The 56390-nt window shown below is 71.3% G+C and carries 47 protein-coding genes (2 of these 47 running past the window's edge); 31 read left to right on the top strand and 16 right to left on the bottom strand.

Translation table 11 applies throughout. The features are described from left to right. Window positions 1–1079: the beginning of a leucine--tRNA ligase gene (leuS, locus tag ACFFIC_RS13020; protein WP_377050934.1), read on the bottom strand. It extends 1537 nt beyond the left edge of the window; 1079 of the gene's 2616 nt are visible here — the first part of the coding sequence; its start codon is at window positions 1077–1079; its stop codon lies beyond the left edge, outside the window. Between the two features lie 130 nt (window positions 1080–1209). Here leuS and ACFFIC_RS13025 point away from each other — a divergent pair, with 130 nt between their 5' ends. After that, complete coding sequence (locus ACFFIC_RS13025) at window positions 1210–1584, top strand: PRC-barrel domain-containing protein (RefSeq protein WP_377050936.1); 375 nt, start codon at window positions 1210–1212, stop codon at window positions 1582–1584. A gap of 73 nt (window positions 1585–1657) precedes the next feature. On the opposite strand, the gene ACFFIC_RS13030 is transcribed toward ACFFIC_RS13025, so the two are convergent. The 3 genes from ACFFIC_RS13030 to ACFFIC_RS13040 form a co-directional block, all read right to left on the bottom strand. Then, window positions 1658–2197 (bottom strand): DUF3576 domain-containing protein, encoded by a 540-nt coding sequence (locus ACFFIC_RS13030; protein ID WP_377050938.1) that lies wholly within the window; start codon window positions 2195–2197, stop codon window positions 1658–1660. A 148-nt stretch (window positions 2198–2345) separates the two neighbouring features. Further along, a complete protein-coding gene (locus tag ACFFIC_RS13035) occupies window positions 2346–3680 on the bottom strand; it encodes a porin (RefSeq protein WP_377050940.1) in 1335 nt (444 codons plus the stop codon). Window positions 3681–3893: 213 nt separating this feature from the next. After that, window positions 3894–4430, bottom strand: a complete 537-nt coding sequence (locus ACFFIC_RS13040) for a thiamine phosphate synthase (RefSeq protein WP_377050942.1) — start codon at window positions 4428–4430, stop codon at window positions 3894–3896. A gap of 76 nt (window positions 4431–4506) precedes the next feature. On the opposite strand from ACFFIC_RS13040, the gene ACFFIC_RS13045 reads away from it, so the two are divergent. Both ACFFIC_RS13045 and ACFFIC_RS13050 read left to right on the top strand, forming a co-directional pair. Further along, window positions 4507–5235 carry a YggS family pyridoxal phosphate-dependent enzyme gene (locus tag ACFFIC_RS13045; RefSeq protein WP_377050944.1) on the top strand — a complete coding sequence of 243 codons (729 nt, stop codon included), beginning with the start codon at window positions 4507–4509 and terminating at the stop codon, window positions 5233–5235. Continuing rightward, window positions 5232–5846 (top strand): SAM-dependent methyltransferase, encoded by a 615-nt coding sequence (locus tag ACFFIC_RS13050; protein WP_377050946.1) that lies wholly within the window; start codon window positions 5232–5234, stop codon window positions 5844–5846. Before ACFFIC_RS13045 ends, ACFFIC_RS13050 begins: the two co-directional genes overlap by 4 nt. Window positions 5847–5858: 12 nt before the next feature. Here the strand turns inward: ACFFIC_RS13050 and yddG are convergent, their stop codons facing one another. After that, on the bottom strand, window positions 5859–6701 hold the full coding sequence (yddG, locus tag ACFFIC_RS13055; protein WP_377050948.1) for an aromatic amino acid exporter YddG: 843 nt from the start codon (window positions 6699–6701) through the stop codon (window positions 5859–5861). Window positions 6702–6731: 30 nt separating this feature from the next. Between yddG and ACFFIC_RS13060 the strand changes: the two genes are divergently transcribed. After that, window positions 6732–7154, top strand: a complete 423-nt coding sequence (locus ACFFIC_RS13060) for a phage holin family protein (RefSeq protein ID WP_377050950.1) — start codon at window positions 6732–6734, stop codon at window positions 7152–7154. Between the two features lie 84 nt (window positions 7155–7238). Here ACFFIC_RS13060 and ACFFIC_RS13065 read toward each other — a convergent pair whose 3' ends face one another. Together ACFFIC_RS13065 and phbB are read right to left on the bottom strand one after the other, a co-directional pair. Continuing rightward, the gene (locus ACFFIC_RS13065; protein ID WP_377050951.1) at window positions 7239–7865 is read right to left on the bottom strand and encodes a YciI family protein; all 627 of its coding nucleotides are present in this window, start codon (window positions 7863–7865) and stop codon (window positions 7239–7241) included. Between the two features lie 276 nt (window positions 7866–8141). Further along, the gene (gene phbB / locus ACFFIC_RS13070) at window positions 8142–8864 is read right to left on the bottom strand and encodes an acetoacetyl-CoA reductase (protein ID WP_377050953.1); all 723 of its coding nucleotides are present in this window, start codon (window positions 8862–8864) and stop codon (window positions 8142–8144) included. A 326-nt stretch (window positions 8865–9190) separates the two neighbouring features. Here phbB and ACFFIC_RS13075 point away from each other — a divergent pair, with 326 nt between their 5' ends. Further along, window positions 9191–9379, top strand: a complete 189-nt coding sequence (locus ACFFIC_RS13075; protein WP_377050955.1) for a soj family protein — start codon at window positions 9191–9193, stop codon at window positions 9377–9379. An 84-nt stretch (window positions 9380–9463) separates the two neighbouring features. Here ACFFIC_RS13075 and hemA read toward each other — a convergent pair whose 3' ends face one another. From hemA to ACFFIC_RS13095, 4 genes are all read right to left on the bottom strand, one after another. After that, complete coding sequence (hemA, locus tag ACFFIC_RS13080) at window positions 9464–10696, bottom strand: 5-aminolevulinate synthase (RefSeq protein WP_377050957.1); 1233 nt, start codon at window positions 10694–10696, stop codon at window positions 9464–9466. A gap of 183 nt (window positions 10697–10879) precedes the next feature. After that, window positions 10880–12055, bottom strand: coding sequence for an acetyl-CoA C-acetyltransferase (locus ACFFIC_RS13085; RefSeq protein ID WP_377050959.1), 1176 nt, complete (start codon window positions 12053–12055; stop codon window positions 10880–10882). Window positions 12056–12153: 98 nt separating this feature from the next. Then, window positions 12154–13413, bottom strand: coding sequence for an alpha/beta fold hydrolase (locus ACFFIC_RS13090; RefSeq protein WP_377050961.1), 1260 nt, complete (start codon window positions 13411–13413; stop codon window positions 12154–12156). Beyond that, complete coding sequence (locus tag ACFFIC_RS13095) at window positions 13410–13631, bottom strand: hypothetical protein (RefSeq protein ID WP_377050963.1); 222 nt, start codon at window positions 13629–13631, stop codon at window positions 13410–13412. The genes ACFFIC_RS13090 and ACFFIC_RS13095 overlap by 4 nt, the downstream gene beginning before the upstream one ends. Window positions 13632–14337: 706 nt before the next feature. On the opposite strand from ACFFIC_RS13095, the gene phaR reads away from it, so the two are divergent. Beyond that, complete coding sequence (gene phaR / locus ACFFIC_RS13100; protein WP_377050964.1) at window positions 14338–14949, top strand: polyhydroxyalkanoate synthesis repressor PhaR; 612 nt, start codon at window positions 14338–14340, stop codon at window positions 14947–14949. A 98-nt stretch (window positions 14950–15047) separates the two neighbouring features. Here phaR and add read toward each other — a convergent pair whose 3' ends face one another. After that, window positions 15048–16139 carry an adenosine deaminase gene (gene add, locus ACFFIC_RS13105; RefSeq protein ID WP_377050966.1) on the bottom strand — a complete coding sequence of 364 codons (1092 nt, stop codon included), beginning with the start codon at window positions 16137–16139 and terminating at the stop codon, window positions 15048–15050. Continuing rightward, entirely contained in the window at window positions 16139–17719 is a 1581-nt protein-coding gene (locus ACFFIC_RS13110; protein ID WP_377050968.1) for an ABC transporter substrate-binding protein, read from the bottom strand. The genes add and ACFFIC_RS13110 overlap by 1 nt, the downstream gene beginning before the upstream one ends. Before the next feature lie 95 nt (window positions 17720–17814). Between ACFFIC_RS13110 and ACFFIC_RS13115 the strand changes: the two genes are divergently transcribed. The 3 genes from ACFFIC_RS13115 to ACFFIC_RS13125 are packed head-to-tail and all read left to right on the top strand — an operon-like array spanning window position 17815 to window position 20569. After that, window positions 17815–19248, top strand: a complete 1434-nt coding sequence (locus tag ACFFIC_RS13115) for a lactate utilization protein B (RefSeq protein WP_377050970.1) — start codon at window positions 17815–17817, stop codon at window positions 19246–19248. After that, complete coding sequence (locus tag ACFFIC_RS13120; protein WP_377050972.1) at window positions 19245–20033, top strand: LutC/YkgG family protein; 789 nt, start codon at window positions 19245–19247, stop codon at window positions 20031–20033. Before ACFFIC_RS13115 ends, ACFFIC_RS13120 begins: the two co-directional genes overlap by 4 nt. Further along, the gene (locus ACFFIC_RS13125; RefSeq protein ID WP_377050974.1) at window positions 20033–20569 is read left to right on the top strand and encodes a Smr/MutS family protein; all 537 of its coding nucleotides are present in this window, start codon (window positions 20033–20035) and stop codon (window positions 20567–20569) included. The genes ACFFIC_RS13120 and ACFFIC_RS13125 overlap by 1 nt, the downstream gene beginning before the upstream one ends. Window positions 20570–20582: 13 nt before the next feature. Here ACFFIC_RS13125 and ACFFIC_RS13130 read toward each other — a convergent pair whose 3' ends face one another. After that, window positions 20583–20906 carry an NIPSNAP family protein gene (locus tag ACFFIC_RS13130; protein ID WP_377050976.1) on the bottom strand — a complete coding sequence of 108 codons (324 nt, stop codon included), beginning with the start codon at window positions 20904–20906 and terminating at the stop codon, window positions 20583–20585. Window positions 20907–20979: 73 nt separating this feature from the next. On the opposite strand from ACFFIC_RS13130, the gene ACFFIC_RS13135 reads away from it, so the two are divergent. The 10 genes from ACFFIC_RS13135 (at window position 20980) to ACFFIC_RS13180 (ending at window position 41784) form a co-directional block, all read left to right on the top strand. Further along, window positions 20980–21702, top strand: a complete 723-nt coding sequence (locus ACFFIC_RS13135; RefSeq protein WP_377050978.1) for a FadR/GntR family transcriptional regulator — start codon at window positions 20980–20982, stop codon at window positions 21700–21702. Between the two features lie 34 nt (window positions 21703–21736). Next, window positions 21737–22876 (top strand): mandelate racemase/muconate lactonizing enzyme family protein, encoded by a 1140-nt coding sequence (locus ACFFIC_RS13140; RefSeq protein WP_377050980.1) that lies wholly within the window; start codon window positions 21737–21739, stop codon window positions 22874–22876. A 1-nt stretch (window position 22877) separates the two neighbouring features. Then, window positions 22878–23876: a hydroxyacid dehydrogenase gene (locus ACFFIC_RS13145; protein ID WP_377050982.1), complete on the top strand. Its 999-nt coding sequence runs from the start codon at window positions 22878–22880 to the stop codon at window positions 23874–23876. Beyond that, window positions 23873–25048 (top strand): mandelate racemase/muconate lactonizing enzyme family protein, encoded by a 1176-nt coding sequence (locus ACFFIC_RS13150; protein ID WP_377050984.1) that lies wholly within the window; start codon window positions 23873–23875, stop codon window positions 25046–25048. The genes ACFFIC_RS13145 and ACFFIC_RS13150 overlap by 4 nt, the downstream gene beginning before the upstream one ends. Continuing rightward, entirely contained in the window at window positions 25045–26184 is a 1140-nt protein-coding gene (locus ACFFIC_RS13155; RefSeq protein WP_377050986.1) for a mandelate racemase/muconate lactonizing enzyme family protein, read from the top strand. Before ACFFIC_RS13150 ends, ACFFIC_RS13155 begins: the two co-directional genes overlap by 4 nt. Window positions 26185–26244: 60 nt before the next feature. After that, a complete protein-coding gene (locus ACFFIC_RS13160) occupies window positions 26245–27225 on the top strand; it encodes a Bug family tripartite tricarboxylate transporter substrate binding protein (RefSeq protein WP_377050988.1) in 981 nt (326 codons plus the stop codon). 201 nt (window positions 27226–27426) lie between these two features. Further along, window positions 27427–33759, top strand: coding sequence for a peroxidase family protein (locus ACFFIC_RS13165; protein ID WP_377050990.1), 6333 nt, complete (start codon window positions 27427–27429; stop codon window positions 33757–33759). A 103-nt stretch (window positions 33760–33862) separates the two neighbouring features. After that, window positions 33863–37582, top strand: coding sequence for a peroxidase family protein (locus ACFFIC_RS13170; protein WP_377050992.1), 3720 nt, complete (start codon window positions 33863–33865; stop codon window positions 37580–37582). A 287-nt stretch (window positions 37583–37869) separates the two neighbouring features. Beyond that, complete coding sequence (locus ACFFIC_RS13175) at window positions 37870–40899, top strand: ATP-binding protein (RefSeq protein ID WP_377050994.1); 3030 nt, start codon at window positions 37870–37872, stop codon at window positions 40897–40899. A gap of 180 nt (window positions 40900–41079) precedes the next feature. Next, window positions 41080–41784, top strand: a complete 705-nt coding sequence (locus ACFFIC_RS13180; protein WP_377050996.1) for a response regulator — start codon at window positions 41080–41082, stop codon at window positions 41782–41784. A 29-nt stretch (window positions 41785–41813) separates the two neighbouring features. On the opposite strand, the gene ACFFIC_RS13185 is transcribed toward ACFFIC_RS13180, so the two are convergent. Continuing rightward, the gene (locus tag ACFFIC_RS13185) at window positions 41814–43493 is read right to left on the bottom strand and encodes a Na/Pi cotransporter family protein (RefSeq protein WP_377050998.1); all 1680 of its coding nucleotides are present in this window, start codon (window positions 43491–43493) and stop codon (window positions 41814–41816) included. 135 nt (window positions 43494–43628) lie between these two features. Here ACFFIC_RS13185 and ACFFIC_RS13190 point away from each other — a divergent pair, with 135 nt between their 5' ends. The 11 genes from ACFFIC_RS13190 (at window position 43629) to ACFFIC_RS13240 (ending at window position 54423) form a co-directional block, all read left to right on the top strand. Further along, window positions 43629–44609 (top strand): dihydrodipicolinate synthase family protein, encoded by a 981-nt coding sequence (locus tag ACFFIC_RS13190; protein ID WP_377051000.1) that lies wholly within the window; start codon window positions 43629–43631, stop codon window positions 44607–44609. An 11-nt stretch (window positions 44610–44620) separates the two neighbouring features. Then, the gene (locus ACFFIC_RS13195) at window positions 44621–45157 is read left to right on the top strand and encodes a 3-hydroxyanthranilate 3,4-dioxygenase (RefSeq protein ID WP_377051002.1); all 537 of its coding nucleotides are present in this window, start codon (window positions 44621–44623) and stop codon (window positions 45155–45157) included. Continuing rightward, window positions 45154–46023 carry an alpha/beta fold hydrolase gene (locus tag ACFFIC_RS13200; RefSeq protein WP_377051004.1) on the top strand — a complete coding sequence of 290 codons (870 nt, stop codon included), beginning with the start codon at window positions 45154–45156 and terminating at the stop codon, window positions 46021–46023. Before ACFFIC_RS13195 ends, ACFFIC_RS13200 begins: the two co-directional genes overlap by 4 nt. A gap of 113 nt (window positions 46024–46136) precedes the next feature. Then, complete coding sequence (locus ACFFIC_RS13205; RefSeq protein WP_377051006.1) at window positions 46137–47102, top strand: Bug family tripartite tricarboxylate transporter substrate binding protein; 966 nt, start codon at window positions 46137–46139, stop codon at window positions 47100–47102. An 89-nt stretch (window positions 47103–47191) separates the two neighbouring features. Beyond that, a complete protein-coding gene (locus tag ACFFIC_RS13210) occupies window positions 47192–48388 on the top strand; it encodes an ABC transporter substrate-binding protein (RefSeq protein ID WP_377051008.1) in 1197 nt (398 codons plus the stop codon). Between the two features lies 1 nt (window position 48389). Next, a complete protein-coding gene (locus tag ACFFIC_RS13215) occupies window positions 48390–49316 on the top strand; it encodes a branched-chain amino acid ABC transporter permease (protein ID WP_377051010.1) in 927 nt (308 codons plus the stop codon). A 4-nt stretch (window positions 49317–49320) separates the two neighbouring features. Continuing rightward, entirely contained in the window at window positions 49321–50400 is a 1080-nt protein-coding gene (locus ACFFIC_RS13220; protein ID WP_377051012.1) for a branched-chain amino acid ABC transporter permease, read from the top strand. Continuing rightward, window positions 50393–51154, top strand: coding sequence for an ABC transporter ATP-binding protein (locus ACFFIC_RS13225; RefSeq protein WP_377051014.1), 762 nt, complete (start codon window positions 50393–50395; stop codon window positions 51152–51154). Before ACFFIC_RS13220 ends, ACFFIC_RS13225 begins: the two co-directional genes overlap by 8 nt. Then, a complete protein-coding gene (locus tag ACFFIC_RS13230; protein ID WP_377051016.1) occupies window positions 51154–51855 on the top strand; it encodes an ABC transporter ATP-binding protein in 702 nt (233 codons plus the stop codon). The genes ACFFIC_RS13225 and ACFFIC_RS13230 overlap by 1 nt, the downstream gene beginning before the upstream one ends. 13 nt (window positions 51856–51868) lie before the next feature. Next, window positions 51869–52696 (top strand): alpha/beta hydrolase, encoded by an 828-nt coding sequence (locus ACFFIC_RS13235; protein ID WP_377051018.1) that lies wholly within the window; start codon window positions 51869–51871, stop codon window positions 52694–52696. A gap of 146 nt (window positions 52697–52842) precedes the next feature. Next, window positions 52843–54423: an alkaline phosphatase D family protein gene (locus ACFFIC_RS13240; RefSeq protein WP_377051020.1), complete on the top strand. Its 1581-nt coding sequence runs from the start codon at window positions 52843–52845 to the stop codon at window positions 54421–54423. A gap of 39 nt (window positions 54424–54462) precedes the next feature. On the opposite strand, the gene ACFFIC_RS13245 is transcribed toward ACFFIC_RS13240, so the two are convergent. Next, on the bottom strand, window positions 54463–55515 hold the full coding sequence (locus tag ACFFIC_RS13245) for a LacI family DNA-binding transcriptional regulator (RefSeq protein WP_377051022.1): 1053 nt from the start codon (window positions 55513–55515) through the stop codon (window positions 54463–54465). A gap of 105 nt (window positions 55516–55620) precedes the next feature. Here ACFFIC_RS13245 and ACFFIC_RS13250 point away from each other — a divergent pair, with 105 nt between their 5' ends. After that, window positions 55621–56390, top strand: the 5' portion of a protein-coding gene (locus tag ACFFIC_RS13250; protein ID WP_377051024.1) for a TRAP transporter substrate-binding protein. The gene runs 247 nt beyond the window's last position; only the first 770 of its 1017 coding nucleotides appear in the window; the start codon lies at window positions 55621–55623; its stop codon lies off the right edge, out of view.

Consider the following 56390-nt stretch of genomic DNA (forward strand, 5'->3'; position numbering starts at 1 on the left):
CCGTATTCCATGAGAACGAAGTTGGCGATCCAGACCGGGAAGGTCGCGCCCTCGATGAAGGGGTGGGCGACGCGGAAGCCGGTGTCGAAGCCGCGCTTCTCGGCCTGCTCGATGGCGGCCTCGCTGGTGCCCTGGCTTCGGCATTCCGCGATGAAGGCGGCGGCGCCGGGGCTGCGCGCGGCGGCCGCGGCGGCCAGCGGGTGCTCGGCGGCGACCGCGAGGAAGGACATGCCGTAGAGGGTGTCGGGGCGGGTGGTGAAGACCTCCACCTCCGCGGTGCCGTCAACGGGTTCGGCGAGCGGGAAGCGGACGCGGGCGCCCTCGCTGCGGCCGATCCAGTTGGCCTGCATGGTGCGCACGCGCTCGGGCCAGCGGTCCAGGGTGTCCAGCGCGGCCAGCAGGTCGGGGGCGAACTTCGTGATGGCGAGGAACCACTGGGAAAGCTCGCGCTTCTCCACGGGAGCGCCGGAGCGCCAGCCGCGGCCGTCGATGACCTGCTCGTTCGCGAGCACGGTGCCATCGACGGGATCCCAGTTCACCCAGGACTTGCGGCGCTCCACCAGGCCGGCCTGGAGGAAGTCCAGGAAGAGGGCCTGCTGCTTGCCGTAGTATTCGGGGTCGCAGGTGGCGAACTCGCGGGCCCAGTCGAGCGAGAGGCCCATGCTCTTCAGCTCGGCGCGCATGGCGGCGATGTTGCCGTAGGTCCAGGCGGCCGGGTGGGTGCCGCGCTCCCGCGCCGCGTTCTCGGCGGGCAGGCCGAAGGCGTCCCAGCCCATGGGGTGCATCACCTCATGGCCCCTGGCGCGCTTGTAGCGGGCCACCACGTCGCCGAGCGTGTAGTTCCGCACATGGCCCATGTGGATCTTGCCGGAGGGGTAGGGGAACATCTCCAGCACGTAGTATTTGGGCTTCGTGCCGTCGGGCACGTCGGGGGCGGCGAAGCAGGCGCCCTTGTCCCAGGCCTGCTGCCAGCGGGGCTCGGCGGCGGCGAAGTCATAGCGCTCCACAGGGCGCTCCACCGGGCGATCCAGGGCGCGATCGAGGGAATGGGCGGGGCTGTCGGGCGGACCGTCGGTCATCGGGGCCAATATGGGCCTTCGTCGTGGGTGTGCCCTGATATTCCGCCGGAGCCATGCTGGAAAGAGGGTGTCCGGGAAACCCTGTGGAGAGGGCAGGGTTCTAGGCCCCGTCGCAAGGGAGAATCATGACATGAAGTTAATCCGTCTTGCCGCCGTTCTCGCCGCCCTCGCTGCCATGCCGGCGCTCGCACAGGCGCCGGCGCCCGGTGCCCTCGGAGCAGCGGCCACGGCGATCCCCGCCGGGCACCTCCGGGCGGAGCAGCTCATCGACCGCGATGTCTACAGCACCGACAACGTCGAGATCGGCGAGGTGCAGGACCTGATCATCGATCCCGCGCAGGGCCAGGTCAGCATGGTGGTGATCGAGGTGGAAAGCCGCCTGGGGCTGACGCAGAAATACGTCTCGGTGCCGATGGCGCGGCTTCGTGCCGTTCCCGGGGAGCGCCGCGTGACCATCGACATGGCCTCGGCCGAGATCCGCTCCCTGCCGGCGGTTCAGTACTGAGGGCGTCTCCGGTGCCAGGGGCTTTGGCGCGGGCCGGGGTGTCCCCGGCCCGCCCGGGGCGGGGGCGCCGGGATCAGAGGCCGGCGGACTGGCTCCGAAGCTCGCGGGCGCGGGTGAGGACCTTGTCCTCCAGCTCGGTGCTGGTGGCGTTGGCGACGGGAACATCCAGCCAGACGCCGTTGCGCAGTTCCTGGCGGAAGACCGAGACGCGCACGCCGTCCGAGCGGAGTTGGCGGCCGAGGATATAGGCGGTGGCGCGGAAGCGCTCCCCCTGGGCGGCGGGGGGCGAATACCAGTCGGTGATGATGACGCCACCGAAGGGGTCGGCGGAGGCGAGCGGCATGAAGGACAGGGTGTCCAGGCTGGCGCGCCAGAGATAGGCGTTCACGCCCAGCGTGCCGGTGTCGCCCGGGCCGCCGGCGCCACCGCCCTCGCGGTTGCGGCTGCGGTCGGTGCCGAGGATCAGCAGGCCGTCCTGGTTGCCGGAGATGCGGCCGGCGACCTGGGCGCGGCGGCTGCCGTCGTAATACTCGTCGTTCTGCACCTGCCGGGTCTGTCCGCAGGCGGCCACGAGGACGGGAAGGGCGAGGACGGCAAGGCGGAGGGGGCGCATGGGGGCGGAGGTAAAGCCGGGCCGGGGCGGGGCGCAAGGGAGAAAACGTTGCCAGCCGCCCTCAAAGGTGAAGGCGGCGGGTCAAAGAAAACGGGGCGGCGGGTTTCCCCACCGCCCCGTTCCCGTATCGCTGAAGCGCTTTCGCGGATCAGAAGGCGACGCGGAAGCCCGCGAGCACGGTCCCGACGTTGGAGCCCTGCTGGATGCCGGTGCCGTTCGCGATGGTGGTGGCGCTGACCACATTGCCCGTCACGAAGTCGAAGTTACGCTCCTTGCGCTGGGTCTGGATGTACTCGGCGAAGAAGTCCAGGCCCGGCGCGATGCGGTAGTTGCCGCCAACGGCGAAGCCGGTCTCGGTGCGGCCGCCCGTGGTGATGCCCTGGTTGCCCGCCGAGATGGAGCGGGCGAAGTGGCCGCCGACCGTGATGGCGTCGATGGTGTAGGTGGCGCCGACCAGGAAGGAGTCGAGGTTGCGGTCGTCCACCGGGGCGCCCGTGCGGCTCTCGAGCTTGGTGTTGAAGCCGGCGTTGGCGCTGCCGCCGGTGTACCAGCCGCCGACCGAGAAGCCGTAGGCGGTGCCGACGATGCCGGCCCAGTACATGTCGAGGCGCTGGGGCGAGATGCCCGTCGTGTTCTTGATGGAGTCCGCGCCCATGTAGCCGACGGTGGTCGACAGGCCGACGGGGCCGAAGGACCCGCGCCAGCGGAGGGCGGCCTGCACTTCGTTGCGGCGGCGGGTGTTCACGCCGGACAGCGCGGAGGTGCGGTCGCAGAGCGTGGCGTTGGCGAGGCTGTCGCAGCCCGAGTTCGAGCCGTCGTTGCTGTTGAAGGCGAAGGAGGCGCCGGCGTCGAAGCCGAGGAACTGCGGCGACAGGTAGATCAGCTTGGTGTTGTCGCCCGGGTCGTTCACGGTGTTGAACGCGGCGCGCTGGTTGCCGCCGATCACCTGCTGGTACTGGTCGCCCGAGTCGAGGCCGCCGACGCCGAAGCCGGTGATGTGGCCGGACTGGAGCTGGCCGAGGGCGCCGTCTTCGTCACCGAAGCGGATCTGGCCCCAGTTGCCGGCGAGGTAAGCCCAGGCCTCGTCATAAGCGAGGGTGTTCTTGCCGCTGTTGGAGACGACGTTGGTGGCGGGGTTGCCGGCCTGGGGCTGACGGTAGGCGTCGTTCTCGATCTCCAGCGCGACGCCGTAGCGGAGGCCGTTCGCGGCCTTGCCGGAGGCGAGGATGTGGATCTCGATCTCGTTGGTGAAGTCCGAGCTGCCGAGACGCGTGGTCGCGTTGTTCTCGTTCGTCTGGCGCGTGTAGTTGTACATGGCGCGGTAGTAGCCGCCGACGCGCACCTCGAGGCCGCGCATCGAGGCGCCGGCGCTGCCGAGGCTGGACGCGAAGGCGTCGCCGCTCAGCGACTGGGCCATGGCGCCGCCCGGCGCGAACAGGGCAGCAGCGGCGACGGCCGTGCTGCCGAGAAGAAGCTTACGCATCCCAAATCCTCCTGACGTACCGGGGAGCAGCCCCGGCGCTTCACGCGACCCGCCCGCCCCCCTCGGCGGGTTTGCCGCGAGACGTGCATCCGCTGGATGCGCTCCCTTGGCCGAGCCCGGGGGGACTATGGTTCAGGGGCTTTGGAGGCGTCCATGGCGCAGTGGGGCCGAACGCGACATCCGCGAAACACTGTGGCCAGAGCGCCACATCCTTCAAAGCAGGCCACCAATGGCCGCCCAGCCGGAGGCGCCGCCGCGCGTGGGGGGATGGATGCGGGGCAGTCGGCGCTGGCTGCGTGGATCGAGGCCGCCGAGCGCCACCACCGGGCGTCCGGCGCGGCGGGCCAGGGCCGCCCAGCGAAGCGGGCCGAGGGCGGGGGCCCCGGGATGGCTTTCGGTGGGAAAGGCCGGGGAGAGGATCACGAGGTCCGCGCCCAGGCGCCGGGCGCGGGCCAGGCCGGCGCGTCCGTGGGCGGCGACCGAGAGGAGGGCACCCCCCGCGCGGCGGCGGGAAAGAAGAAAGGGAAGAAGGTGTTCGGCGGGGCGCCGGTCCGGCAGGTGCAGGCCGGCGCGGAGGGAGATCGCCGTGCGGCCCTGGCCGGCAACCAGCAGGCGGAGGCCGCCGGCGCGGGCCAGGGCGGCCAGGGGGCGCAACAGGCGCGGCGCGGAGTCGCGCAGGAGGACGGCGCTGCCGGGTGGCAGGCGGCGGGCGGCGGCGCGGGGGTCGGGCAGGCGGCGCGGGTCGCTCAAAAGCCAGAGCGGTGGGACGGCGCGGGCTCCCCGGCGGTTTCCGGTGGGGCGGTTCTGCCCTAGCCTTCCGCGCCGCATGACCGATCCCCTGCCCGCCGATTCCCCGACGGCCGATTCCCGCGCCGTCGATTCTCCTGGCATCGCCGCGAACCTCGCGCGGATCAAGGCGCGCATCGGCGAGGCCTGCGCGAAGGCGGGGCGCGACCCGGCCAGGGTGACCCTGGTGGCGGTTTCCAAGACCCATCCGGCGGCGGCGGTGGAGGCGGCGCTGGCCGCCGGGCAGGCGGTGTTCGGGGAGAACCGGGTGCAGGAGGCGGCGGGCAAGTTCCCGGGGCTGCGGGCGGCGCATCCGGCGATGCGGCTGCACATCATCGGCGGCCTGCAGACCAACAAGGCGCGGGATGCCGTGCGGGTGGCGGACGTGATCGAGAGCCTGGACCGCCCGCGGCTGGCGGAGGCGATCGCCGAGGCGATCCGGCGCGAGGGGCGGGCGCCCGCGCTGCTGGTGCAGGTGAACACGGGGGCGGAGCCGCAGAAATCCGGCGTGGCGCGGGACGAGGCCGCCGCCTTTCTGCGGGCCTGCCGGGAGGAGCACGGGCTTTCGGTGGCCGGGCTGATGTGCATCCCGCCCGAGGGCGAGGACCCGGTGCCGCATTTCCGCTGGCTGGCGGCCTTTGCCGCCGACGAGGGCCTGGGGGTGCTGTCCATGGGCATGAGCGGGGATTTCGAGGCGGCGATCGCCTGCGGGGCCACCCAGGTGCGGGTGGGGAGCGCGATCTTCGGGGCGAGGCCCTTTCCCGCATGAGCGACGCGGCGGCCTGGGATGCGCGCTACGGCGGGGGCGGCTTCACCTTCGGGGAGGCGCCGAACCGGCACCTGGAGGCGCAGGCCTGGCGGCTGCGGCCGGGAATCCTGCCGGGGATGCGGGCGCTGGCGATCGGGGATGGCGAGGGACGCAACGGCGTCTGGCTGGCGGAGCGCGGGCTGGCGGTGACGGCGGTGGACTGGTCGGTGGCGGGGCTGGCCAAGGCCTCCGCCCTCGCGGCCGCCCGCGGGGTGGCGCTGCGGACGGAGGCGGCGGACCTGACGCGCTGGGACTGGCCGGCGGAGGGGTTCGACCTCCTCGCCTGGATCTTCGTGCACCTGCCGCCGGCGGACCGGGCGGTGGTGGCGGCGGGCGCCGTGCGGGCGCTGGCGCCGGGCGGGCTGCTGGTGCTGGAGGCCTTCCGGGCCGGGCAGGAGGGCCGGCGCTCCGGCGGGCCGGCCGACCCTTCGCTGCTGTGGTCGGCGGCGCTGGTGCGGGAGCACTTCGCGGGGATGGAGGTGCTGGAATGCCTGGAGGGGACGGTGGTGCTGGACGAGGGGCCGCGCCACCAGGGGCCGGGCGAGGTGGTGCGGGCGGTGCTCCGGAAATAGCTTCCGCGGCGCTCAGCGCCTCGCCGAGGCGGCCAGCCAGCCGCCGCCCACCACCAGGGCCGCCGCCGCCAGCACGCGCGGCCCGGCTTCGCCCTCGCCCGATAGTATAAGGAGAAGGGTGGAGGCGACCGGCACGGCATAGGCGAGGGTGCCGAGCAGGCGGGGGTCGCCGCGCTTCATGCCGACATCCCAGAGAAAGAAGGCCGCGCCGACCGGGCCGAGGCCGAGCAGGAGGGCCGCCGCCCATTCGCGGGGGCTGGGAACCACGGTGGTCTCGAAGGCCAGGTGAGACAGGGCGGCGAGGGCGGCGGAGGCCAGGCAGAAGCCGGCGACGGCCTCGGTGGGGATGGCCGAGAGGCGGCGGGCGGTGACGGAGTAGAGAGCCCAGACCAGGGCGGCCGCGGCGGCGCAGAGGAAGCCGGGCGCGGCGCCGGGTGGGAAGGCCGCGCCGGGACCGACCACGAGGGCGCAGCCGACGAAGCCGAGCAGCACCCCCGCGAGGCGCCGGGGACCGAGATGCAGGCCCAGGATGGGGGCGGAAAAAAGGACGATCAGCAGGGGCCAGAGGTAGTTGATGAGGCTGGCCTCCACCGGCGGCGCCCAGGCGAGGGCCGCGAAGTAGAGGGCGTGGTAGCCGAAGAGGCCGCCCACGCCGTGGGCCCAGGCGATGGGCGGCTGGCGCAGGGCCGAGAGGCCACCGGTGGCCGCGAGCCAGGCGGTGGCAAGGCCGCCGCCGGCGGCGAAGGCCATGGCGGTGACCTGCAGCGGCGGCAGGCCGGCGGCGCCGCGGGCGAGGAGGGCGAGGAAAGCCCAGAGAACGAGCGCGCCGATGCCCGAGGCGGTTGCGCGGCTCACGAAAGGAACTTGGCAACCGGGAGGGGGAGGGTGCGTTGCCCAAGCATCCTGCCGGGGCTTTCCGGCACTGCCTGGGGCGAGGAGTTTGACACGGTGGGCTTCCTGATTCGAACGGTCATCACGGCCGTTGCCTTCTACATCGCAGCGAACGTCGTCACAGGGCTCTACTTCCCGAGCCTGACGAACCTGATCATCGCCGCCATCATCTTCGGCGTGGTGAACGCGGTGATCCGGCCCATCGTGGCCACCATGTCGCTGCCGGTGACCGTGCTGACGCTCGGGTTGTTCACGCTGGTGGTCAACGCGCTGATGCTGGGGCTGACGGCGCTGCTGATGCCGGGGATGCGGATCACCAGCTTCTCGGCGGCCTTCTTCGGCGCGATCATCATCTGGCTGGTGTCGTGGCTGGCGAACAAGCTGGTCGGCGACCGCGTCGGGGCGACGGCACGGTGACGGCGGCCGTCCTGATCGGGGCGGCCCTGGCCACGGCGGCGCTGGCCGCGGCCGGCGCCTTCTCCGCCCCCGCGCCGCGGCCTGTCAGGGCAGGGGGCGGTAAGGCAGGGGCGCGAAACGGGTGAGGTGCCAGGCGGTGTCCTGCCAGACGCCGCCGGTGTTGTAGGGATCGACGGCCCACCAGGCCCTGGCTTCGTCCAGGTCCGGGTGGGCCGTTATCGCGACCGAGCCGACCATGGCGCCGCCCGGGGCATCGAGAATGGCGCCGCCGAGCGCCAGGAGGCCCGATTCGGCGGCGGGGCGTACCCGGGCCAGATGGGCATCACGCACGGAAAGCCGGCGGGCGGGGGCCTGGTCATCCGTGCCGTCGCGGGCGACGGCGACGCTGTGGGTGGGGCGATCCGCCGCCGGGCCACCCGGAAAGGGGCGCCAGGGAAGGGCCGCGATGCGGAAGGGGTGCGACGCGTGGCTCTGCCAGATGCCCTCGCGCCGGAACGGCTCCGCCTCCAGGTAGCGGTCCAGCGCGGAGGTGGCCACGAGCAGGATCGAGCCGCGATAGGTGCCGGCGGCGTCCATCAGCGGCAGGCCGAGGAGGAGGTCCCCGGCGGCGGCCATGGGCGTGAGGAGCGCCAGGTGGGCGGGCCGCACCGCGCCGATGCGCTGCGGGGCATCCGGCGCCGCTTCGGCCAGCACCAGGGTGCATTCGGTCATGGGCTGTTCCTTCCGCGAACAGGCTGGCTTGTCCGGGCGCGCGGGAAAAGGGGCCGGGGAGGCCTTCCCCGGCCACGCCGCGCCTACTTGTTGGTGCGCCCCATCGGCTTCCTGGTTTGCCCGATATGTTCCCGGTCGATGCCGCCCTGGGCGTTGGTGCCGTTGCCAACGTCGCCTTCGTCGGTGTTGTCGGCCTGAAGCACGGTTGGGTCGGTGCCGCGGCCGAAGACGCCTTTAGAGGAGCCGATGCCGGTTCCGCGGCGGCCCCCGATCCCGTCAGTACATGTGCTGGCCGCCATTGATGGAGAGGGTGGAGCCGGTGATGAAGTCGGCCTCGTCGGCGGTGAGGAAGGCGACGCCGCGGGCGATGTCATCCGCCGTGCCGAGGCGGCCGCGGGGAATGCGGGCGATGATCTTCTCGAGCACGTCGGGCGGCACGGCGCGCACCATCTCGGTGTCCACGTAGCCCGGGGCGATGGCGTTGACGGTGATGCTGGCGCGCGCGCCTTCGAGGGCCAGGGCCTTGGTGAAGCCGTGGATGCCGGACTTGGCGGCGGCGTAGTTCACCTGGCCGTACTGGCCGGCCTGGCCGTTGATGGAGCCGATGTTGACGATGCGGCCGAACTTCCGCGCCGACATGCCGTCCCAGACCAGCTTGCAGAGGTTGAAGCAGGAGCCGAGGTTGGTGTCGATCACCTCGTCCCAGGCCTTGCGGTCCATGCGCTTCATGGTGTTGTCGCGCGTGATGCCGGCGTTGTTGACCAGGATCTCCACCGGGCCGACCTCGGCCTCGATCTTCTTCAGGGCGGCGGCGCACTGGTCCCAGTCCGAAACGTCGAACTTGTAGGTCGGGATGCCCGTGCGCTCGGTGAAGGCGTGGGCGGCTTCCTCGTTGCCGGCATAGGAGGCGACGACCGTGCGGCCGTTCTTCTGGAGGTGCTCGCTGATGGCGGCGCCGATGCCGCGCTGGCCGCCGGTGACGAGGGCGATGCGTGCCATTCTTGATACCTTTCGAGGACGTTCGCGGACTGCGCCTTCAAGCTGGGGCAGTCAGGGGCAAGGCATCAAGGGCGCGGCGCGCAAGATCGCACCGCACAAAGCGTTTTTCGAGACACATTCCTGCTGGCGCGGTGCTTCCCCGGCGCTTCATGCGGCGGAACTTCGCGCGGGCGGGGAGGTTCCGCCGGCGGTCGTTCCGGGCCTGTTTTCCTGCGCGGCACGGCGGATTCGAGGCTTTCCGGCGGGAATGCTGGCTTTTTGTCCCCGGGAGGGTGTAGGACGCCGCCGCTTCCGCGGCCATCGCCGCTCTCAAGGACTGCTGCCCCATGGACACCCCGATCGCCGCCGTGCTTTGGCCGGAAGAGGCTGGCCGCGACATGGCCGCGCTGACGCGCCTGATGGAGCACCTGGAGCGGTGCTGCCTGGAGCTGGGCGCGGACGAGGCGGCGGGGCACCTGGCGGAGGCCGCGGCCTGCCTGGCACAGGACCGGGCGCAGCGGCGCATGGCGGCCTGAGGGAAGCTTCTTTCCGCCTGGCCTTTCCGGCGGGCGGTTCGCGATGAAGGGCCGGGGGATTGCTTCCCCCGGCCCTTCGCGCGTTCAGGCCGCCAGCTTCTGGCGGCGCAGGCCCAGGCGGTCCCACACCGTGGCCAGGGCGCCCGCGAGATGGGCGATGGCGGCGTCGTCGTGCAGCGGGGTGGGGGTGATGCGCAGGCGCTCCGTGCCGCGGGGCACGGTGGGGTGGTTGATCGGCTGGATGTAAATGCCGTGCTCGTCGAGCAGCATGTCGCTGGCGGCGCGGCAGAGGGCGGCGTCGCCGACCATCACGGGCACGATGTGGCTCGGGTTCTCCATCACCGGCAGGCCCTGGTCGCGCAGCGCCGCGCGGGTGGCGCGGGCGCGTTCCTGGTGGGCGGTGCGCTCGGCGTCGGACCCCCGGAGGTGGCGGACGCTGGCGAGCGCACCGGCCGCGATGGCGGGGGCGAGGGTGGTGGAGAAGATGAAGCCGGAGGCGAAGGAGCGGATGGCGTCCACCAGGGTGGCGCTGCCGGCGACGTAGCCGCCGCCGACGCCGTAGGCCTTGCCCAGCGTGCCCTCCACCACGTCGATCTCCACGCCGTCCCGCGCCGCGACGCCCGCGCCGCCGGGGCCGTACAGGCCGACGGCGTGGACCTCGTCGATATAGGTCAGCGCGTTGTGGGCGCGGGCGAGTTCGGCGATGGCGCGTATGGGGGCGATGTCGCCGTCCATGGAATAGACGGATTCGAAGGCCACGATCTTGGGGGCCTCGGGCGGGAGTTCCGCGAGAAGCTCGGCCAGGTGGGCGAGGTCGTTGTGGCGGAAGACGCGCTTCGGGCCGCCGCCGTGGCGGATGCCCGCGATCATGGAGGCATGGTTGTCGGCGTCCGACAGGATGGTGCAGCCGGGCAGCAGGCGGGCCAGGGTGGAGAGCGCGGCCTCGTTCGCGGCGTAGCCGGAGGTGAAGACCAGGGCTGCCTGCTTGCCGTGCAGGGCGGCGAGTTCCGCTTCCAGGGCCACGTGGTGGCGGCCGGTGCCGGAGATGTTGCGGGTGCCGCCGGCGCCGGCGCCGTCCTCGCGGATGGCGGCGATCATGGCGTCGCGGACGGCGGGGTGCTGGCCCATGCCGAGATAGTCGTTGGAGCACCAGACGGTGACGGGGCGTCCATCGGCGCGCAGCGCGCCGGGAAAGGCGCCGGGCTGGCGGTGCAGCGTCAGGAAGTGGCGGTAGCGGCCTTCCGCGCGGAGCGTGTCCAGGTGGGCGCCGAGAAGGGCGTCGTAGTCGGGTGTCTTGGGGGACATGGTGGCGGGCATATGGGGGTCTTGCCGTGCCTGATCAGGGTGTTGAAAGGGATCACGGGAACGTATCCACCCGCTGGCCCCTTCGTTTCCACAGGTTTTTCGCGCCGCCAGCCCTCGGTGCGGGTCAGGGGAGCGAAAATGGAAAGGGGAGGCTCTCGCCTCCCCCGGTACCGGCCGCCGTGGGGGCGCCCCGGTTCAGGCGGCCTCGACGCACATGGCGACGCCCATGCCGCCGCCGATGCAGAGGGTGGCGAGGCCCTTCTTCGCGCCCTGGCGCTGCATCTGGAACAGCAGGGTGGTCAGCACGCGGGCGCCCGAGGCCCCGATGGGGTGGCCCAGCGCGATGGCGCCGCCGTTGACGTTCACCTTGGCCGGGTCCCAGCCGAGGTCCTTGTTCACCGCGCAGGCCTGGGCGGCGAAGGCCTCGTTGGCCTCGATGAGGTCGAGGTCGGCGATGCTCCAGCCGGCCTTCTCCAGCGCGCGGCGGGAGGCGGGGATGGGACCGGTGCCCATGATGGAGGGATCGACGCCCGCGGTGGCCCAGGACACGATGCGGGCCATCGGCGTCACGCCGCGGCGGGAGGCCTCCGAGCCGCTCATGACCAGGATGGCGGCCGCGCCGTCGTTGATGCCCGATGCGTTGCCGGCGGTAACGGAGCCTTCCTTGGAAAAGGCGGGGCGGAGCTTCTGGAGGATCTCCAGCGTGGTCTCGGGCTTGGGATACTCGTCGTTCTCGAAGACGGTCTCGCCCTTGCGGCCCTTCACGGCGACGGGGGCGATCTCGTCCCTGAAGCGGCCGGCCTTCATGGCCTCGCCGGCCTTGCGCTGGGAGGCGGCCGCGAACTCGTCCTGCTGCTCGCGCGTGATCTGGAACTTCTGGGCCACGTTCTCGGCGGTGTTGCCCATGTGGTAGCCGTGGAAGGCGTCCCAGAGGCCGTCCCGGATCATGGTGTCGACCATGGCGAGGTCGCCCATCTTCTGCCCGGCGCGGAGCTGGGCGGCGTGGGGCGCCTGGGTCATGCTTTCCTGGCCGCCGGCCATGACGATCTTCGCGTCGCCCGTCGCGATCTGCTGGGCGGCGAGCGCCACCGTGCGCAGGCCCGAGCCGCAGAGCTGGTTGATGCCGAAGGCGGTGCGCTCCACCGGGATGCCCGCGAGGATGGCGGCCTGGCGGGCGGGGTTCTGGCCGGCGCCGGCGGCGAGCACCTGGCCCAGGATCACCTCGTCCACCTCCTCGGCGGAAACCTTGGCGCGCTCCATGGCGGCCTTGATGGCGATGGCGCCGAGCTGGTGGGCGGGCAGGGTGGCGAAGGCGCCGTTGAAGCTGCCGACGGGGGTGCGGGCGGCGGAGGCGATGACGATGTCGTCCATGGTGGCGGTCCTCTTGGTTCCCTTGGGGGCGTTCTGGTTGGGGGGATGCTGCGCGGGCGCGGGAGGATGCGCAATCCCGGGGGAGGCGGGGCTGGTCTTCAGGTGGGGCGCGGCGGGGCCGCGATCCAGTCGCGCAGGGGGCGCCAGAGCACGGCCCCGGCCTTCATGCCGGCGGCCATGCCGATATGGCCGGCCGCCACGTCCAGCACCGTGGCCTGGGGCAGGCGGGCGGCGAGCGCGCGGGCGCTTTCGGGGGGGACGATGCGGTCGCCGCGCGGGATGGCCAGGAAGGCGGGGCCGCGCCAGGCGGCGGGGTCCACCGCCTGGCCGGCGATGCGCCATTCACCGGCCATGGGCGTGTTGGCGCCGTACCAGCCGCCGAGGCATTCGCGGGCCACGGGGGCGGGCAGGGGGATGCCGTCGTTCAGCCAGTCCTCCAGCGCCACGAAATGGGCGGCGCGGGGGGAGGTGGGGTCGAGGCGGGCGAAGGCGCGGAACTTCCGGGCGATGCCGAACGGGTCGAGCCCGGCGAAAAGAAGCTGGAGGATGTCCACGGGCAGGCCGCCGGTCGCGGCCATGGCCGGTTCCAGCGCGGGGAGAAGGCTGGCGGTGGAGCGGGCCTGGGCCTCGGCGCCGCCCGCGTGGAAGTCCCAGGGCGTGGCGAGCAGCACGAGGGCGCGGACCAGCTCGGGGCGGCGGATGGCGGCCGCCAGCGCCAGCAGGCCGCCCATGCAGTAGCCGGCCAGGGTGACCGGCCCCCCGGCCGCGCGGGCGGCGGCGGCGAGGGCGCGTTCCAGGCGGCCGGCGATGAAATCCGTGAGGGAGAAGTCGTGCTCGGCCCGGCCGGGCTCGCCCCAGTCCAGCAGGAGGGGGCGCAGGCCCTCATCCGCCAGCCAGCGGAGCATGGAATGGCCGGGCATGAGGTCCAGCACGGTGGCGCGGTTGATCAGGGAGGGAACAAAAAGGGTGGCCGGGCCCTGGCCGCCGTAATCAAGCAGGCGGGCGGGCCCTTCCGCCCAGAGAGTGGGGCGCGCGGGCAGGTCGCGGCGCCAGGGGTGGTCGCGGTAGGCGGCGATGCCGCGGATCAGCGCGGCGTCGTCCTGCCAGAGGCGCTGGAGCACGGCGGCGCGAAAGGCCTCAGGGTCGGCGGCGCCGGCGAGCTGGTCCAGGATCCGGCGGTGTTCCGCCCGGGCCTCCGGCAAGCGCGGCGCGAAGCCCGGCCAGCTCGCGCTCCAGGGATTCGAGGCGGGATTGGAGGTCCCGGCCGGTGGGTGGGGAATGGAGGCCGTCGCCAGCCAGGCCCGGCCCATGGCCAGGGTCAGGTGCGCCGGGAGGGGGCGCGGGCCGCGGCGGGTCATGCGGGGGCTCCTGGCTTGGGGCGGGGGCCTGTGGGGGCGTGGCCGGCGGGGCGGCGCTCGGCGGGGCCGGAGAGAGTTGGGGCGCGGGCCAGGGCGGGGCGGGCCAGGGGGGCGGGGGCCAGCCCTGCGGTGGCCCGGAGAAGGACCAGGCAGGAGGCTGGACGGAAGCGGGCCAGGGCGCGGGCGGCGCGGGCCATGCCGGGCCGGGCATCGGCCAAGGGGAGGGCATGGATTGCGGCGGGGTGCCGGGCATGGGCCAGTGCTGGGGAGACCAGGGCTGGGGAGGCCAGGGCTGGGGAGGCCAGGGCTGGGGCGGCCAGGGCTGGGTCGGCCAGGATTGCAGCGCCCAGGGCTGGGCGGCGAGGTTGCGGGCGGACTCGGCCCACTGGCGGGTGAGGGCGGAGGCGGCTGCTGCGGCGGCGACAACAAGGCTGGGGTCGGTCGCCATGGCCGCCATCTCGCCCTGCCAGAGCGAGATCCAATCGGCGGCCAGGCGGGCGAGGTCCGGGGTTTCCGGGGCGTCCGGACCGGGCTGGGCACCGGGTGGCGGGGGGGGCGCCCCCTGGTCCGGGACGGCCGCACCTGCCGCGTCCGGGCCCGCTTTCCCCGGGACTTTGCCGTCCGACCCGTCCATGCATTCCCCGGTTGGCATTCCTGATCCCGGCTCGGCCGCCGCTGCGCCCTCGCGCGATCCGGCCGGCGCGCGACGCGGTTATGCGCCCGCGGCGCGATCCGATCCAGGCGTGCGGGCCCGCCACGGCCCGGGCCGCGCAGCCCCGGCGCGGCGGCCGGGGGATCGGCGGTGCAACATCTTTTGCATTGCGGCGCAGCGGGGCTAGCATTGCCCATCCCGGCCCGGGACCGCGGCTTGCCGCACCCGGGCGCCAGTCAGACCCGGTGCGACCGGGAGAGGAAGACCGGACCATGGCCCAGACCGCCGCTCCGCAGGATGCGGCAGCCGAGACCCCGCCCCGCCCGCCTGTTGTGGTGAAGAAGTATGCGAACCGGCGGCTCTACAACACCGAGACCTCCTCCTATGTCACGCTGGAGGACCTGGCGGGCATGGTCCGGCAGAAGCGCGACTTCACCGTGTCCGATGCCAAGACGGGGGAGGACATCACCCGCTCCGTGCTGACGCAGATCATCGTGGAGGAGGAGAGCAAGGGCACCAACCTGCTGCCGATCCCCTTTCTGCGGCAGTTGATCGGGCTTTACGGCGACAGCCTGCAATCGGTGGTGCCGCGCTACCTCGAGGCCACGATGGGCACCTTTGCCCGCCAGCAGGAGGGGATGCGGCGCGCGGCGCAGGATGCCGTGGGGTCCGCCATGGGGGGGTTCAACGCCTTTTCCTCCTTCGAGGAAATGGGCAAGCAGAACCTGGCCATGCTGGAGCGGGCGATGAGCCTGTTCACGCCCTTCCCCAGGCCGGTGGGCAGCGCGGGACCGGCGCAGCCCGGGGACGAGATGCAGGCGATGCGCGAGGAGATCGCGCGGCTCCGGCAGGAACTGGCGACGCTGAAGGGCGGCGCCGGCTGAGGCGGCGCCGTTCCGGCCCCGGGCTGCGCTCCGCCGCCTGAGGCCTGGCCCGGAACGGCGGCCGGGAAGCCCGGCCGCCCGTGCACCGTGCGCCGGGTTCAGTTCCAGGCCGGGCGCGGCCTCTCGATCGCGAGGTCGAGGGCAGGGCCGCCAAGGTCGAGCGCGGGTTCCAGCCGGTCCAGCGCGGCCTCGAACTCGGCGCGGAGGGCGGATTTGCGCCCGGGCGGGAGCCAGCTCGCCTCCACGCCCGCGAGGCTGAGGCGCCGGGCCTCGGCGGGACCCCAGCCGTTGGCGGCGAAGATGGTGCGCCAGGAATGGCCCATGGTGGTGGCGAACATCGTGGGGTCGTCGGTGCCGAGGACGATGTTGAGCCCGGCCTCGAACATCCGGCGGATTCGCTGCTGGCGGGGGACGCGGTTCGGCAGGATCGAGGACCAGCAGGCCATGGTGAAGGGCGTGCCCTCGCGGGCCATGCGGGCGGTGATCTCGGGGTCGGCCAGCATGTTGTAGCCGTGGTCCAGCCGGTCGCAGCCCAGCGCGTCGCGGCAATGGGTGATGTGGCTGGGCGGGCCCTCGAAGAGGGTCTGGTTGTCCTCGCAGACATGGGCGGTGCGGCGCAGGCCCATGCGGCCGGCGCGGCGCCAGGCCTCGACCCAGACCAGCGGCGGACCGGCGCGCTCGGCGCCGTCGAGGCCGATGCCGACGACGCGCGGGTGGGGGTGGGCCGTGATCCAGTCGAGCATCTGCAGGGATTCGCTGGGCAGGCAGGTGCTGCGGTCGATGCAGGCGATCAGGAGGGAGGAGACGCCGAAGTCGCGCTCCGCCCGCTCCAGCCCGGCGGCGAGGCCGTCGGCGATCAGCGGATAGGTGGCGCCGTTGGGCGTGTAGTAGTGCGGGTTGAAGAAGATCTCCACGTGGCGGGCGTTGCCGTGGCGGTGCATGTCCTCGATGCACTCGTAGGCGACGCGCTCGAAGTCCTCGCGCCGCCGGACGGCGAGGGCGCCGAGGCGGAGGACCTCGAGGAAGCCGTAGAAGTCCTCCCACTGGTAGAGCGTTTTGGCGGGGCGGGGGAGGCGGACGCCGTTGGCGGTTGCGATCCCGGCCAGGGTCGTCGCGCGCATGGCGCCGGCGATGTGGCAGTGCAGCTCGACCTTGGGGACGAGGTCGAGCCAGTCGGAGACGTTGAGCATCAGCGGGCGCGCCGGATGTTCCAGAGGAACATGGCGGGGCCGGTGGGCACCTCCGCCAGCTCCGCCCGCCAGGCGGAGGCGGCGGTGAACTGGCCCAGCGGCATGTAGAAGCCCTGCTCGGCGGCGCGGCGGTGGATGCTCTCGGCCAGGGTCTTGCGCTCCGCTTCCGTGGAGGCGGCGGCGAAGGCGGCGCGGCCGGCCTGGACCTCCTCGTCCTTCGGCCATCCGGCGAAGCCGTTCGGGGCGCCGGCGGCCTCCATGTAGGAGTTCTGAAGCGGGGTCTGCATGTCCGGCACGGTGGCGGTGGTGTGGAAGAGGTTCCAGCCCTCCGGCCGGGCGCGGCGGCCGAAGAAGGTGTTCAGGTCCATGCTCTGGAGATCGACGTTGAAGCCGAGCTTCGTCAGCAGGTCCTGGGTGACGAGGCCCAGCGCCGCGATGCCCGGCGCGTCGGCGGGGTGGATGATGACCACGGGGCGGGAAAGGTCGGTGCCGGCCTCGCGCAGCATCCGGCGGGCGCCCTCGAGGTCCGGCTTCAGGGGCATGCCGGCGGTGGTCTCGTAGGGGGTGCCGCAACCCAGCATCGAGCGGCATTCGCGCATGTATTCGGGGCGGCCGGCGACGCCCGGCAGGTGGTCCATCTGGTCCACCGCCGTCATGACGGCGCGGCGGACGCGCACGTCGTCGAAGGGCGGCAGGAGGTGGTTGAAGCGCAGCACGCCCTGGTAGCCGAAGGGGGAGACGACCTGGACGCGGACGGCGCGGTTGCGCTCCAGGATCGGAAGGACGTCGGCGGGGAGGCGTTCGAGGTAGTCCACCTCGCCGGTCGAGAGGGCGCTGACCTGGGAGGAAACGTCGGGCATGGCGATCAGCTCGACGCGCTCGAAGGTGGGGCGCTTGCCGCCGGAGGCCCAGACGGAGGGCTCGGGGCGGGGGCGGTAGGCCTCGTTCCGGACGAGCACGATGCGGTCGCCGGGCCGGTACTCGCCGGCCACGAACCTGTAGGGGCCGGAGCCGATGGGTTCGGTGACGGGGCGGCTGGCGGGCGTTTCGGCCAGGCGCTTCGGCATGATCATGGGCACCATGGCGCCGGGCTTGGCGAGCGCCTGGAGGACCAGTCCGAAGGGCTGCTTCAGGCGGAGGCGGAGGGTGCGCTGATCCGGGGCATCCAGGGTTTCGGCCGCGCGCAGCATGACGCTGCCCAGCGCGTCCCGCTGGGCCCAGCGGCGGAGGCTGGCGGCGCAGTCCTCGGCGGTGACGGGGGTGCCGTCGTGAAAGGCGAGGCCTTCGCGGAGGATGAAGCGCCATTCCATGCCGTCCGCGCTGGTTTCCCAGCGCTCGGCCATCTGGGGGGTGGGTTCCCAGCGGTCGTTCACGGCGAGCAGGGTGTCGTAGACGAGGTAGGCGAAGTCCCGCGTGGTGAAGCTGGTGGTGAAATGCGGGTCGAGGATGGTGGTCAGCGTTTCCGGGACCACGCGCAGGGTTGCGGCGCGGGCGGGGCCGGATTGGGCGCGGGCGAGGCCGGGAAGGAGGGCGGGGGCGGCCAGGAGGGGGGTGGCGGCGAGGAGGGAGCGACGGTGCATGGGGACTTTCGCGGGCTTGGTTCCGGAGGGGGCAGGCAAGACTTGCACCAGGGCCGGCCATTTCGCGGAATGGGAGGGCGCACTAGATTGGGGGTATGGTCGCCCTCACCTCCCCTGACTTCAAGCGCCGCGCCGACCGTGCCATGGCCGATCCGCGGTTGCAGACGGCCCTCAAGCGCGGGGGATCGGGGTTTCACTCGAAACGGGCGCAGGCCACCGCGGCGCTGCCGGAGTTCGAGCGGCTGCGCGACATCGGGCGCGACATCAAGAACCACACGCTGGCCAACCTCGACCATTACCTGGAGGTGTTCGAGCGCAACGTGATCGCCAATGGCGGGCAGGTGCACTGGTGTGCCGACGCGGCGGAGGCGCGGGAAACGGTGCTGCGGATCTGCCAGGAGGCGGATGCCCGGACGGTGACCAAGGGCAAGTCCATGATCTCCGAGGAGATCGGGGTGAACGAGCACCTTTCGGCGCACGGGATCGTGCCGGTGGAGACGGACCTCGGGGAATACATCCTGCAGCTGGTGGACGAGCCGCCCTCCCACATCATCGCCCCGGCCTTTCACCTGAACCGGGAGGACTGGGAGGAGCGGTTCCGGGCAGCGCACACGGACCTGCCGCGCGACCGGGTGTTCCATGACCGGCGCGACATCATGGCGGAGGCGCGGGGCAAGCTGCGGGAGCGCTTCCTGGCCGCCGATGTCGGGATCACCGGGGCGAACTTCCTGATCGCGGAAACCGGTTCCTCCGTGATCGTGACCAACGAGGGCAACGGGGACCTGACGCAGACCCTGCCGCGCGTGCACATCGCGCTGGCCTCCATCGAGAAGGTGGTGCCGACGCTGGAGGACTGCACCTCCCTGCTGCGGCTGCTGGCGCGCTCGGCCACGGGGCAGGATTTTTCCGTCTACACCACGTTTTCCACGGGCGTGCGCCGCGCGCGCGACCTGGACGGGCCGGAGGCCTACCACGTGGTGCTGATCGACAACGGCCGGTCCAACATGGTGGGCACGGACTTCCACGAGATGCTGCGCTGCATCCGCTGCGCCGCCTGCATGAACCACTGCCCGGTCTATGGCGTGACGGGCGGGCATGCCTATGGCTGGGTTTACCCGGGGCCGATGGGGTCGGTGCTGACGCCCTCCCTGGTGGGGGTGGAGAAGTCGGGGCACCTGCCCAACGCCTCCACCTTCTGCGGGCGCTGCGAGAGCGTGTGCCCGGTGAAGATCCCGCTGCCCAAGCTGATGCGGCACTGGCGGGAGCGGGAGTTCGAGCGGCATCTCACGCCATCGGCCATCCGGAGCGGGCTGAATGTCTGGGGGTGGTTCGCGCGGCGTCCGGGCTGGTACCGGGCGGCGTCGCGCCTGGGGATGGGGGCGCTGGCCCTGCTGGGGCGGGGGCGCGGGCGGTTCCGCAGCCTGCCGCTGGCGGGCGGCTGGACCGAGGGGCGGGACCTGCCGGCGCCGGAGCCGGGGGGGACCTTCATGGCCCGCTACGCGGCGGCGCAGCGCAGGGGGCGGCGATGAGCAGCCGCGAGAACATCCTCAACGGCATCCGCCGCGGCCTCCGCCGCGGGCCGCTGCCGGCGGACCAGCGCGCCATGCTGGACGGGCGGCTGGCGACGCATCCGCGCCACCTGATCCCCGCGCGGTCCCGCGTGTCGCGGCCGGAGCAGATCGCGCTGTTCGTGCGGAACGTGGAGAAGGAGTTCGGCACGGTGGAGCGGGTGCCGGACGCGGCATCGGTGCCGGCGGCGGTGGCGGACTACTTGGCCGCCCAGAACCTGGCGCCCCGCTTCGCGATGGCGCCGCATCCGGAGCTTCTTTCGCTGCCCTGGGGCGAGCGGCCGATGCTGGAATTCGAGGCACGGCGGGCGCGGGGGGATGATGCGGCGTCGGTGCAGCACGCCTGGGCGGGGGTGGCGGAAACGGGGACGCTGCTGTTTCCCTCCGACCCCTCGCGCCCGACCACGCTGAACCTTTTGCCCGAAACGGAGATCGCGGTGATCCGGTCCTCGGCCATCGTGGGCGCCTATGAGGAGGCCTGGGACCGGTTGCGGGCGGAGCGGGGCGGGGCCGAGCCCTCGGGCGGGTTCATGCCGCGCAACATCATGTTCGTGACGGGGCCCTCGCGCTCGGCGGATATCGAGCAGACGCTGGAGCTGGGGGCGCATGGGCCGCGCCGGCTGCACGTGGTGCTGGTGGAGGACGAGGCGGCGGCGCGCGACGCGCTGTCGGATGGCGACCCGCGGCCGGAGGCGGCGCGCGAGCCCGTGGCGCGCCCCGGGCAGATCGCCAACCCGGCGGATTGATGGCGCGCAAGGCCCGCAGCGTTGCGGCGTCCGAGCGCGCGCTCTGGCATGCCTATCTCAGCCTGAACGCGGTGGAGGCGCTGCCCGGCCGCGACGCACCGCCGCCGCCCGTGCCCCCCGCCGCGCCGGAGCCGGTGCCCGCCGCCGCGCCGGTGCACGCGCCGGCGCGGCCGGCCAAGCCCGCGACGGTGCCGCTGGTCTCGGTGGGGCACCCTGGGGCGGGGCTGGACGAGAAGCGCTGGCGCGACCTGCGCCGCGGCAAGACCCGGCCCGAGCGGACGCTGGACCTGCACGGGCGCCGGGCGGAGGAGGCGCATGGCGCGACCATGGCCTTTCTGCGCGCCGCCCATGCGGACGGGCTGCGCTGCGTGGCCATCGTGACCGGCAAGGGCGCGGGGGAAGGGGGCGTGCTGCGGCGGGAACTGCCGCACTGGCTGAACCTGCCCTCGCTGCGGCCGCTGATCCTGGGCGCGGCGCATCCGCACCGGGCGAACACCGGGGCGGTGCACCTGCTGCTGCGCCGCCGCCGGGGATAGGGGTTTCCCCGGGCTATTCCTGCCAGGTGACGCGCATGAAGGGCGCGGGCGTGAGGAGCTTGTTCTCCTGCGTCAGCACCATGGGGCGCACCTTGGCGGCATAGGCGCGCCAGGCCGGGTCGGCCAGGAGGCGGGCGCGGCGTTCCGTGCGCTCGGCGAGGTTCTGGTAGGCCCATAGGTGGACCACCTGGTTCAGCGGGCCGAACTCGGTGGCGTAGTAGCCGACCATGCGGCCCAGGATGGGCTTCTGGATGGCCATGCCCTCGGCCTCGTAGGCCGCGAGGTAGGCGGCGGCCTGACCGGCCTGCAGCGTGTAGATCCGTTCCTCGACGATCATCCGTGTCCTCCTGGGCGGAAGGCGCTTGCGCCTTCGCCTTGTTTGGTCCTACCAATTTGGTATGACCAATTCGATGGCCCGTCAAAAGGGAGTTCCGGACGAGCGGGCGAACCTGATCGGCCGGCTGCTGCCCTTCATCGCGCACCGGCGGCTGGAGGCGGGGGACCGGCTGCCCTCCGAGCGGGAACTGGCGGAGCGCTTCGCCGTGGGACGGGGCGCGGTGCGGGAGGCGCTGGCCGTGCTGGAAACGCTGCGCCTGGTGGAGCGGCGGCCGAATTCGGGCATCTACCTGCGGCCCGCGGAGAAGCAGGGCTCGATCGAGGCCATCGTGCTGCAGGCCGAGCTGGGCATCCCGCTGACCGAGGCGGAGGTGCGGGAGGTGGTGGAGCTGCGCCGCATCCTGGAGATGCAGGCGGTGCGGCTGGCCGCCGAGCGGCGCGCGGCGGAGGATGTCGGGCGCCTCGATGAGATCCTCGCCGCGACGGACCGTGCGATCGCGGCCGGCGAGAACCCGGCGGACCATGACGCCGCCTTTCACCTCGCGGTGGTGGAGGCAACGGGGAACCACGTGTTCCTGCGGGTGGTGAACGCCTTCTACCTGATGTCGCGCAACCGGCGCCGTGCCTACTTCGCGGACGGCACGCGCGCGCCGCTTTCGCAGAGCCAGCACCGGGCGATGCGGGACGCGGTGGCGGACGGTGACGCGGAGCGCGCGGAAGCGGCCATGGGCGGGCATCTGCGGGGCGTGGAGAGCTACTGGATCGAGTTGCTGGAACGGCGGGCACGCGGCGACTGAAGCGGCGGCACGCGCGGAGGAAACAAGGAAGACGATGAAAGTCACAGATGTCATCACCCACGTCCTGCAATCGAAGGTGGAGCAGCCCTTCACCTCCGCGCGCGGCTGGCTCTACACGACGCGCGCCTCCTGCATCGTGGAGATCCGCACCGACGAGGGGATCACCGGCTGGGGCGAGTGCTACGGCCCGGCGATGGTGAACAAGACCATCATCGACACGCAGTACCGCGCGCGGGTGATCGGGCGCGATCCCTTCGACGTGGAGGTGGTCTGGGAGGACCTCTACAACCGCATCAAGGATTACGGGCTGACCGGCATGACCATCGCGGCGCTGTCGGGCATCGACATCGCGCTGTGGGACATCATGGGCCGCGCGGTGGGCAAGCCCATCCACAAGCTGATCGGCGGCGCGCACCGGACGGAGGTGCAGGCCTATGCCACCGGCCTCTACTTCATCGACATGGACCGGCTGGTCGAGGAAGCGGTGGAGGAGGCGGAGGACTACGCGGCGCAGGGATTCCGCGCCATCAAGATGAAGATCGGGCTGGGCGACCCCAAGCTGGACCTGCGGCGCGTGGCCGCCGTGCGAAAGGCGATCGGGCCGGACGTGAAGCTGGCGGTGGACGCCAACCACTGCTTCACCGTGCCCCAGGCCATCCGGCTGGGGCGCGCGATGGAGGAGCACGACATCCTCTGGTTCGAGGAGCCGATCAGCCCCGAGGACCATGACGGCTACGTCGAGGTCACGCGCGCGCTCGACATGGCCGTCGCCGGCGGCGAGAACGACTTCACGCGCTGGGGATTCCGCGACGTGATCGCGCGCAAGGCGATGGACATCGTGCAGCCCGACGTCTGCGCGGCGGGCGGCATCAGCGAGTGCCGCAAGATCGCCGCCATGGCCTCGGCCCACGGGGTGGAATGCGTGCCGCATGCCTGGGGATCGGCGATCGGGCTGGCGGCCACCGTGCAGTTCCTGGCGGCCCTGCCGGACACGCCCCCGGCCTTCCGGCCGATGCCGCCGATGCTGGAGTTCGAGCAGACGCCGAACCCGCTGCGCGACCACCTGGCGCGCGACCCCATCGTGCAGCGCGCGGGCATCGTGCGCGTGCCGGACGGGCCGGGGCTGGGCATCGAGGTCGATCCCGCCATCCTCACGCAATACAAGGTGGCCTGAGATGCTGGTCGCGCTGACCGACCCCATGGACCCCGCGGGCGAGGCCATCCTGCGCGCCGCCGGGCATCAGGTCGAATTGCCGGGCGCCGGGGGGCTGGACGCGCTGCTGGCGCGGGCGGATGCCGTGGTGGTGCGGCGCAGGCTGCCCGACGACCTTTCCGCCCGCGCGCCGCGCCTGCTTGCCGCCGTGCGGCAGGGCGTGGGGCTGGACATGATCCCGGTGGAGGACTGCACGGCGCACGCGGTGCTGGTGGCCAACGTGCCCGGCGCCAACGCGGATTCGGTGGCGGAGTTCGTGATCGGCCAGATGCTGTCCGCCGCGCGCCGCGTGGAGACGATGCACGCGGCGCTGCTTTCGACGGGCTGGGACAGGTCGCGCGCGCGGACCGCGGAGGCCTTCGAGCTGCGCGGGCGCACGCTGGGCATCGTCGGCATCGGGGCGGTGGGGGCGCGGCTGGGGGAGATCGCGTCCGCCGGGTTCCGGATGCGCGTGCTGGGGCACCGGCGCGGCGATGCGGCCATGCCCGGCGGCATCGAGAGGGTGGAGCTGGACGCGCTGTTCGCGGAGAGCGACTTCATTGCCCTGGCCTGCCCGCTGACGCCCGAGACGCGCGGGCTGGCCTCGGCCGCGCGCATCGCGCGCATGAAGCCGGGGGCCTGGCTGCTCAACGTGGCGCGCGGGCCGGTGGTGGACGGCGAGGCGCTGCTGGACGCGCTGCGCGCGGGGCGCATCGGCGGCGCGGCGCTGGACGTGTTCGACGTGCAGCCGCTGGACGCCGGGCATCCCTTGCGCGCCCTGCCCAACGTCATCCTCACGCCCCACGCGGCGGGGCTGAGCGGCGAGGCGATGGTGCGCATGAGCGTCGGCGCCGCCGGGGAGGTGGTGCGCATCCTGGCCGGGGAGCGCCCGCGGTCCTTCATCAACCCGGAGGCCTGGGAGGCGTCGCGCGCGAAGCGGATTGCCCTGGGCCATCCCGCCGCCGAGGTGCTGCCCGCATGAGGATCGCCCGCGTTCACGCCACCTGGTGCCGCGTGCCCATTCCCTATGAGCGCCAGCACACGAGCGACTTCGGCCGCGTGCCGACCTTTGATTCCGTCATCGTCCGCGTGGAGACGGCGTGCGGCATCACGGGCTGGGGCGAGGCCAAGGCGGGGGTGGGGAGTGCGGCCGCCTGCGCGGGGCTGGCGGCCATCATCAACGACGACTACGCGCCGCTGCTGCTCGGGCAGGACCCGCGCGACATCTCGCGCCTGTGGGACGTGATGTACAACACGCCGCGCGAGGGATACGCGGTGGCCGGCGGCTACGCGCTGCCGCAGGTGGGGCGGCGCGGGTTGTCCATCTCCGCGATCGCGGGCGTGGACGTCGCGCTGTGGGACATTCTGGGCAAGTCGCTGGGCGTGCCGGTCTGGCGGCTGCTGGGGGGGCGGCGCCTGGAGCGGATGCCGGCCTATGCCTCGGGCGGCTGGGCGGATGCGGCCAACATCGGCGCGCAGTTGCAGGGTTACTGCGACAAGGCCGGGTTCCGCGCGGTGAAGATGCGCGTGGGGGTGATGGACGGCTCCCCCGCGCGCTCGGCGGCGCGGGTGCGGGCGGCGCGCGAGGCGCTGGGGCCCGACATCCGGCTGATGGCGGACGCGCACGGCACCTGGACGGTGGCGGAGGCGCGGGCCTTCGCGCGCATGGTGGAGGACTGCGACCTCTTCTGGTTCGAGGAGCCGGTGAGCGCGGACGACAAGGCGGGGATGGCGGAGGTGCGGCGCTCCTCCTCCGTGCCCATCAGCGCGGGGGAGAGCGAGTTCACGCGGCACGACTTCCGCGAGATCTGCGAGCTTCGCGCGGCGGACGTGCTGCAACCGGACCTCGCGATCGCGGGCGGGCTGACGGAGGGGTTGCGCATCTCGGCCCTGGCCTCGGCCTTCAACCTGCGGCTGGCGCCGCACCTGTGGTCGGGCGCGCCGGCCTTCGCGGCGGGGATGCACCTGGCGGCGACGCAGAGCGCGGGCTTCATCCTGGAATACTCGCTCGGCCACAACCCGATGCTGCACGACCTGATCGAGGAGGACTTCCCGGTGGAGGACGGGCATGTCGCCATCCCCGACAGGCCGGGGCTGGGGATCACCGTGCGGGAGAGCTTCCTGGAGCAGTACGGGCAGGGAGGTCGGGCATGAGGATCGCGTCGGTCGAGGCCTTCCCGACCTCCTTTCCCGTGCCGGAGGGCGGCGGCGTCGCGCTCGGCGTCGGGCGCGCGGTGAAGCGGGATGCGGTGGTGGTGAAGGTGACCACCGAGAGCGGCCTGGTGGGATGGGGGGAGAGCCATCACGGGCGCGCGCACACGGCGGTCGCCGCCCTGTTGCAGACGACGCTGCGGCGGCTGGTGGTGGGGATGGAGGCCACGGACACCACGGGCGTGTGGAACCGCATCTATCGCGGGCAGCTGGCCAGCCACGGCATGGGGGCGGGCTGCGCGCTCGCCATGTCGGGGCTGGACATGGCGCTGTGGGACATCCGCGCGAAGGCGGTGGGCTGGCCGCTGTATCGCCTGCTGGGCGGCGCGGCGCGCGCGGTGCCCGCCTATGCCGGCGGCGTGGCGCTGGGCTACCAGCCGCCGGAGGCGCTGGTGGAGGAGGCGCGGCCGCTGATCGAGGCGGGATACCGCGCGGTGAAGCTGCGGATCGGCGACACGGTGCCGGACGACGTCGCGCGGATGGAGGCGGTGCGCCGCGCCTTCGGGGCGGGGATCGACATCCTCGCGGATGCCAACACCGCCTATTCGCTTTCCGACGTGCGGCGGGTGATGCCGGCGATGGACGCGCTTTCCATGGGCTGGCTGGAGGAGCCGTTTCCGCCGCACGACCGCCGTGCCTATCGCGAGGCGCGGAGCTATGGCCGCACGCCGCTGGCGGTGGGGGAGAACCACTTCACCCGCTTCGAGTTCGCGCCGCTGCTGGAGGACGACAGCATCGCGATCTGGCAGCCCGACCTTTCCAAGTGCGGGGGGATCACGGAGGCGCTGCGGATCGCGGCCATCGCCTCTGCGCACAAGATCCCCGTGCATCCGCACAGCTCCATGACCGGGCTGAACCAGGCGGCGACGATCCATTTCCTCTGCGCCATCGACAACCCCGGCTATTTCGAGGCCGACGTGTCGCGCGCCAACCTGTTCCGCGACGCGCTGGTGAGCACGCCCTGGCAGCTTGGCGCGGATGGCTGCGTGCGGCCGAACGAGGCGCCCGGCATCGGCGTCGAGGTCGACGAGGACTGGCTGCGGGCCCACCCCGCGATCGAGGGCCCCGGCTACGTCTGAACCCCAACCCTGAGACGACCGCCCCGGCACGAGGGCGGCGCGAAGCACAAGGAGGATTCCATGAAGTTCATCCACCGCCGCGGCCTCGCCGCCCTGCTGGGGGCCGCGGCCCTTTTCGCACCGCTCGCGGCGCGCGCCGCGGACCCGCCCTTCACGCGCGACATCCGCTTCCTCAACCCCTTCGCGCCCGGCGGCACCTCGGACCTGATCGGGCGCATCCTGGCGGAGCAGCTGGGCAAGCAGGTGGGGCAGCAGGTGGTGGTGGAGAACCGCACCGGCGGCGGCGGCGTGGTGGCGACGCAGGAGCTGACGCGGAGCGCGCCGGACGGGCACACCATCCTGCTGGCCTCCATGGGGATCCTGACGGTGACGCCGCAGATGCAGGCGCTGCCCTATGACGTGGACCGCGACGTCATTCCCGTCACCAACATCGCCTCGGTCTACAACATCCTCGTCGCCGGGCCGAACTCGCCGGTCCGCACCTGGCAGGACCTGGCGCGGCTGGCGAAGGAGCGCGGGCGGAACACCAGCTGCGCGACGGTGGGCGCGGGATCGAGCCAGCAGCTGTCCTGCATCCTGTTCGGCGCGCTGACGGGCACGACGATCACGCAGGTGCCCTACCGTGGCGGCGCGCCCGCCATTCTCGACATCTCCACCGGGCGGGTGGACGTGATGTTTGGCAACATGCCGGAGTTCCTCGGCCAGATCCGCGACGGGGGCCTTCGCGCGGTAGCCTATGGCGCGGCCGAGGCCTCTCCCCTGATCCCCAACCTTCCCGTCATCTCGAAGGACGGGCTGCCGGGTTTCGTGATTCCATCCTGGTTCGGCGTGGTGCTGCCCGGGCGCACGCCGGACGCCATGGTGGCGCGCTGGAACGCGGAGCTGAACCGCGCGATGGCGGCGCCCGAGGTGCAGCGGCGCTTCACCGAGAACGGGCTGCAGATGATCGGCGGCACGCGGGAGGACTTCCAGCGCCAGATCGCGGCGGACCGGCAGCGCTGGGGCGCGATCATCCGCGAGCACAACATCCGGCCGGAATAGGGCGCGCCCCCGGCTTTCCGGCGCGGCCTAATCCGTTCGGATTAGGCCGCGCCGCCAGGGGACTACGCCGATTCCCCCGACGGCTAGGCCTGATGTCCAGCTAGCAGCGCCAACAATCCCGGGCCGATCATCCGCCCGGGAGAACACCGCCCCGCGGCACTCCCGTCAGAGCAAATCCCCTTGCCCGATCGGAGTTGCGCGATGACCTTCACCGTGAACCAGGACGATCTCGCCTTCATCCTGAAGCAGATCCAGATCGCCGAGCGCGTTTCCGCCGGCGAGTCCCTCACCTCGGTCATCGGCCAGGACGCGGCGCTGCTTCCCTTCGGCCTGCGCGCGGTGGATGGCAGCGACAACAACCTCAATCCCGGCAGCACGCTGAACGGCGCCGCGGGAAACACCTTTCCGCGCCTGCTGGACCCTTCCTACATCAACAACACGGGGTCGGGGCCCTTCGGTCCCGTGACCAACACGAACTACCAGGCGCCGGGCGATGTGGTGGACACCGCCCCGCGCACGATCAGCAACCTGATCACCAACCAGACCGTGGACAACCCCGCCGCCGTCGAGGCCTGGCTCGCCAACCCGCTGTCGGTTGAAGCCTGGCAGGCCACGAACCCCGGCAAGACCCCCGTGGCGCCCAGCTCCAGCCTGGCGGGCGACGGCATCCATGTCGCCCTCACGAATGCCGATCTCGCGTACATTCCGAACCAGTCGCCCGACATCGGCCTGTCGCCCGGCTTCAACTCCTGGATGACCTTCTTCGGGCAGTTCTTCGACCACGGGCTGGACCTTGTCACCAAGGGCGGCAACGGCACGGTCTACATCCCCCTGAAGGCGGACGACCCTCTGATCACCGTCGGCCCGGACGGCATTGCCGGCACTGGCGACGAGGTCACCAACCCGCAGCTTCAGTTCATGGCGCTGACGCGGGCAACGCCCTTCGTGGTGAACGGCGTTGTGCAGGCGGAGAACACGACCACCGCCTTCGTGGACCAGAACCAGACCTATACCTCCCACGCATCGCACCAGGTGTTTCTGCGCGAGTACGCGAGGGTTGATACCGGTGAGGGGCTGAGGACGGTCGCGACCGGCCGGCTGCTGGACGGCACGGTGCAGGGCGGTTCCCAGAACGGTGCGATCGGAAACTGGGGCGATGTGAAGGCGCAGGCGCTGGCCATGCTCGGGATCGAGCTGACCGACTTCGACGTGCACAACGTGCCCCTGCTCCGCACCGACCCTTACGGCCGCTTCATCCCCGACCCCGCGACCGGCTACGCGCAGGTGATCACCGGCGCGGGGGCGGACGGCATCCTGAACACCGCCGACGACATCGTGGCGTCGGGCACGCCGGCGGCGCCGGTGCGGCTGGAGGAAGTGGGCGCGCTTCGCACCGGGCATGCCTTCCTGAACGACATCGCCCACCACGCCACCCCCGGCTTCAGAGACTTCAACCACGACGGCATCATGAACGGGAACGATGTTCGTCAGGTGGCGGACAGCGATCCCGGCGTGGGGGATGACAACAATCCCCTGACCTATGACGACGAGATGCTGAACGCGCACTTCATCACCGGCGACGGGCGCGGCAACGAGAACATCGCGCTGACCGCGGTTCACTCGGTTTTCCATTCCGAGCACAATCGGCTGGTGGAGGCCAGCAGGGCCACGATCCTGGCCACCGACGACAAGGCCTTCATCAACGAGTGGCTGCTGGTGGACCTCGGCGCGGACGATGCCATTCCGGCCAACCCTGCGGCGCTGGTCTGGGACGGTGAGCGGCTGTTCCAGGCGGCCAAGTTCGTCACGGAGATGCAGTACCAGCACCTGGTGTTCGAGGAGTTCGCGCGGTCGGTGCAGCCGAACGTGGACCCCTTCGTGTTCACCAACAGCGCCGAAATCGACGCCTCGATCCTCGCCGAATTCGCGCATGTGGTGTACCGCTTCGGCCACTCCATGCTGACCGACACGGTGGACCGGCTGGAGAACGACCTGACCACGGTGAACGGCGACGCGAACCAGGAAACCCTGATCGCCGCCTTCCTGAACCCGCAGATGTACCTGGCCAGCGGCGGTGACCTCGCGACCACCAACGCCAACATCATCCGCGGCCTGACGCGCGACGTCGGCAACGAGATCGACGAGTTCGTGGTGCCGGCGCTGCAGACGAACCTCCTGGGCCTGCCCCTTGACCTGCCAGCGCTGAACATCGCCCGAGGGCGCGAGCAGGGCATTCCCTCGCTCAACGACACGAGGGCGCAGCTTTACCATGACTTCAGCGACCCGAACCTCAAGCCCTATGTGAGCTGGGCGGACTTCGCCCAGAACATCAAGAATCCTCTCTCGATCATCAACTTCATCGCCGCCTACGGCACGCACGCGACGGTCGTAGGTGCGGCCACGCTGGAGGCCAAGCGCGGGGCGGCGTCGCTGCTGGTGCTGGGCGGCTCCGGCGCACCGGCCGACCGCCTCGATTTCCTGAACGCGCGTGGGATCTATGCTCCCGACGGCTCGGGCCCGAACGACGACAGCCGCGGCGGCCTGAACCATGTGGACCTTTGGATCGGCGGCCTGGCGGAGGAGAAGAAGGAGTTCGGCGGCATGCTGGGCTCCACCTTCAACTTCGTCTTCGAGTACCAGCTGGAGCACCTGCAGAACGGCGACCGGATGTATTATCTGAGCCGCACGCAGGGGCTGAACCTGCTCAACCAGCTCGAGCCCAACACCTTCACCGACATGGTGATGCGTAACACGGCGCTCGGCGACCAGTACGCCACCCACCTGAACGGCAGCCTCTTCAAGACGCCTGACGTCATTCTCGAGCTCGACCGCGGGATCGCGCAGGAAGGGGCGGACCCGGAATGGGACGGCGCGGCGCAGCAGGGGATCGATCCCAAGGTGGTGCGCGACTACACCGGCGCGTCCACGATCGACGTGGGCGGGGTGCAGCATGATGTCGGCGGCACCCTGAAGTTCAGCGGCGGCGAGCACGTGGTGCTGGGCGGCACCGAGGGCAACGACACCCTGATCGGCGACAAGGGCATCGACACCCTGTGGGGTGACGGGGGCGACGACCGCCTCGATGCCGGCATGGAGTCCGACCAGGTCTTCGGCGGCACGGGCGACGACATCATCGAGGATCCCTTCGGCGACGACATGCTGCGCGGCGAGGACGGCAACGACGTCATCAGCGGCGGCACCGGCATCGACCTCCTGTTCGGAGGGAGCGGCCAGGACTTCATCATGGGCAGCACGGACACCAAGGAGGTCTTCGCCGGCGAGGGGAACGACTTCATCCTGGGCGGAAGCGCGCCGGACGGGTTGATGGGGAACGAGGGCGACGACTGGATCGAGGGCGGGGAGGGATTCGACGGGCTGTCGGGCGAGAATTCGCAGCTGTTCTTCAACAGCACCATCGTCGGCCACGACGTGCTGAACGGGCAGAGCAACGACACCGACTATGACGGGGAGAACGGCGACGACATCATGGTTCAGGGGGCCGGGATCCAGCGCAACAACGGCATGGACGGCTTCGACTGGGCGATTCACAAGGGCGCCACGAACCCGGCCGACTCCGACCTGGGCATCCGCCCCTTCGACACGCGGCAGGCGCTGATCCTGCGGGATCGCTTCGACTCCGTCGAGGGTCTGTCGGGCTGGAAGTTCAACGACGTGCTGACGGGTGCGGCGAAGCTGCTCGCCGGCGAGGCCTTCGCGGATTCCCTGACCCAGGCGAGCGTGGACCGGATCGACGGGCTGCGGGCCATGCTGGGCGTGGCGGCCGGTCCGGCGGACCAAGTGGTGATGGACACGGATACCGGTGCCGAGATCATCATCGGCGGCGCCGGGAACGACGTGATCCGCGGCAACCTGGGCGACGACTTCATCGACGGCGACGCCTGGCTGAACGTGCGGATCGCCGTGCATGCCAACAAGGACGGCACGGGGCCGGTGATCCGTTCGGTGGACAGCCTGAACGAGATCAAGGCCGAGATGCTGGCCGGTACGATCAACCCGGGCCAGCTCCAGATCGTCAGGGAGATCGTCTATGCCGGGGTAACCCCGGCGGAGGTGGACACCGCGGTGTTCAGCGGAAACTTCGCCGACTACACGATCAGCGCGCCGGATGCCAACGGCGTGCGCGTGGTGACGGATACCGTGGGAACCGATGGGTCGGACCACGTCCGGAACGTCGAGCGGATGCAGTTCGCGGACCAGACGCTGGTGGTTTCCTCCACCAACGCCGTGGCCACCGGCATTGTCACGGTCAGCGACACCACGCCGACGGAAAAGCAGGTGCTGACGGCGACGGTGGTGTCGCTGAGCGATCCCAACCTGATCCGTGCCGGCACGATCGCCATTCACTGGCAGGTTTCCGACGGGACCGGCTGGCAGGACATCCTGGGCGCGACCGGGGCCAGCTTCACGCCGGGCGATGCCGAGGCAGGGCTGGAACTGCGGGCGGTGGCGACGTTCCTCGACGGCCTCGGGGTGCCAGAGGCCGTTGCCTCCGCCGCCACGGCCGCAGTGATCCCCGTGAACGACGCGCCGACCGACATTCTTTCCGATCCGCTCCTGGTTGACGAGAACGTCGTGAACGGCACGGTTGTCGGCACGGTGACGGGGGTGGACCCGGACTCGACGGGGCTGACCTACAGCCTGACCAACAATGCGGGTGGCCGCTTCGCGATCAATGCCGCCGGGCAGATCACGGTGGCTGACCGGGTCCTGCTCGACTTCGAGCAGAGCGCGAGCCATGTGGTGCAGGTGAGCGTGAGCGACGGCAGCCTGTCCTTCGCGCAGAACGTGACGATCGCGGTGCAGGACATTGCCCCGGAGAACCTGGTGGGCGACGCCCGGGCGAACATCCTTCGTTCCGGCGCCGGATCCGACACCCTGAACGGGCTGAGCGGTGCGGACGACATGGCGGGCGGTGCCGACAGCGACACCTACCTGGTGGACAATGCCGGCGACGCCGTGACGGAACTGGCCGGGGGCGGCGCGCTGGACGTGGTGTTCACCTCGGCGAGCTGGACCATGACAGCGGGTTCCGAAATCGAGGAACTGCGGAGCAACTATGGTGCCGGTGCCACGGGGCTGACGCTCACGGGCAACGGCCTGGCCAACACCATCATCGGCGGCGGCGCGGCGGACCAGTTGCTTGGCGGCGCGGGTGCGGACACCCTGACGGGCGCGGCCGGGAGCGACACGCTGACGGGCGATGCGGGTGCGGACCGGCTGGAGGGTGGGCTGGGGCAGGACTCCATGCTGGGCGGGGCGGGCAGCGACACCTACCTGGTGGACAACACGGGCGACATCGTGGTGGAGCTTGCGGGCGGCGGTGCGCTGGACGTGGTGTTCGCCTCGGCGAACTGGACCATGGCGGCGGGCGCGGAGATCGAGGAGCTCAGGAGCAACTACGGCGCCGGCGGCACGGGGCTGACGCTCACGGGCAACGGCCTGGCCAACACCATCATCGGCGGCGGCGCGGCGGACCAGTTGCTTGGCGGCGCGGGTGCGGACACCCTGACGGGCGCGGCCGGGAGCGACACGCTGACGGGCGGTGCGGGTGCGGACCGGCTGGAGGGTGGCACCGGTGTGGACTCCATGCTCGGTGGCGCGGACAGCGACACCTATCTGGTGGACAACATCGGCGACATCGTGGTCGAGCTGGCGGGCGGGGGTGCGCTGGACGTGGTGTTCGCTTCGGCGAGCTGGACCATGGCGGCGGGCGCGGAGATCGAGGAGCTGCGCAGCAACTACGGCGCCGGCGCCACGGGGCTGACGCTCACGGGCAACGGCCTGGCCAACACCATCATTGGCGGCGGCGCGGCGGATGGCCTTTCCGGAGGCAACGGCAACGACACGCTGATCGGCGGCGGGGGAATCGACACGCTGACGGGCGGTGCGGGTGCGGACCGGCTGGAGGGTGGCACGGGGCAGGACTCCATGCTGGGCGGGGCGGACAGCGACACCTACCTGGTGGACAACACGGGCGACATCGTGGTGGAGCTGGCAGGGGGCGGTGCGCTGGACGTGGTGTTCACCTCGGCGAACTGGACCATGGCGGCGGGGTTGGAGATCGAGGAGCTCAGGAGCAACTACGGCGTCGGCGGCACGGGGCTGACGCTCACGGGCAATGACCTCGTGAACCTGGTGGTGGGCGGCAGCGCGGCGGACCAGCTCTTCGGTGGTGGGGGGAATGACACCCTGTCCGCCGGGGGAGGCAGCGACACCATCGCCGGGGGCTCCGGCAACGACACCATGACCGGCGCCGGGGGAAGCGACACCTTCGTCTTCGCCGCCGGCTTCGGCACCGACCGCATCACGGACTTCGATGCAAACCCGGCCGGTGGGCAGGACCTGATCGACCTCACCTCCTATGCCGCCATCACGGCGGGCAGCTTCGCCGCCCAGGTGGCGATCGCGCAGGTCGGCGCGGCGGTACGGATCAGCATCGGGGCCGATACGATCACCCTGGCCGCGACAAACGTCGCGACGATCACCGCGTCGGACTTCATCTTCCACGTCTGAGCAGACAGGCCTGGGCGATGCACGGGGGCCGGCGCGGTGACGCCGCGCCGGCCCCTTCTCCTTGCGGTGACTCCGGCCAACCCATCCCGATGAAACAGCCACGATGACGATCGAGCTTCGGCCAGAGGACGCGGCGTTCCTGACGGAACTCTTCGCCGACGGCGAGTTCCGGAAGGTCAATGGAGAGGGAAACAACCTCGCCCATCCAAGCTGGGGCAACGCGGACCAGCCCTTTGTCCGGCTGACGCCCGCGCATTTCGAGCCGGGCACGGTGAACGGCGTGCGGCAGACCGGGGCTTCCGGCAGCCTGCTGCCCAATGAGCGCCTGATCAGCGACGTGGTGTCGGAGCGCGTGGATCAGGGCGGGCAGTCGGTGGACATGCCGAACACCCATGGCACCAATCTCCTTCTCATGTCCTTCGGTCAGTTCTTCGACCATGGGCTGGACTTCTACGATCGCGGCGGCGGGTCGCAGGTGGTGGACCTCGGCGGGATCAACGGGACGCTCTCGCGGATCGCGGCCGCAAACCCGGGGCTGAACATCGACACGACGGACAACATCCTGGCCCAGGGAGTGCCGCCGCAGCTCCAGTTCCTGATCGGCGGGCGTGCCGCACGCTACACGGTCGATGCCGGTGGCCATGCGGTTCTCGACAATGCCGGCGGGACGGAGCACCTGAACAAGGTCTCCCCCTTCGTCGACCAGAACCAGACCTACGGCTCCGAGCCGGGCATGACCTGGCTGCTGCGCGAGACGGCGCGCGATGCCGGCGGGCAGGTGATGCGCGATGCGGAGGGGTACCTGGTCAAGACCTTCCGGCTGCTCGACGGGCATCAGGAGGTCGGACCGGACGGCGTCAGCCGCGGCACGCTCGCGACCTACCGTGACATCCTGCTGAACAACGGCCTCGCCCAGGCGGACATGGACCATGCCCTTCTCCTGGCGGGCAGCCCGGGCGGGGACCAGGCCGGCTGGAACTTCCTCCGGGCGGCGCGGGGTTTCGTGGACTTCGCCGATATCGGTGACGGCAAGCACACGATCATGATCGGGGACAAGAACGACTTCGACACCTCGCCGCTCGACCGGAGCGGCAACCCGGACCCGAACTTTAGCCTTGAAAGCCTGCTTTCCTACTATGTCGGCGGCGATCACCGCGCCAACGAGAACGTGGCGCTGACGGCCGTGCACACGGTGTTCCACCGCGAGCACAACGTCCAGGCCGGGCAGCTCCACGCGCTGCACCCGGAGTGGAGCGACGAGCAGGTGTTCCAAATGGCCAAGGTCATCACCTCGGCCGAGTACCAGCGGGTGGTGTTCGACGAGTTCGCGGCCAAGATGTCGGGCGAGATCCCCGGCAGCGGGGACCACGGCTTCTCCGGCTACGACCCCGGCGTCAACGCCACGATTTCGGACGAGTTCGCCGGTGCGATGTACCGGGTCGGGCATTCCATGATCAACGAGACGATCCCTTACGTGAACGTGGACGGGACGCTGCGCGAGGTGCCGCTGATCGATGCCTTCCTCAACCCCGCGATGTTCGGCGGGCAGGACGGGGCGCATCCGGAGGTCGGCGGCGGCACCGCCTCCTTTATCGCGGGCGGCACCCGCGTGGCGCATCAGCGGATCGACGAGGTGATCGTCGAGGCCGTGCGGAGCGAGCTTCTCGGACTGCCGCTCGATCTGGGTGCGGCCAACATCATGCGCGGACGGGAGCTGGGGCTGCCCTCCCTGAATGAGTTCAGGTCCTATGTCAGTGCCCATGGCACGAGCCTTTCCCGGCTTGGCCAGGCTTCGGACTATGCCGCGGGCTCCGGCGCTCCCTCGATGACGGCCTATCAGAGCTGGGACGACTTCGGCGCGCATCTTCGCGGCAATGCCGCCCAGAGGGCAGAGCTGCTCGGCCTTTTCAAGGCGGTCTATGGCGAGGACCATGTGGACTCCTCCAGCGGCCTGCTGAACGGGACCGGGATCAGCCATGTGAACGACGTCGATCTCTGGATCGGCGGCCTGGCGGAGAACCCCACCGGCGCCAGCCAGATGGGCGCCACCTTCACCTGGATCTTCCAGGAGCAGCTCGACCGGCTGCAGGAGGGCGACCGCTTCTACTACCTGCACCAGCTCGACGGCACCATGCTGGTGAACGACATCAACGCGCAGCACCTGTCGGACCTGATCGCGCGCAACACGGGTATCGCCCACGGGCACTGGGACACCTTTCAGGTGTCCGAGGAGCGCGACATGCAGGCCGGCGAGGCGGACCACGACTTCTCGGCTGCCTCCGCCGCCAATGGCGTGGCGCTGGTGCTGGTGGGCAACGGGCTGGGCAACGTGATCACCGGCAGCGCCGGGGATAACACGATCTACGGGGGGAAGGGCGACGACACGATCAGCGGCGGCGGCGGCAACGATGCCCTGCACGGGGAGGACGGCAACGATACCCTGTACGCCGGCAGCAGCACCGGAAGCGGCAAGCGCGATGCCATGCTCTACGGCGAGGCGGGCGATGACCGTCTGAACGGTGGGCTGGGGGGCGACAGCCTCTTCGGCGGCGACGGGGCCGACACCATCACGGGTGGGGCCGGCAAGGACTTTCTGTCGGGCGGCGCGGGCGACGACTGGCTGACACCGGGATCGGACCGAGACGAGGTGGATGGCGGCGCCGGGACCGACACGGTGGATTACGGCGCTTCCGGCGCCGGCGTGACGATCGACCTGCGCGTGGCGGCCGGCAAGTTCCTGGCGCCCGAGGCCGCAGGAGGCGACGCCGCCCGGGACAACATCCTGAACGTGGAGAACGTGATCGGCTCGCGCTTCGCCGACCGCATCCGAGGCGACGCGGGCGCCAACCTGATCGAGGGCGGTGCGGGCGCGGACGTGCTGTCGGGTGAGGGCGGGTTCGACATCGTCAGCTACGAGCACTCGGCCGCCGGGGTGTCCGTGAACCTCGCCACCTCCTCGGCCAGCGGCGCCGACGCGCAGGGCGACACGCTTTCCGGCTTCGAGGGGGTGCGAGGCGGTGCCTCGGCCGACACGCTGAAGGGAAGCGGCGGGGACAACCTCCTTGGCGGGAATGGCGGCAACGACACGCTGTCCGGCGCGGCCGGCAACGACACCTTGACGGGTGGTGCGGGGACGGACCGGCTGGAGGGTGGCACGGGGCAGGACTCCATGCTGGGCGGGGCGGACAGCGACACCTACCTGGTGGACAACACGGGCGACATCGTGGTGGAGCTTGCGGGCGGCGGTGCGCGGGACGTGGTGTTCGCCACGGCGAACTGGACCATGGCGGCGGGCTCGGAGATCGAGGAGCTGCGCAGCAACTACGGTGCCGGCGCGACAGGGCTGACACTGACCGGCAATGACCTCGTGAACCTGGTGGTGGGCGGCGGCGCGGCGGACCGGCTCTTCGGGGGCGGAGGAAACGACAGGCTTGCCGCGGGCGCCGGCAACGACACGCTCGAGGGCGGTATGGGGGCGGACCGGCTGGAGGGCGCGGCGGGGGCGGATACGCTGCGGTACCACTCGGTGGCGGAGCAGGGCGACACCATCATCGGCTTCGTGTCGGGCCTGGACCGGGTCGAGGTCTCGGCCAAGGGCTTCGGTGGCGGGTTGTTGGCCGGCGCTCTCCTGGCCGGGCAGTTCGCCGTCAACACCACGGGCCAGGCCACGGCCCTGCCCGGGCAGGGGCAGTTCGTCTACGAGTCCGACGCCGGCAGGCTGTGGTGGGACGCCGATGGCGCGGGGGGCGCGAGCGGCGTGGTTCTCGCGACCCTGCCGGGCCATCCCGTGCTCGCGCTGGCCGACATCAGCGTGATCGCCTGATGGAGCCGGCCAGGTGCGATGCCCTGGCGGGCGCTCCCCGCGGCGCGGCGGTCGCGATCTGCTCCGCCCGCGATCCGTTGCGATGCAGTTACAAGTTGCCAAGCCGGATCGCGTATGGGTTCATCGGGCCTTCGGGGTGGCGTGCACCCCATCCAGGCCCGGCCGCATCAATGGTCGCGCGGCTGGGTGGCTCCCGGTGGCCTGGCGGGGAAACGGGGCGGCCCGCCGCCACGCCGGGATGGCCCAGGCGGGCCACCCCTACGCCGCTCGCGTGAAAGGACGAGGCGATGAAGCGATCCCGCACGCTCCTCAGGCACCTGATGGTCTTCGTGCTGGTGCTTACCGTTCCGATCCTGGTTGTCGCCTTCATCGTCACCTACTCCTTCGCCAACGCGGAGCGCTCGCGCCTCGAGGCCTCGGCGGACAACGCGAACCAGGAGATCGTCACGCTGGTGGAGCGGGAGATCTCGTCCCGGCTCGCGATGCTCCAGGCGCTGGCGACCGCGCCGTCGCTCCAGACCGGCGACATCGCGGCCTTCGAGGCGCAGGCCCGCGAGTTCTCGCGCAGGACCGGCGTGCTGACCGCGCTGTTCGATCCCGCCGGCATGCAGCTGATGAGCACGCACCATGCTCCGGGCGCACCGCTGCACCCGACGGGCGATCCGGACCTCGTGGAGGAGGTGATGCGGTCCCGGCAGGCCTATGTGTCCAACCTGTTCCGTTCATGGGAACTGCAGCACCTCCGCACGCAGGTCGCGGTGCCGGTGATGCGGGGCGGCGAGGTCGCCGCCATTCTTTCGAGCACCATGATGCCCGAGCGGTTGGCGCAGCTGCTGCGGGAGGGGCTGCCGCCCGGGCCTTTCTACGCGACGATCCTGGACCGCAAGGGAATCATCATCGCCCGTTCCACCGGGCATGAGAGGATGGCCGGCAAGCCGCTGCCCATGCTGGCGGAGCGCAGCCAGGGGCTCCGCGGCAGCGTTTCCATGGCCTCGGCGGACGGCATTCCGGTGTTTGCCTATTACCGCCGGCCGGCAGCGTCGGGCTGGGTGATCGCGGCGGCCGTGGAGCAGGCGGCGCTGACCACGCCCTTGACCGACAGCCTGCGGATGTTCGCGGCCTCCGCGCTGGGACTGGCGGGGGTGGCGGTGCTCGGCGCGTGGTGGATCGGCCGGCGCCTGACCCATGCCCACAAGGAGCTGGTGGGGGCCGCCGTCGCGATCGGGGAGGGCAGGACCGTCTCCCCGCCCGTCACGCAGATCCACGAGGTGAACCTGGTCGGGCAGATCCTGGCGGCCGCGTCACGCTCCATCGCGTCGCACGCCGAGGAGACGCGGCTGGTGCAGCGGCAGCTCGAGGTGCGCGTGGAGGAAAGGACGCGGGAGCTTTCCGCCAAGCGCGCGCTGCTGGAAACCACCATCGACACGATGAACCAGGGCCTGATCGTCTTCGACGAGCGGGGGCGGATTCCCGTGTGCAACGCCCGGGCCCGCAACATGCTGGATCTGCCCTGGCCCCTGATGGACCGGCAGCCGGGCGTGGAGGAGGTGATCGCCCTGCTGGAGCTGCGCGGCATTCCGCTGCATTCCGCCGATGGCGCCTCGCACCTGCTGCGGCCGGCCGCGGGCTGTGCCCCGGTGTTCGAGGTCGAGTGGCCGGACGGCACGGTGCTGGAGGTCCAGGCCATGCCGGTGCGGGACGGGCTGGGATTCGTGCAAACCTTTTCCTCCGTGACCGAGCAGCGCCGCCACGCGCGCGAGCTGGAGGAGGCCAAGGACGCGGCGGTGCGGGCCAGCAGGGCGAAGGACGAGTTCCTGGCCACGATGAGCCACGAGATGCGCACGCCGCTGAACGCGGTGATCGGATATTCCGAGCGGTTCCTGCGCGACCAGGCGCTGAGCCTGCAGGCGCGCCGGATGGCCGAGCACATCCTGAGCGCCGGCTCGGCGCTGCTGTGCCTGGTGAACGACGTGCTGGACATCGGCAGGATCGAGGCGGGGATCATCGATGTCCGCCACGAGTCCTTTCTCGTGACGGCGCTGGTGGAGGAAGCCATCTCGCTCGTCCAGCCCCTCTCCACCGACAAGGGGCTCGCGCTGGACGTCGTGCTGGGGGAGGGGCTGGGCGGGTTCTTCCGGGGCGACCGGGACCGGCTGCGGCAGGTCCTGCTCAACCTTCTCAACAACGCCATCAAGTTCACCGCGGCCGGTGGCGTGCGGCTGCGGGTGGCGCGGCGGGACACGCCCCGGGGCGACCGCATACGCTTCAGCGTCATCGACACGGGCATCGGCATCGCGAAGTCGGATCAGGGCAAGCTGTTCCAGGGCTTCTTCCAGGTGGACCCCACGATCAGCCGGCGCTTCGGCGGCGTCGGGCTGGGCCTCGTCATCTCCAGGCGGCTCGTTGAGCGGATGGGCGGGGCCATCGGCGTGGAGAGCGCGCCGGGCGAGGGATCAACCTTCTGGTTCGAGGTCACGCTCACCCCCGTGCCGCCCGGAGAGGCGGCGGGGAAGGACCCGCCGGCGGTGCCGCGCCCCGCGCGGATCCTCGTCGCCGAGGACCTGGCGATTAACCAGGAACTGGCCCGCGAGCTGCTGGAGTCCGACGGGCACCGGGTGGAGGTGGTCTCCAACGGCGTGGAGGCCGTGGAGGCCGCGCGCGGCGGGCCCTACGACCTCGTGCTGATGGACGTGTCCATGCCGGAGATGGACGGGCTGGCTGCGGCGCGGCTGATCCGGAGCGCGGATCCGGCCCGCGCGCTTCCCATCGTGGCCTGCACGGCAAACGTGTTCACGGCCCGGCTGGCCGAATTCAGGGAGGCGGGCGTGGACGCCTATCTGCGCAAGCCCCTGCGGCAGTCCGAGCTCCGCGAAACCATCCAGCGCGTGCTCACGATCCGGCCGGAGGCCCGGTGCAGACCTGAGGAGGGCCACGGCCAACCCAAGGCTCCTGACGCCGAATGCCTGGATGCCGGGTGCTTCGATGCCCCTGGCATCGTGTCGCTCCTTGGGGCGAAGCGGGTGATCGCGGCGCTGGATGGCCTGATGGCGCAGCTCCGGACCCTGGCTGCCCTGGAGCCGGCGCGGTCCGGAGGGCACCAGGGCCTGGCGGACCGGGCCCATACGCTGATCTCCACGGCCAGCATCCTCGGGATGGTCGGCTTGGCGCAGGGGTCCCGCGACCTGGAGATCGCGTGCCACGAGGGAGGCGCCGTGGAGGCGGCACTGGAGCGCCTGATGCAGGTCGCGGAGCCGGCCCTGGTCGAACTGGAGCAGATCAGGGCGCGGATCGAAGCGCAGGACGAGGCGGCTGCTTAACTTTTGATAAAAAGAGAACATACTGCTTCGGCATCGGTTACGGGACGCCTAAAATATTCATTCACAATGTCTCGATTTGTTGCAAAGTGCAGACTAAAGACGCTCGGTTTTATTGACATGACGAAACGCTGGTGGTGATTTCAGGCTCACGGCAAGATGTGAGATGGCACGGGGAGCACCATGTCGCGGGATCGGCGCCTTCTGGGCCTGGTTGCAGATGACCATGAGATGTTCCGTGCCGCCTTCGCCGAGCTTCTAAGAAAAGAGTTCGATTTTTTCTTGGTGGCCGAGGCGGGTTCGCTGGAACAGACGCTGGAAGAACTTCATGCCAACCCGGCGATCGGTCTGGCCTTCATTGACCTGACAATGCCGGGAATGAATGGGCTTGTCAGCCTGGAAGCGATCCGCGCGGCCCATCCGGGGGTGCAGGTTGTGGTCGTCAGCGGGTCCGAGCGGCGCGAGGACATCCTCATGGCACTGAATGCCGGGGTTCACGGCTACATTCCCAAGGCGCTCGGGATCAAGGCCATCGCGATGGCCGTGGCGACGGTGCTCGGGGGGAACATCTTTGTGCCAACCGCCCTGACGATCCGCCCGGCCCTGCCTGTGCCGGCGCCGATCCTCGCGGCGGCCCCGCCCACGGGTGTGGCGATCGCCGCCCAGATGGCGGGCGGCGTGAAGCTTTCCGCACGCCAGCGCGAGGTCATCACCCTGCTGGCCCAGGGCAAGTCCAACAAGGAAATCGCGCGCGACCTGAAGCTTTCGGAGGGCACGGTGAAGGTTCACCTGAACGCGCTGTTCCGTGCGCTGGGCGCCCATAACCGGGTCGGGGCCGTGGCCGCCATGGACCGCGTCTTCGCCAGGGAGCGGCGCGTGGAGGCCTGAGCCGGGGGGAGCGGGCGGGAAGGGCCGGCTCAGGCGGCGGGGGCGGCGCGCAGGCGGCTGACGCGCAGCAGGCCCTCCCGCTCGAGCAACGGGTGGGCAAGCCCCGCGAGGTGGCCCGCGATCCCCTTGAGGTCGCGCGTGACGTCCAGCGCCAGGCGGGCGGTGGCGGCCGAGGCGTCGTCGGCGCTGCGGCCGAGGCGGTCGGCGGCGGCGCGCTCGGCCCGGCGCCAGGCCTCCTTCTCCACCACGAGCTGACGCGCGGCCGCGGTGTCGTGATCCATGAAGACGGCGAGCGCCAGCCGGAGCTGGGCGATGGCGCGGCCGTGCAGGGCGGCGAGCTCGTCGGCGAGCTCGGGCGGGAGCTGGGTGCCCCGGCGGACGGCGCGGGTGGCGTGGCGGGCGAGGCCGCGCTCCACCGTGTCGCCGACGTGTTCCAGCACGATGGCGAGGTCGCGGATCTCCTCCAGCCGCGTGGCCTCGGCGGGGGAAAGGGATTCGCGCGGAAGGCCGGCGAGGTAGGCGTGGACGGCGCGGTGAAGGTTGTCCACCACGTCGTCGCGCCGCGCGGTGGCGCGGGCGCGCTCGATATCGGCCCGGCGGAGGGCGGCGGCGGCGTCGCGCAACATGGCCTCCACCTCGTCGGCGATGCGCAGCGCCTCGCGCGCGGCGTTGGCGAGGGCGACGGCGGGGGTCCCGAAGGCTTCGGGGTCGAGGTAGCGCGGGGCCGCGGCATCGGCCGCCGCCGGGGGGGCGGGGAGCAGGCGGGCGAGAAAGCGGGCGAAGGGGGTGAGGAAGGGGAGGGTGGCCACCGCGAGGAGGAGGTTGAAGGCGAGGTGGGCATTGGCGACGAGGCGCGCGGGGGCGGGGTCCAGCGCGCGCAGGGCTTCGGTGAGCGGACCCACCAGGGCGAGGGCGAGAAGGGCGCCGGCCGTGCGGTTGGCCAGGTTGCCGATCGGCAGGCGCTGGCGGGACAGGTCGCGCACCTCCCCCCGGGCGGCGAGGACGGGGGTGATGGCGCTGCCGAGATTGGCGCCGACCACCATGGCGACGGCGGCCTCGGGCGTGAGGGCGCCGGCGCCGGCCAGCGAGCCCACCAGCAGCACGGCCGCCACGGAGGAGTGCATGGCCCAGGCCAGCAGGGCGGCGGCGACGAGGTTCAGCAGGGGGGAGCCCGCGAGCAGGTGCAGCACCTCCCGGAAGGCGGGTGAGGCCTGAAGGGGGGCCATGCTGTCGAGCATGAGGTGGAGGGCGGCCAGCATGAGGCCGAGGCCCATGACGGCGCGCCCCGCCTCGCGCTGGCGGAGCGTCGGGCGGCGGTAGGCGGCCCAGCCGAGCAGGACCAGGGCGGGGAACACCGCGCGCACGTCGAAGGAGAGAAGCTGCACGATCAGCGCCGTGCCGACATTGGCGCCGAGCATGGCGGCGAGCGCCGGCTCCAGCCCCAGCGTGCCGCGGGCGGCGAGGCCGCCCACCATCAGGGCGGCGGCGGTGCTGCTTTGCAGGGCGGCGGTGACGCCGAGGCCGGCGAGGAAGGCGCGGGGGCGGGAGCCGAGGGCGACGCCGACGGTGCGGCGGAGGTTGGCGCCGAAGGCCCGCTCCACGCCGCGCTGCACGAGGTGCAGGCCGAAGAGCAGGAGGGCGGCCTCCCCGGCCAGTTCAATCAGAAGGCGCAGCGCGTCCAAGCCATTCTCCCCGGGGAAGGCCTTCATATAAGCGCCGGGGGCCGCGAATTACACGCTTGATGTGGAAGGACGGGCATTCGGTTTGGAAGGATGCAAGGTGGGTGGGCTTTCCGGATCGTGCCGCCTGCCGATAGGCTGCGCACGGCATTCCCGGAGGACGGCATGAGCGGGACCTATGATCGGGCTGGCGCGAAGGCGTTCGCCCGCGCCCATCTGCGGGGCATCTGGTGCGCGGCGCCCACGCCCATGCGGGCGGATCTTTCCCTGGACGAGGCGGGGTTCCGGGCGAACCTGCGGCACTGGTTCACCGAACTCGGCGTCGACGGGGTGTTCGTGGCGGGGAAGCAGGGCGAGTTCTTCTCGCTCTCGGTGGCCGAGCGGAAGCGGCTGTTCTCGGTGGCGGCGGAGGTGGCGCGGGAAACGGGCAGGCGGACGATCATGTCCTGCTCCGACCAGAACCTGGACACGGTGCTGGAGCTGGCGGCGCATGCGGAGGGCTGCGGGGCCGACTTCATCGTGGTGCACGCGCCGGTGCTGCACTTCCTGCACGAGCGGGACGAGACGCTGGTGGAGTATTACCGCCACATCGGCGAGCGCACGCCCCTGGGGATCGCGATGTGGTCGCATCCGGACAGCGGCTACCTGATGAGCCCGGACCTGTGCCTGCGGATCGCGGAGATCCCGAACGTGGTGGCGATCAAGTATTCCGTGCCGCGCCCGATGTACTCGGAGCTGTCCCGCCGCGCCGGGGAGGCGCTGCTGGTCAGCACGGCCAGCGAGGAGGAGTGGCTGGACAACATCCTGGAGCTGGGATGGCGGCTGTATCTCTGCTCCTCCCCGCCCGCCATGCTGCAGACGGCGGGCGATGCGCGGATGCGGGAATACACGGACCTGGCCTTCGCCGGGCGGGCGGAGGCGGCGCGGCGGGTTTTCGACAGCCTGGCCCCGGTGCGGGCCGCCATCCGCTCCACCAAGCCGGGGGGCAAGCCGCCCGCGCACACGAAATACTGGATGGAGCTTCTGGGGCAGGCCGGCGGGCCGGTGCGGCGGCCGATGCTGGACCTGACGGAGGCGGAGCGGGCGGCGACGCGGGCGGCCTTCGAGGGCTGCGGGCTTCGGCCGGTGCGGCAGGCGGCGGAATAGGGAGAGCTTCGATGAGGAAGCCGTTCGACTTCAAGGCGTGGATCGCGGAGAACGAGCACCTGCTGAAGCCGCCCGTCGGCAACAAGCTGCTGTTCGAGGACGCCGAGACGGTTGTGCAGATCGTCGGCGGCCCGAACCAGCGCGTGGACTTCCACGACGACCCCGTGGAGGAGTTCTTCTACCAGCTTCGCGGCGACATGGTGCTGAAGGTGCACATGGACGGGCGCATCCAGGACATCCCGATCCGCGAGGGGCAGGTCTTCCTGCTGCCCAAGCACACGCCGCACTCGCCGCAGCGGCCGCAGCCGGGATCGGTGGGGCTGGTGGTGGAGGGGCGGCGGCCCGAGGGGTCGAAGGACGCCTTCGAGTGGTACTGTTTCACGTGCAACGGCCGCGTCCACCGGATCGAGCTGGTGGTGACGGACATCGTGAAGGACCTGCCGCCGCTCTACGCCGAGTTCTACGCGAGCGAGGAGAAGCGCACCTGCCCGCATTGCGGCACGCTGCACCCGGGCAAGACGCCGCCGGAGGGCTGGGTGAGCCTGTGACCCGCCATCCCGACGGCAGCGAGGCGCCGCCGCTCCTCGAGACGCGCTTCGCGGAGCTGGACGCGGCGGCGCTGGGGCTGGAGCACGGGCGGATGTCGTTCATGGCATCGGGCACGGCATCGGGCATGGAGACGGGAGCGGAGACGGTGCTGCTGATGCACGGCATCGGCTCCAACGCCACCGGATGGCGCTTCGTGCTGCCGGCGCTGGCGCGGCGGGCACGGGTGATCGCCTGGAACGCGCCGGGCTACTGGCTCTCGGCCGATTTCGCGGCGGAGGCGCCCCGGGCCGAGGACTACGCGCGGACGGCGGTCGCGCTGCTCGATGCGCTGGGCATCGGGCAGGCGCATGTGGTGGGCTCCTCCTTCGGGTCGATGGTGGGGGCGGTCATGGCGGCCGAGCACCCCGCGCGGGTGGGCAAGCTGGCGCTGCTGGGGGCATCGCGCGGGCAGCGCTGGAAGCCTGGGGCGGAGCGGGCGCGGATGCTGGCGATGCGGGAGGAGAGCGTGGCCGCAGGAGGCATGGCGCTGGCGCGGAAGCGCTGGGCGAACCTCGTCGCGCCCGGCACGCCGGAGGTGGTCGCGGAATGGGTGCGGCAGTCGCTGGCTGCGACGCACGCGAAGGGGCTGATGCGATCGGCGCGGGCGAGCGACGCGACGGACACGCTGGACTTCGCGCCGCGCATCGTGGCGCCGACGCTGGTGCTGGTGGGCGCCGAGGACCGGGTGAACCCGCCGGAGGTCAGCCGCGCGCTGGCCGATGCCATTCCCGGCGCCGTGCTGGAGGTGCAGCCCGGCATCGGCCACCAGGCGAAGCTGGAGGCCCCCGCCGACACCGTGGCGCGGCTGGAGCGCCATCTTTTCTGATCGCGGGGGCCAGGGGGCGAGCCCGCCCCGCGGCGCGTGCTTTCAACAGGGGACGCGCTTCCCCTTGGCATGGCCCGGAACCTGCACGGCCGTATTGCAGAGGACCCACCGCGATGTTCCGAAGACGCGTTCTGCTCGCCGCTCCCTTCCTGGTCAGCCCCGCCCTGGCGCAGCCCGCCTGGCCCGACCGGCCCGTGCGCTTCGTGGTGCCCTATCCGCCCGGAGGCGGGCTGGATGCTCTGGCGCGGGCGCTGGCGGACCGGCTGGCCGTGACCTGGAAGCAGACGGTGACGGTGGACAACCGTCCGGGCGGTGCGACCATCCCGGGCACGGACGCCGTGGCCAAGTCGGCGCCCGACGGGCAGGTGCTGCTGATGACGTCGGATTCGTCCATCACGTCGAACCCGCACATCCACGCGCGGCTGCCGCACGACCCGCTGCGCGATCTCGTGCCCGTCTCCTACCTGCTGGACGTACACCAGATGGTGCTGGTGCATCCTTCGGTGCCGGCAAGGGACATGGCGGGACTGGTGGCGGCGGCGCGCGCGCGGCCGGGGGCGCTGAACTACGGCTCCTATGGGCCGGGCAGCCAGCCGCACCTGTTGTTCGAGAGCATCAAGGCAAGGGAAGGGATCGACATCGCGCAGGTGGCCTATCGCGGGCTGACGCCGGCGGTGCTGGCGACGGTGGCGGGGGAGGTGCAGGGCACGCTGGCGGGCGTCGCCTCCTCGCGCGAGTTCCTCGCGACGGGAGCGCTCCGGGCGCTGGCGGTGGGGCGGCCCACGCGGCTGCCGCAACTTCCGGACGTGCCGACGCTGATCGAGGCGGGCTACCCCGACGCCGACCCGCGAACCTGGTTCGGGCTCTTCGCGCCGGCCGGCACGCCTGGGCCACTGCTGTCGCGCATCCAGCGGGACGTGGCGGCGGCGCTGGAGGAGCCGGTGATCCGGGACCGGCACCTGCTGCCCAACGGCTATACCGTGCACGCGGCGACGCCCGAGGCCTCGGGCGCGATGATCGCCGCGGATTTCGCGGCCAAGGCGGATCTGGTGCGGGTTTCGGGCGCGCGGGTGGAATAGGGCGTGGCCCGACATGCCGGTGGCCATGTTCCGGTGGACTGGCCGCGCGAAACTCCTTTAAGCTTCAATGAAACGAACGGAGGCTTTCCATGACGGTCCATCGCCGCGGTCTTCTTGCCTCGGGCGCCGCCCTCGGGCTGGCGCCGCTCGCCGCGTCCTCCCTGGCACGCCCGGCCCTGGCGCAGGGGGCGCCGCTGAAGATCGGCATGATCACGACGCTTTCCGGCGCGGGAAGCTATATCGGGGCGGATATCCGCGACGCCTTTCAGCTTGCGATGGACATGGAAGGCGGGAAGCTCGGCGGCGTGCCGGTGCAACTCATGGTGGAGGATGACGGACTGCGCCCCGGACAGGGCAAGCAGGTGGCCGAGCGCTTCATGAAGAACGAGCGCATCAAGCTGCTGACGGGGATCGTCTTCTCCAACGTGCTGGGCGCGGTCGCGCCGGACGTGCTGGATGCGGGGGGAATCTATGTCTCGCCCAATGCCTCGCCGTCGAACCTGGCGGGGAAGGAGTGCAGCAAGAACTTCTGGTCCATCGCCTGGCAGAACGACAGCCTGCACGAGAGCGCGGGGCAGCTGGCCACCAACCTGGGTCAGAAGCGCATGTTCATCCTGGCGCCGAATTACCAGGCGGGGCGGGACGCGCTGACGGGGTTCAAGCGGCTCTACAAGGGCACGATCGCGGGCGAGGTCTACACACGGCTCGACCAGACGGACTACGCGGCGGAGATGGCGCAGATCCGCGCGGCGGCACCGGACGGGGTCTACCAGTTCCACCCGGGCGGGCTCGGCATCGCCTTTCTGCGGCAGTACATCCAGGCCGGGCTGATGGCGAACCTGCCGATGACGCTGGCCGCCCCATCGATGGACGCGACGACGCTGGCGGCGGTGGGCGAGGCCGCGGTGGGCGTGAACCTGACCAGCCACTGGAACAGCGACTTCCCGAACGAGCCGAGCAAGCGCTTCGTGGCCGCCTTCCAGCAGAAGTTCAACCGCCTGCCGACCTTCTATGCGCAGCAGAGCTTCGATGCGGCGCTGGCGATCGGCGCGGCGCTCAAGGGCACGGGCGGCAAGGTGGACGACACCGAGGCCTTTTACCGTGCGATGAAGCCCGCGAACTTCGAGAGCACGCGGGGCAAGTTCTCCTTCGGGCCGAACAACCACCCCGTGCAGGACTGGTGGGCGCTGAAGGTGGAGAACGTTGCGGGCAAGCCGGCGCTGGTGACGAAGGACCGGGTGCTGACCGACCACGGGGACGCTTATTCCGCGCAGTGCCGGTTCTGACATGACCCCCGGCGTGGCGCTTCTGCTGGAGCAGTTGCTCAACGGCGTGCAGCTCGGCGTCACGCTGTTCCTGCTGGCGGCGGGGCTCACGCTGGTGTTCGGGATCATGGGCGTGATCAATCTCGCCCATGGCTCGCTCTACATGGTCGGCGCCTATGCGGCGGCGGTGACGGCCACCGCCACCGGCTCGCCCTGGCTGGCGCTGCTGGCGGGGCTGGCCGCCGCCGCCGCGACGGGCATGGTGGTGGAGTTCGTCGTGCTGCGGCGGTTGTATGCGCGCGACCACCTCGACCAGGTGCTGGCGACCTTCGGGCTGATCCTGTTCTTCAACGAGGGCACCGTGCTGGTCTTCGGCCGGCAGCCCCTGTTCGTGAACGTGCCGGAAGGGCTGCGCGGCGCGGTGCGGGTGCTGCCGGGGGTGGACTACCCGGTGTACCGGCTGCTGATCATCGCGGTGGGGCTGCTGGTCGCGCTGGGGCTCTACCTGCTGATCCAGCGCACGCGGATCGGGATGCTCGTGCGCGCCGGTGCCACGCACCGGGAGATGGTGCGGGCGCTCGGGGTGGATATCCGGCTTCTCTACACGCTGGTCTTCGGGCTGGGGGCGCTGCTGGCGGGGCTGGCCGGGCTGATGGCTGGCCCGATCCTTTCCGTGCAGGTGGGAATGGGGGAGCAGATCCTCATCCTGACCTTCGTCGTGGTGGTGATCGGCGGCATCGGCTCCGTGCGCGGCGCGCTGTTCGGGGCGGTGCTGGTGGGCGTGGTGGACACCCTGCTGCGCGCCTATGTGCCGGGGCTTCTGCGGCAGGTGATGGCGGGGTCTGAGGCGGACGCGCTGGGGGCGGGGCTCGCCTCGATGGGAGTCTATCTGCTGATGGCGCTGGTGCTTCTGGCCAAGCCGCGCGGGCTGTTTCCTGCTCATGCGTAGCATCATGAGGGACGAGCGGGCCTGGGCGGTGCTGCTGCTGGTGCTCGCGGCCTTCGTGCCCGTGGTGGCTCCGATGCTGGACAGCCCGGCGACGGTGACGCTCGCCACACGGATCGCGATCTATGCCATCGCGGCGTCGTCGCTGAACCTTCTGCTCGGGGGCGGCGGGCTCGTCTCTTTCGGCCACGCGGCCTATTACGGGTTGGGCGGCTATGTCGTGGGCATTCTCTACGCGCATTACGTCTCGGGGGAGGCGTTTCTCGGCATCGTGCCCGGCACGAACGACCTTCTGGTGACGCTGCCGCTGGCCATCCTGGTGGGGGGCGTCGGAGCCCTGGTGATCGGGGCACTGTCGCTGCGAACGTCGGGCGTGCAGTTCATCATGATCACGCTCGCCTTCGCGCAGATGCTGTTTTTCCTGTTCGTCTCGCTGAAGGCCTATGGCGGCGACGACGGGCTGGCGATCCGGCGGGTGGCGCCGGTGTTCGGCATGAACCTGCGGGATCCCGCGACGCTCTACTGGATCTGCCTCGGGCTGCTGGCGACGTGGCTGTTCCTGATGGACCGCGTGTCGCGCTCGCGCTTCGGGCGGGTGCTGGCGGGCATCCGGCAGGGGGAGCGGCCGATGGCCGCGATCGGGGTGCGCACCTATCCCTACAAGCTCGCGGCCTTCGTCATCGCGGGCATGGGTGCGGCCATGGCGGGGGCGCTGATGGTGAACCAGGCGCGCTTCGTTTCTCCGGACATGATGCACTGGACCAAGTCGGGCGAGCTGATGGTGATGGTGATCCTGGGCGGGCTCGGCACGCTGGTGGGGCCGGCGCTCGGCGCGGCCGCGCTGGTGACGCTGGAATACACGCTCTCGGGGCTGACGGAGCACTGGCAGTTCATCCTGGGGCCGATCCTCGTGCTGGTCGTGCTGTTCGCGCGGGGCGGGCTGATGGGAGCGGTGCGGCAGATCGCGGGGATGCGGCGCGCGCCGGAGGCGCTGCCCGCCGGGGAGCTGCCTCCCGGTCGCGTGCAGGCGGAGGATCGGGCGGCGCCGGACATGCCCCTGCGGCCGGGGGCCGCGCCGCATGGCTGAGGAACCGGTTCTCTCCGTCCAGCGGCTGGTGAAGCGCTTCGGCGGGCTGGTCGCGACGGATGACCTTTCCCTGCAGGTGATGCCGGGGGAGCTGCACGCGCTGATCGGGCCGAACGGCGCGGGCAAGACCACCGCCATCGGACAGATCATGGGGGAGATCACGCCGGATGCGGGCGTGATCCGCTTCATGGGGGAGGACATCACGGGAATGCCCACGCCCGCGCGGGTGCGGCGCGGGCTGTCGCGCACCTTCCAGATCACGCAGCTGCTGGAGGACGACACGGCGGAGGGCAACGTCGCGCTCGCCGTGCAGGCGCGGGCGGGGCACGGGTTCCGCTTCTGGCGGGATGCGGCACGCGATGCGCGGCTGCGCGATCCGGCGCGGGCGGCGCTGGCCCAGGTGGGCCTGGCGGAGGCGCGTTGGGATGTGCCCGTGGCCGATCTCTCGCACGGGGAAAGGAAGCAGCTCGAACTCGCCGTGGCGCTGGCGACCGGGCCGCGGCTGCTGCTGCTGGACGAGCCGATGGCCGGGCTGGGCGCGAGCGAGAGCCTGCGCATGACGGAGGTGCTGCGGGCGCTGAAGGAGCGCATCCCCATCCTGCTCGTGGAGCACGACATGGACGCGGTGTTCAGCCTGGCGGACCGGATCTCCGTGCTGGTCTACGGGCACTGCATCGCCTCGGGCTCGCCCCACCAGATCCGGCACGACCCGCAGGTGCGCGCCGCCTATCTCTCCGAGGAGGAGGGGGTCTGATGCTGCGGGTGGAAGGCTTGCAGGCCGGCTACGGCGCGGCGCAGGTGCTGTTCGACGTGAACCTTGCCGTGGAGCCGGGCGAGGTGGTGACGCTGCTCGGGCGCAACGGCATGGGCAAGACCACGACCGTGCGCGCCATCATGGGGCTGAACCCGCCGCGCGGCGGCTGCGTCGCGTTTCGGGGCAAGGTGGTCTCGGGGTTGCCGCCGGAGGGCGTGGCGCGGCGGGGCATCGGGCTGGTGCCGGAGGGGCGGCAGGTCTTCCCGACGCTGACGGTGCGCGAGAACCTCGTCGCGACGGCGGCCGACCGGGAGCGCGCGGCGCATCCCTGGACGCTGGAACGCGTGTTCGCGCTGTTTCCCCGGTTAAAGGAACGCGCGGGGCAGTCGGCGCGCACGCTTTCGGGCGGGGAGCAGCAGATGCTGGCGATCGGGCGGGCGCTGATGACCAACCCGCACCTGCTGATCCTGGACGAGGCGACGGAGGGGCTGGCGCCGGTGATCCGGGCGGAGATCTGGTCCACGCTGGCCGCGCTGAAGGCCGAGGGGCAGGCGATCCTGCTGATCGACAAGACGCTGGCGGCGCTGCGGCGGCTGGCGGACCGGCATACGGTGCTGGAGAAGGGCCGCACCGTCTGGAGCGGCACGGGGGCGGAGCTGGACCGCGACGCCGAGCGCGTGCGCGCCTGGATCGGCGTGTAGCAGGGGGCGGAGCATGGATCTCGACCGCGAGTACAACGCGCGCGCCACCACGCCCGAGGTGGAGGAGATCATCGCCGCCTATCGCGCGCGCACCGATGCGGCGAAGGCGGTGCTGCCGTGGTCCACGCATTCCTACGGGCCGACAGAGCCTGAGCGGCTGGATGTGTATCCCGCGGGCGCCGGTGCGCCGGTGCTGGTGTTCATCCATGGCGGGTACTGGCGGGCGCTGGATTCCGCCGATGCCGGGTCCATGGCGCCGGCCTTCGTGGCGGCGGATGTTTGCGTGGTGTCGGTGAACTACACGCTGGCGCCGGTGGCGAGCCTCGACCGGATCGTGGACGAGTGCCGGCGGGCCCTGGCCTGGGTGCACGGAAACATCGCGCGCTTCGGGGGGGATGCCTCCCGCATCCATGTGGCCGGCAGCAGCGCGGGCGGGCACCTGGCGGGAATGCTGCTGGTGGGCGGCTGGCAGGCGGCGCTGGGCCTGCCCGAGCCTGCGGTGGCGGGGGCGACGCTGTTGTCGGGCCTGTTCGACCTCCGGCCGCTGTTGGGCACGCACATCAACGGTTGGATGAGCCTGGACGAGGCCTCGGCTGTGCGGAACAGCCCGGCATTGCTGCCGCTGCCCTCGGGCCTGCCGGTGGTGCTGACCTACGGGGAGACGGAGACGAGCGAGTTCAAGCGGCAGACGGAAGACTTCGCGCGTCGGCTCGGGGATGCCGGGTGCGAGGTGGTGGTGGTGCCACCGCGGCCGCGCTCGAACCACTTCGACATCGTGTTCGACCTCGGCGAACCCGGGAATGCGCTGCACGAGGCGACGCGGCGGAGTATGGGGAGCTGAGCCTGGCCTGAGCGGGCCCCGTTCGGAATCCTGCCGGGAACGCGCGGCTGCCGCACGCGTCACCGAACTGTCACGACGGTGACCCATCGCGGGTCATGGATCGGGAGGCAGAGGGGCGCGTTTTCTCCACGCGAAGGATTTGCATCATGGCCAGGTTCCGCATGAACCGCCGCGCGGCGCTCGCCGGCGCCGGCGCGCTGCTGGCGCAGCCACGCCTCGTTTTCGGGCAGGGCGGCGCGCCCGCCGTTATCGGTAGCGACGCGGTGCGGCCGCGGGCCGAGTGGGGCGCCAGCGCCGGCGACGTTTCGGCCGACCGCGCCATCATCTGGAGCCGGGCGGACCGCACGGCGCGGATGCAGGTGGAATGGTCCACCAGCGACAGCTTCCGCGACGCGCGGCGGGTCATGGGCCCGCACGTGACGGAGGCCACGGATTTCACGGGCAAGATCGACCTGTCGGGCCTGCCGCCCGACCAGGAGGTGTTCTATCGCGTCACCTTCCAGGATCCCACGACGCCCGGCCTTGCGGCCGAGCCCGTGACCGGCCGCTTCCGCACCGTGCCGGTATCGCGCCGCGACGTGAAGTTCCTGTGGTCCGGCGACACCGTCGGCCAGGGCTGGGGCATCGACGAGAGCCGCGGCGGCATGATGACCTATGACGCCATGCGGCGCACCGGCGCGGACTTCTTCATCCATTGCGGCGACACGATCTACGCCGACAGCGTGGTGGCCGGGGAGATCCGCTATCCCGACGGCAGCCTGTCGAAGCAGCTGGTGACGCCGGAGAAGGCCAAGGTGGCGGAAACGCTGGCGGAGTTCCGCGGCGCCCACCGCTACAACCTGATGGACCGCAACGTCCGCGCCTTCCATGCCGAGGTCGCGCAGATGTGGATGTGGGACGACCACGAGGTCGTCAACAACTGGTCGAGCAGCAAGGACCTTTCGGCCAACGCGGCCTATCACGAGAAGCGCATCGGGGCGCTGCGCGCCAACGCCACCCGCGCCTTCCTGGACTACGCGCCGCTCAGGCCAGATCCGGACGAGGCCGAGCGCGTTTACCGCCGCGTTTCCTACGGCCCCCACCTCGATCTCTTCATGCTGGACATGCGCTCCTACCGCGGGCCGAACACGCACAACCGGCAGGAGGCCGCGGGCGCCGAAACCGCCTTCCTGGGGGAGGCGCAGCTGCGCTGGCTGAAGGAAGGGCTGCGCGCCTCGCGCGCGACCTGGAAGGTCATCGCGGCCGACATGCCGATCGGGCTGCAGGTGCCGGACGGAAAGGACGGCGAGGGACGGCCGCTGTTCGAGGCCATCGCCAACGGCAACGGCCCGGTGCTGGGGCGCGAGCTGGAGATCGCGGACCTGCTCTCGGCCATTCGCGCGAACAACATCCGGAACGTGGTGTGGCTGACGGCGGACGTGCACTACACCGCCGCGCACCACTACCACCCCGACCGCGCGCAGTTCCGCGACTTCGCGCCCTTCTGGGAGTTCGTCAGCGGCCCTCTCTGGGCGGGCGGCTTCGGCCCCAACGCGCTGGACGACACCTTCGGCCCGGAGGTTGTCTGGCAGAAGGCGCCCGGCATGGACAACGCCGCCCCCGCCGACAACACGCAGTTCTTCGGGGAGGTGCGGATCGCCGGCGAGGACGGCGCGATGACGGTGCTGCTGCGGAACATGGCGGGCACCTCGCTCTGGGAGCGGCGGCTCACGCCGGACCGGGCCTGAGTTGCGGCCGGGCGCGCCCCGGGGAAGGGGCGCGCCCGGTCAGGGCAGGTTCTCGCGCAGGATGATCTCGCCCACGGGGCGGCCCATGCCGCACTCCGCTTCCCGGCCGGCGCGGATGTTGTCGAAGACCGTGGCGCAATCCATCAGCATGGCGCGCGGGTTCTGCGTGATCACCGCGTCCATGGTGCCGTCGATCAGCAGCGCGCGGGTGTCGGGCGTCAGGCCGTGGCCGATGAACACCGTCTCACGCTCGCGCCGGGCCTCGCGCAGGGCGCGGGCGATGCCGGCCGCGCCGCCGCCGATGTTGTAGATGCCGGCGAGGTCGGGGTGGCGGTTGAGCAGGGTCTTCGCCTGCCGGTGGTTCTTGCTCTCGTCGTCATGGCCCTCGCGCAGCCCGACCACCTCGATGGCCGGGAACAGCTCGGTGAAGAGGTGCAGGAATCCCATCTCCCGCTCCTCGTGCGCGCGGTAGCTGAGGCTGCCCGCGATCATCGCCACCTTGGCCGGGCGCGGGCCGATGAAGCGCGCCATGAGGTAGCCGGCGGTGCGGCCGGTTGAGCGGTTGTCGAGGCCCACATAGGCGGCGCGGCGCGCGTTTGCGATGTCCGAGATCAGCGTCACCGTGGGCGTGCCCGCCTCGGCGAGCGCGTTCACGGCCTCCCGCACGGCCGGGTGCTCCAGCGCCATGAAGGCGATGCCGTCGGCCTCGCGCGCGGCCTCCCGCAGGGCCTTTGCCAGAAGCTCGGGGTTGAAGCTGCGGATGAACTCGGCGCGGGCGGTCATGCCGAAGGACTCGAAGCGGGCGCGGGTCTCACCCACCAGTTGCCCGAGCATGGACAGGAAGCGGTTCGATCCCTCCGGCAGCAGGAAGACCAGTCGCATGGGTCGGCGGGCGCTGGCGGCATAGGGAAGCGTGTCCAGGATGTAGCCGAGCGCGGCGGCGGCGCGGACCACGCGCTCCACGGTGACCGGGCGGACGCCGGCGCGGCCGTGGAGCACGCGGTCCACCGTCGCGGTGGAGACGCCGGCCATGCGCGCCACGTCGGGTACGCGGGCACGGGGCGGCAGGTCCGGTGGAGGGCTAGAATCCATCAAAATCCATCAGGAAACGTGTTTGACCGGTCGTGGAGGGTAGGCATACCTTGGGTCCAGCTCGCAATGCATCAATTTGCATCAAGAAAAATGAGGGAGGACACCATGCCGAACACCACGCGCCGCGTCGCGCTCCGCCTGGCCGCCGGCCTGCCCGTGGCGGCCCTCATCGCCTCTCCCCGGATCGCCCGCGCGGCGGAGTTCGAGTGGAAGTACGGCCACAACCTGCCCGTCACCCACCCGCTGCACATCCGCGCGCAGGAGGCGATGGAGCGCATCCTGCGCGAGACGAACGGGCGCGTGGACATCAAGATCTTTCCGAACAACCAGCTCGGCGGCGACACCGACATGCTGTCCCAGGTGCGCAGCGGGGGCATCAACTTCTTCACGCCGTCCGCGCTGGTGATCGCGACGCTGGTGCCGGTGGCCGCCATCAACGCGCTGGGCTTCGCCTTCTCCGACTACGACCAGGTCTGGAAGGCGATGGACGGCGGGGTGGGCGGCGCGGTGCGCCAGGCCATTTCCCGCGTGAACCTCTTCGCCTTCGAGAAGATGTGGGACAACGGCTTCCGCCAGATGACCACCAGCGGGCGCGCCATCCAGGGCGCGGCGCAGATGGAGGGGCTGAAGATCCGGGTGCCCGTCAGCCCGCTCTCGATCTCGATGTTCCGCGGCCTCGGCGCCTCGCCGGCCAGCCTGCAGTTCAGCGAGGTCTATTCGGCGCTCCAGACCAAGATCGTGGACGCGCAGGAGAACCCGCTGCCGATCATCCAGGTGGCCAAGCTGTATGAGGTGCAGCGGAGCTGCGCGCTGAGCAACCACATCTGGGACGGCTACTGGTTCATCGCCAACGGGCGCGCCTGGCGCGGGCTGCC

Origin of the sequence: Muricoccus vinaceus (assembly GCF_042433125.1) — a bacterium.
GTDB lineage: Bacteria > Pseudomonadota > Alphaproteobacteria > Acetobacterales > Acetobacteraceae > Roseomonas > Roseomonas vinacea.

What these genes read in the sequence shown, in the direction of transcription:
- ACFFIC_RS13025 (WP_377050936.1), top strand. Translation starts at nt 1,210, where the DNA reads ATGAAGTTAATCCGTCTTGCCGCCGTTCTCGCCGCCCTCGCTGCCATG.
- ACFFIC_RS13030 (WP_377050938.1), bottom strand. Translation starts at nt 2,197, where the DNA reads ATGCGCCCCCTCCGCCTTGCCGTCCTCGCCCTTCCCGTCCTCGTGGCC.
- ACFFIC_RS13035 (WP_377050940.1), bottom strand. Translation starts at nt 3,680, where the DNA reads ATGCGTAAGCTTCTTCTCGGCAGCACGGCCGTCGCCGCTGCTGCCCTG.
- ACFFIC_RS13045 (WP_377050944.1), top strand. Translation starts at nt 4,507, where the DNA reads ATGACCGATCCCCTGCCCGCCGATTCCCCGACGGCCGATTCCCGCGCC.
- ACFFIC_RS13050 (WP_377050946.1), top strand. Translation starts at nt 5,232, where the DNA reads ATGAGCGACGCGGCGGCCTGGGATGCGCGCTACGGCGGGGGCGGCTTC.
- ACFFIC_RS13065 (WP_377050951.1), bottom strand. Translation starts at nt 7,865, where the DNA reads ATGACCGAATGCACCCTGGTGCTGGCCGAAGCGGCGCCGGATGCCCCG.
- phbB (WP_377050953.1), bottom strand. Translation starts at nt 8,864, where the DNA reads ATGGCACGCATCGCCCTCGTCACCGGCGGCCAGCGCGGCATCGGCGCC.
- ACFFIC_RS13075 (WP_377050955.1), top strand. Translation starts at nt 9,191, where the DNA reads ATGGACACCCCGATCGCCGCCGTGCTTTGGCCGGAAGAGGCTGGCCGC.
- hemA (WP_377050957.1), bottom strand. Translation starts at nt 10,696, where the DNA reads ATGCCCGCCACCATGTCCCCCAAGACACCCGACTACGACGCCCTTCTC.
- ACFFIC_RS13085 (WP_377050959.1), bottom strand. Translation starts at nt 12,055, where the DNA reads ATGGACGACATCGTCATCGCCTCCGCCGCCCGCACCCCCGTCGGCAGC.
- ACFFIC_RS13090 (WP_377050961.1), bottom strand. Translation starts at nt 13,413, where the DNA reads ATGACCCGCCGCGGCCCGCGCCCCCTCCCGGCGCACCTGACCCTGGCC.
- phaR (WP_377050964.1), top strand. Translation starts at nt 14,338, where the DNA reads ATGGCCCAGACCGCCGCTCCGCAGGATGCGGCAGCCGAGACCCCGCCC.
- add (WP_377050966.1), bottom strand. Translation starts at nt 16,139, where the DNA reads ATGCTCAACGTCTCCGACTGGCTCGACCTCGTCCCCAAGGTCGAGCTG.
- ACFFIC_RS13110 (WP_377050968.1), bottom strand. Translation starts at nt 17,719, where the DNA reads ATGCACCGTCGCTCCCTCCTCGCCGCCACCCCCCTCCTGGCCGCCCCC.
- ACFFIC_RS13115 (WP_377050970.1), top strand. Translation starts at nt 17,815, where the DNA reads ATGGTCGCCCTCACCTCCCCTGACTTCAAGCGCCGCGCCGACCGTGCC.
- ACFFIC_RS13120 (WP_377050972.1), top strand. Translation starts at nt 19,245, where the DNA reads ATGAGCAGCCGCGAGAACATCCTCAACGGCATCCGCCGCGGCCTCCGC.
- ACFFIC_RS13125 (WP_377050974.1), top strand. Translation starts at nt 20,033, where the DNA reads ATGGCGCGCAAGGCCCGCAGCGTTGCGGCGTCCGAGCGCGCGCTCTGG.
- ACFFIC_RS13130 (WP_377050976.1), bottom strand. Translation starts at nt 20,906, where the DNA reads ATGATCGTCGAGGAACGGATCTACACGCTGCAGGCCGGTCAGGCCGCC.
- ACFFIC_RS13135 (WP_377050978.1), top strand. Translation starts at nt 20,980, where the DNA reads ATGGCCCGTCAAAAGGGAGTTCCGGACGAGCGGGCGAACCTGATCGGC.
- ACFFIC_RS13140 (WP_377050980.1), top strand. Translation starts at nt 21,737, where the DNA reads ATGAAAGTCACAGATGTCATCACCCACGTCCTGCAATCGAAGGTGGAG.
- ACFFIC_RS13145 (WP_377050982.1), top strand. Translation starts at nt 22,878, where the DNA reads ATGCTGGTCGCGCTGACCGACCCCATGGACCCCGCGGGCGAGGCCATC.
- ACFFIC_RS13150 (WP_377050984.1), top strand. Translation starts at nt 23,873, where the DNA reads ATGAGGATCGCCCGCGTTCACGCCACCTGGTGCCGCGTGCCCATTCCC.
- ACFFIC_RS13155 (WP_377050986.1), top strand. Translation starts at nt 25,045, where the DNA reads ATGAGGATCGCGTCGGTCGAGGCCTTCCCGACCTCCTTTCCCGTGCCG.
- ACFFIC_RS13160 (WP_377050988.1), top strand. Translation starts at nt 26,245, where the DNA reads ATGAAGTTCATCCACCGCCGCGGCCTCGCCGCCCTGCTGGGGGCCGCG.
- ACFFIC_RS13165 (WP_377050990.1), top strand. Translation starts at nt 27,427, where the DNA reads ATGACCTTCACCGTGAACCAGGACGATCTCGCCTTCATCCTGAAGCAG.
- ACFFIC_RS13170 (WP_377050992.1), top strand. Translation starts at nt 33,863, where the DNA reads ATGACGATCGAGCTTCGGCCAGAGGACGCGGCGTTCCTGACGGAACTC.
- ACFFIC_RS13175 (WP_377050994.1), top strand. Translation starts at nt 37,870, where the DNA reads ATGAAGCGATCCCGCACGCTCCTCAGGCACCTGATGGTCTTCGTGCTG.
- ACFFIC_RS13180 (WP_377050996.1), top strand. Translation starts at nt 41,080, where the DNA reads ATGTCGCGGGATCGGCGCCTTCTGGGCCTGGTTGCAGATGACCATGAG.
- ACFFIC_RS13185 (WP_377050998.1), bottom strand. Translation starts at nt 43,493, where the DNA reads ATGAAGGCCTTCCCCGGGGAGAATGGCTTGGACGCGCTGCGCCTTCTG.
- ACFFIC_RS13190 (WP_377051000.1), top strand. Translation starts at nt 43,629, where the DNA reads ATGAGCGGGACCTATGATCGGGCTGGCGCGAAGGCGTTCGCCCGCGCC.
- ACFFIC_RS13195 (WP_377051002.1), top strand. Translation starts at nt 44,621, where the DNA reads ATGAGGAAGCCGTTCGACTTCAAGGCGTGGATCGCGGAGAACGAGCAC.
- ACFFIC_RS13205 (WP_377051006.1), top strand. Translation starts at nt 46,137, where the DNA reads ATGTTCCGAAGACGCGTTCTGCTCGCCGCTCCCTTCCTGGTCAGCCCC.
- ACFFIC_RS13210 (WP_377051008.1), top strand. Translation starts at nt 47,192, where the DNA reads ATGACGGTCCATCGCCGCGGTCTTCTTGCCTCGGGCGCCGCCCTCGGG.
- ACFFIC_RS13215 (WP_377051010.1), top strand. Translation starts at nt 48,390, where the DNA reads ATGACCCCCGGCGTGGCGCTTCTGCTGGAGCAGTTGCTCAACGGCGTG.
- ACFFIC_RS13220 (WP_377051012.1), top strand. Translation starts at nt 49,321, where the DNA reads ATGAGGGACGAGCGGGCCTGGGCGGTGCTGCTGCTGGTGCTCGCGGCC.
- ACFFIC_RS13225 (WP_377051014.1), top strand. Translation starts at nt 50,393, where the DNA reads ATGGCTGAGGAACCGGTTCTCTCCGTCCAGCGGCTGGTGAAGCGCTTC.
- ACFFIC_RS13230 (WP_377051016.1), top strand. Translation starts at nt 51,154, where the DNA reads ATGCTGCGGGTGGAAGGCTTGCAGGCCGGCTACGGCGCGGCGCAGGTG.
- ACFFIC_RS13235 (WP_377051018.1), top strand. Translation starts at nt 51,869, where the DNA reads ATGGATCTCGACCGCGAGTACAACGCGCGCGCCACCACGCCCGAGGTG.
- ACFFIC_RS13240 (WP_377051020.1), top strand. Translation starts at nt 52,843, where the DNA reads ATGGCCAGGTTCCGCATGAACCGCCGCGCGGCGCTCGCCGGCGCCGGC.
- ACFFIC_RS13245 (WP_377051022.1), bottom strand. Translation starts at nt 55,515, where the DNA reads ATGGATTCTAGCCCTCCACCGGACCTGCCGCCCCGTGCCCGCGTACCC.